This is a genomic window from Deinococcus sp. Arct2-2 (assembly GCF_004801315.1).
Classification (GTDB): domain Bacteria; phylum Deinococcota; class Deinococci; order Deinococcales; family Deinococcaceae; genus Deinococcus.
On the sequence record NZ_SSNW01000012.1, the window covers coordinates 57,672 to 105,062 of the forward strand.

A 47,391-nucleotide genomic window follows, 5' to 3' on the forward strand; every position below is an offset into this window, starting at 1 on the left:
TTGCCGTGGGGTTCGTGGGTTTACTGGGCCGCCCAGCAGTGGTCGGTGAGGCCGTGCAGATCACCGGCGACGAGTGGCTGACGTGGAACCAGATTTTTGAGCTGGTGGCCGGAGCGGCGGGCGCAGAGGCGAACATCGTCCATGTGCCGTCCGACATCATCGCCGCCTTCGCTCCCGACTGGGGCGCGGGCCTGCTGGGTGACAAGGCCCACAGCGTCATCTTCGACAACAGCAAGATCAAGCGTCTGGTGCCAGAGTTCCGGGCCACCATTCCGTATGCACGCGGCGTGCAGGAAGTACTGGCTTGGTATGACGCCGATCCGGCGCGTCAGGTCGTCAACGCAGAGTTAGAGCGCGTGATGGACGATATTATCGGGCAGATTCAGGGCGTGGGGCCACGCAGATCAGGAGCTGTAGACATTTAGAGGGCGTGATTGTGCGGGTCGGAGGAGACTGACCCGCCGTGACCGCTCCCGAGCAAGTCGTAAAAACGACGATGGCGGGTGCGGAATGGCCGCACTTTCTATCGGCCTTACCGTCCGGGAGTGCTGCACCACAGGCTGATGCCGGTCAGTTGGTGGGTGGCTTCCGTATTGGCGCTCCTCAGAATCAGGTAATCGTCGTCGGTGGGCGGCGCGTTCAGTTGCAGGCTCATCTCGGTATATTGTGGGGTTTCCTCGTTCAACTCGATCACTCCCAGCGAGGTGCCCCAAGCGTTCGTCAGCTTCAGCGCCACTGCCTTAGCAGAAAGGGGCACGGCTGTGACCTGCCCTTTGAGGCCAGCTTGGAAGCCGCCCTCAGCGCTGCCTTTGATGGAAAGGGCGTAGCCGCCGCCCGCGCACAGGCCCATAAACACGGTGGGAACGCCCGACGTTCTCCTGATGGATTCGAACGCCACCCCTTGCGCCACCTTCAGGCGCGTGGCCCACACTTGGGCGGGCACCGGGTCGGCTGGAATCAGTACGGTAGACCGCAACACCGCGCTCAACACCTGAACAGCCGCCTCACTTTGATCCGGGGAGTGGGGCAGCATGACAGTCACCCGCGTCGGGGTGCCGCCACTCACGGTCTGCACGGTGGCGGTGCGGGTCAGCACTCCGCCCCCCGGCAGGCGGTAGCGGGCCACCTGTACCTCGGCTCGGGTGGGCGGCGCAGTCAGGACGGCCTCCTGCTGACCCAGCTTCAGTTTGGCCGGAAAGGCCGTCCGCAGCGCGTTGGCCGGAGCGTTGGGCAGCACGCTGATGATGATGGTGCTTCGGCCCTCCAAACCACGCAGGTTGAGGGCCACGCCGGGGGCATCCTCGCTGGGGCCTAACTCCGCCTGATAGCCCGGCGGCACGGTGAGACGGAAGCCCAACGTGGGGGCGTCGATGGTGGTTCCGGCAGCGTAGACCTGCGCCACCCGCAGCGGTTCGGCTTGCCCTGCGCCCAACGCGCCCCCCACCAAAGCCAGCGCCAACACCCACGCCCGTAGTTTCATGCCTGTAGCTTAGGCGACGGCTCTGACAAAAGTTGAACGGAGCCTCAGGACACGTCTGCGACTGGTCTCAGACCCATTGATCCGAAGCGCTCAGACCGCCCGGCCCAATCAGTGCGAAGAAGGGAACGCACCCCAGAGGTCGAATCACCAGACGAACCGTTTCTGCTCTCCTGACATTCCAGTGGTCTGAAAGAGAAATTCAGTCTGGTGGACGGTCACGACAACAAACGACTTTCTGAGCGGTCTTTGGGCATCAGCCGCGCCTGCTCAACACGCCTGCTCAGACAGTGTCTCCACGCCTAGACCTTGCTCACAACCTCATAACTTCGGCCCGCTTCCGCCGACGAACAGGGATACTGAATCCCAATGGACTTCATCACCGTCATCATTGTGCTGCTGTTGCTGATTCTTTGCCTGCCCGCCTTGATCATTCGGGGGGGGCTGCGGCGGCAATTGGCCGAGCTGGAGCGCAAAATTGCTGCTCAGGGCAATGAACTGAGCAGCTTGCGAGCAGAGGTGAACCGGTTGGGCCGCCCTTCAAATCAGGAATCTGCGGCGCTCTCGCCGCTTCCACCCTATATCCCCAGCAATTTTCCACTGGTGCTCCCTAGTGAACCTCGCTCCACCGCCCCAGCACAGGCAGGCTTGGGAGAAGCGCAAGAAGACCGGCCCACTGCCAACTCGTTTCCACCGGGAATGCCCACCCAAGAACCAGTCGTGGGCAACGCACCCCTCATGTACGGGCCACCGCCTGCACCCTTTCCCAGCGGTTCGGCTTCAGCCCAAGGCAGCGGGCCGGTTCCCCCTCCTGCGGCCGCGGGCTGGTCGCCCACACCACGTTTTCTCTTTGCCGTGATCGGGGCGCTGCTGACGTTGGGCGGACTGACGGCGGTGCTGGCGCAACTGGCGCGGATGGGCGTACTGACCCCCGAGTTGCAACTGGTGCTGGCCGCGCTGCTGGGCCTGACCTTGTACGCCGTTGCTCCACGCGCCACCGGCGCGGTCAGGGCCGCGTTGCGGGGACTGGGCTACGGTATTTTGGCGCTGTGCATGGGCGCGCTGCATCAGGTCGGCGTGCTGCCCGCAGGCGGGGTGTTGGGGTTGGTGTTGGTGCTGAGCCTGTTGGTGGGCCTGCACGCCCGTCGTCAGGGAGAGCTGCTGGGCATCGCGGTGGCCCTCACGGGCGCAACAGTCTCGACGTGGCTCTTGGCCGACGATTTGGCTGTTCCGCCCAGCTTTGCCGGCGCAGGTTCGGGCGTGTTGGGCTGGGCGCAGACGGCGCTCCTGTGCGTGGGGGCGGGCGCACTGGGCGCGGCGCTGAGTGTCCGGCATTGGGCGGCGCGGTGGCTCCTGCTGGTGATTCCTTTGGGCACCGTGGGCCTGCTGGTGGTGGCCCAAAGCCATACCCAAACAGGAGCGCCTGCGGGGTGGGCCGCTCTAGGCCTGCTGATGGCTGGAGGTGTCAGCACCCTCACGGGGCGGGCTACGGCGCTGCGAACGCCCGATAAGAGCCTGCCGGGACTGGCCTTGGCGGTGCTGCTCACCAGTCTGCTGACGGCCAGCCCCATCACGTCGCTGGCGCTCAGAGACTCCGTAGCGGCGTCTGTATCGTTGCTGGCCCTGCTGGGCGGCCTGATCGTCGTGGCTGCCCAACGCGTGCGGCGAGTGGGGTTCGCCGCGCCAGACGGACTGCGTGAAGCCGGAGTGGCGTCCGCGACGGCGGTGGCTGCGGCGTGGCTCGGGGCGGCGCTGGACATTGGGGACGGCGCTCAGCGGTTGCTGCCCTTGGCGCTGGCCTTGGCGCTGTATGGCCGCTGGTCTGGGTCGGCCCCTTGGCGGTGGGGCAGTGTGGCCGCCGCGTCGGGGCTGCTGGCCTCTCAACTGCCTCAAGTGGCCCCCGCCGACGCCTTCCTGACTGCCGCCGCCTTGGGCTCGGCGCTGGCTATTGGGGGCAGAAGTGGCAGCGTGGTGGCTGGCGTAGCCGCTGCCGTGTTGACCACTTGGGCCAGTCGTCAGTTGCCCAGTTGGTGGCCGGGGCCAGACATCTGGGCCGTGACGCTGCCGGTGCTGGCCGGCGTCCTGACCGGATTGGCGGCCACCTCCCGCCTGCCAGAGCGCCGGGCGTTGCCGCTCCTGATGGCCTCGTTGGTGGCGCTGCTCACTCTGCTGGCTGGCTCTCCGATCTTGGAATTGACGGAGATCGGGGCTACGTCGGCCCAAACCCGCAGCGGGTTGGCGGCGAGTCTGTTGGTCAGTGTGGTGCTGGCGCTCAGTTTGCGTCTTCCCGGCACTGCCCTGCTGTTGGCGCGGGCCGCCCTGCCGACGCAGCTCAGCAGCTTGGTTCTAAAACAGCTTGCCGAAGGCTTGGGCATCGGCCTAGCCGTGATCGCCCTCGTCCATCTCTTTCCGGGCAGCGCCCTGTTGGTCATCCTGTTGCTGGGCGCGGCACTGGGACTGCCGTGGGTCAAAACGGTTCTGCCTTGGCCCGTCTTGTCTTTGCCCCTGTTGGGCGTAGCGCTCGCCACAGCGCTGAACTTGCCCGACACGTCCTCCCCGCAGGCCGCGTCGTCTCTCGGCTCCGTGCTGCTGTCCTGCGCCGCCCTGTTTTTGCTCGGCTCGGTGCGCGGGCGAGGACTGCTGCCTTGGCCTCCAGCGGCGGCGGCTCTGGCGGCTCAACTCAGTCGCCGGGCCACCGCCGCCGGAGAAACGGGGGCCGCCCTCTGGGGCGGCGTCATCGCGGCCCTTGCCTCGGCGGTGGTCATCCGCTTGGCCCAGTGGCTGGGCAGCGCGGGCCTGCTGACTGGAGACGTGCTCCCCGTCACGTTGGTGCTGTTTGCGGGCGGCCTAGTCATGTTGGCTCAGGGCCGCGCCCGCCTGTCCTCACCCGTGTGGTGGACGGGTCTGGGCCTCTTCGCTTTGGCGGCGGGCAAACTGGTGCTGCTCGACCTCGACACGCTGGGCACCGGCGCACGCGGCGCAGCCCTGACGGTGGTGGGCCTGCTGCTGCTGGGCATCGCCCAACTCGCGCCGCAAGCCCGCCCTGACGGGCCGCTGGAACAAGCGGAGAGCAGACAGACCGATTCCCAATGACAAAAAACTGCTTGCCGCCCCTGCACCCTGTACCGAGTGAAAAGACCACAAGTACACCCAGCCATCACGGCGTTTCCAGCGTTGTCCAGTCTGTATTCCAGTGGCCGCAGGGCGTCCAGCGGGCGTCTCTGCTCAGCAAAAACCGACGGTAGAGCCGCTCTGGGGTCATGAATTCGGGCTTATCGAGGTCTGCCTGCCTAATTGGTAGGCGTTCTGACTCAGTGCAGAGGTCATGTTCTGATCGGCGTGGCTGTCGGCAATGGTTCAGCGGGTCAAGGCGTCCGGCGCTGGGTACTCCGGCGGACGATCAAACGTGGAGGCAACAGCAAGTGAGCGGGCTGCTCTCCTTGAAGCCGCCGCATCAGTTCATGGATACCTTCGGCAGCCATTTCTGCGGCTGGATGGTAGACGGTGGTGAGGCCCCCGGCGATATATTCCGCGCCCAGGATATCGTCGAAGCCGACCAACGAGACGTCTTCGGGCACCCTTAGACCTGCCCCGGACAGCGCCTGAAAGACCGCCGCTGCCGCCAGATCCGTTTCAGCAAAGACGGCGCTGACCCGGCCATCCCGCACCGCTTTCACCAGTTGGCGGCCATCGTGAATGGCCTGTTGCGCCGGCTGACCTGCGGCCTGCATCGCCTGCCGGTAGCCAAATTCTCGCCGCCGAAAATGCTCGACGCCGCTGCTCTCACCCCCGCCGTAAAACGCGACTTGGCGGTGTCCGAGGTCGAGCAAATGTTGCGTGGCGAGTGCGCTGCCCCCTTGGTGATCGACATCAACCGCGCTCATGTGGGGAGGCACCGTTTCCGTCCAGAGCGCCACCACGGGCAGCGGCGCGTCCTGCAGCGCCTCCAGCAGGCCGTGTCCCCGCAGCGGATCGCAACTGACCAGCAGCCCGTCCACCCGGCCATCCAAGTAGCTCAGAGGCGATTTGCCGCCGCCCGGATACACCACGAGGGCCGGCACGCCCAGTTCACGGGCGGCGTCGTTCAGGCCCGCCATAATCGCTCCGTCAAAGGTTCGGCGCACTGCGCTGCCAGCAGTCACACTGCCCAGCAAACTGTCCGGTTCCGACGATCCGACAGCCTCCAGTACCACCCCAAGTTGCCCGGTCTGACGGGTGCGGAGGTTCCGCGCAGCGACGTCTGGAACGTACCCCAGATCGAGCGCCACCTGCCGAACCCGCTCCGCCGTACCCGCATGCACCGAGTACTCCGCCCGCCCAGACAGCACTTTCGAGACCGTCGCAGAACTGACGCCCGCAGCATGCGCCACTTCCTTGATCTTCACCTTCATGCCGGTATCCTACGGCGAAACGTCGCTGTCGGCCCCGCGTGTTCTCCATCCGGTGCGGCTCACTTAGGATCAGATGAAGGGGTTCAGCCCCGCCCAGAGCAGAGTGCAGATCAGCCCAGAGGCGTCACGTCTCGTCTGACCTTCAGCTATGAAGTGCAGTTCTCCTCTCGCTGGAATGAGAGCAGGCAATGGGCGACGAACGAGAAAAAGACGCCCCTGTGCCCTCTTCCATTTTGGGCCGCAATCTGTATACTTGTCATTACGAAATCGATTTCGCAACCTGTTGAAGCTGTTCAACAGACTCGTGCTGCACGGACACTCCGGTGTTCTGGCCAGCCTCCCCTGCTGCCTTCCGGCAAGTAGGCTCTTCAGGAGAACCATGAAACGACTGGGTACGCTCATGACCGCTCTGCTCGGCTTTTCCCTGCTCACCGCCCCTGCCTTTGCCCAGAAACCTGTGGTGGTGGGCGTCAGTTGGTCTAACTTTCAAGAAGAACGCTGGAAGACCGATGAGGCGGCCATCAAAACGCAACTCGCCAAGTTGGGCGCGACGTACATCAGCGCCGATGCCCAGAGTTCCAACGAGAAGCAACTCTCGGACATCGAAAGCTTGGTGACGCGCGGCGCGACCGTGTTGATCGTGCTGGCCCAAGACAGTTCTGCCGTGCTGCCCGCCATCTCCAAGGCCAAAGCAGAAGGCATCCCCGTCATCTCCTATGACCGCCTGATCGAAGATCCTTGGGCTTTTTACATCTCGTTCGACAACAAGGAAGTCGGGCGCTTGCAGGCCCGCATGATCTTGAATGCCAAGCCGCGCGGCAACTACGTATTCGTGAAGGGCAGCCCCACCGACCCCAACGCCGCGCTGCTGTACGCCGGACAACTGGAAGTGCTGGCAACCGCCATCAAATCGGGGGCCATCAAGAACGTGGGCAACCAGTTTACCGAGGGCTGGCAACCCGAAATCGCCCAGCGCAACATGGAGCAGTTCTTGACCGCCAACCAGAACAAGATCGACGCGGTGGTGGCCTCGAACGACGGCACGGCAGGCGGCGCAGTGGCGGCGCTGGCGGGCGTCGGCATGGCCGGTAAGGTGCCCGTTTCGGGTCAGGATGCCGACAAGGCGGCCCTTAACCGGATCGCCAAGGGCCTGCAAACGGGGACGGTCTGGAAAGATTCGCGCACGCTGGGCACGGAAGCGGCCAAGATCGCCGTGCAACTCGCCAAAGGCACCAAAGTGGCCGCCGTACCGGGCAGCTCAGTGTTCAGCGGCGGGCCCCGCAAGGTCAAGGTCAGCAGCCTGCTGCTTAAACCTGTGGTGATTACCAAGGCCAACCTCGGCACCTTGATCACAGCCAAATGGGCCACCAAAGCCGAAATCTGTGCGGGCGTGTCCGGTGCGCTGGCCCCGGCCGCCTGCAAATAACATCTGTACCTGAGATCCGTAACGAAGGTCTCTGGAGAACGCTCCGGGGAATGGGAGATGTCCTGTTCCCCGGTTGTCTTGACCCGGACTTGATCTACTCAGCACTGGAGAGCGCATGCAACGAGTCGGCACCACCGCTGTTTCGCGGGTTCCCGTGATGACCCGATTGGGACTCGACAGCCGCCTGATCTTCATGGTCTTGGCTATCGCGGCCATTTGGATCGTCTTTCACCTCCTCACCAACGGCATCTTCCTGACGTCACGCAATCTCTGGAACCTTTCGGTTCAAACCGCTTCGGTCGGCGTGATGGTCAGCGGCATGGTGCTGATTATCGTGATGCGCAACATCGACCTCTCCATCGGCTCCATTCTGGGGTTTACCGGCATGGCGATGGCGGTCATCAACTCCCGCATTTTTCCAGACGATACGTGGTGGGGCGCGGCCTTGACCTTGCTGTTGGGATTGGCCTTAGGCGCGTTGGTGGGCGTCATTCAGGGGACTTGGATCGCCCGGCTCGGCGTTCCCTCCTTTATCGTGACGCTCGGCGGCCTGCTGATCTTCCGGGGCGGAGCTTGGCTGCTCACCAGCGGCCAAACCGTCGCGCCCTTGAGTGACAGCTTTCAGATTCTCGGCGGCGGCCTGAACGGGTCGATTGGCGGCCCGTGGAGCTGGACCGTCGGCTTGGTCTTGATGGCCGTCATTCTCGTCTCAGACCTCCGCACCTTTCAGCAGCGGGCCAAACGGGGCCTGCCCAACCGCTCCGTGTTGGTGCAGGCCGGATTCACGGGCGCGATGCTGCTGCTGGTGCTGGGGTTCGTGCTGGTCATGAACGGGTACGCCGATCCCCGCAGCGGCCTGCCACGCGGCATCCCCGTTCCGGTACTCGTGATGCTGGCAGTCACGGCCATCATGATGTGGGTGGTGCGGGCGACCCGCTTCGGGCGCTACGTCTTCGCTTACGGCGGCAATCCAGAGGCCGCGCGGTTGGCGGGCATCAACACCACTCGCCTCACCATCATGGTGTTCGGTCTGATGGGTTTGCTGGCCGCACTGGCCGGGGCCATCCAGACCGCGCGCCTGAATGCAGGCACCAACTCGACAGGCACTCTGGCCGAACTGAGCGTCATCGCGGCGGCCGTCATCGGCGGCGCGTCGCTGTCTGGCGGCAGTGGCAGCATTCCCGGCGCGTTCCTCGGAGCCGTCCTGATGGCCAGCCTGATCAACGGCATGTTGCTGCTGGATTTGCCCAGTGCGTGGCAAAACGTCGTTCAGGGCCTCGTGCTGATGTTGGCCGTCACGCTGGACGTGGTGGTTCAGAAGCGGAGGGTCAAATGACACTCACCAGACAGCAGGGCGCGGCTGGACACGGCAATCTTTCCACGCCGCTGATCGAAACCCGTGGCATTTTCAAGAGTTTCGGCGGCATCCACGCCCTCGAAGACGTCGCGGTTCAGCTGATGCCCGGAGAGGTGCTGGCCCTGCTGGGGCACAACGGCGCGGGCAAATCCACCCTGATCAAAATGCTTTCCGGCGCGTATACCCCCGACGCGGGCCAAGTGCTGATGAACGGGCAGGAGGTTCAGCTGAGCAGTCCACGCGCCGCCCAACTGCTGGGCATCGAAACTATCTATCAAAACCTCGCGCTGGCCGACAACCTCGACGTGGCCGCCAATATCTTTTTGGGCCGGGAACTGCTGCGCGGCGGGGTTCTAGACGAAGACACGATGGAACTGGAAGCCCGCAAGGTACTCGACCGGCTCAAAGTGAATCTGCCCGACCTCCGAAAACCGGTGTTCAACCTGTCGGGCGGTCAGCGGCAGTGCATCGCCATCAGCCGCGCCATCTATTTCAAAGCCCGCGTGCTGATCATGGATGAGCCGACGGCGGCGCTCGGCCCGCAGGAAACGGCTCAGGTCAACGAACTGATCCAGTCGCTGAAGCAAGAAGGCGTCGGCATTTTCCTGATCAGTCACGACATGCACGACGTGTTCGATCTGGCCGACCGCGTGACCGTCATGAAAAACGGCCGGGTGGTGGGCAGTTCCCCCACGTCGGACATCACCCAAGACGAAGTGCTGGAAATGATCATCGCGGGCAAGCTGCCGCGTGGTCAGGCGGCGTCCAGCTAAACACCCACTCCCGTCCTCTGTTCAGGAGAGTTCACCATGACCCAGTACATCCCTACCCCCGCAGACAAGTTCACCTTCGGCCTCTGGACAGTCGGTAACGTGGGCCGCGATCCCTTCGGTGAGGCGACCCGCACACCGCTGAGTGCGCCGTACATCACCAAAAAACTCGCCGCCCTCGGCGCTTACGGCATCAACCTGCACGACAACGACCTCGTGCCCATCGACGCCAGCGCACAGGAACGGGATCAGGTGGTGCGCGACTTTCAGACCGCCCTGTCGGATCACGGGCTGGTGGTTCCGATGGCCACCACCAACCTGTTTTCCGATCCGGTCTTCAAAGACGGCGCGTTTACCTCTGCCGACGCGCGGGTGCGGGCCTACGCGCTGCAAAAAACCATGCTCAGTATGGATCTGGGGCACGAATTGGGGGCCACCACCTACGTCTTTTGGGGCGGGCGAGAAGGCACCGAAGTCGATGCCAGCGGCAAATTGCTCGACAGTCTGGCCTGGTTCCGAGACAGTCTGAACTTTTTGGCCGAGTACAGCCAGTCGCAGGGCTACAGCTACCGCTTCGCGCTCGAACCCAAGCCGAACGAACCGCGCGGCGACATCTTCTTCCCCACCGCCGGGAGCATGCTCGGCTTCATTCCCACGCTGGATCAGCCGGAACTGTTCGGCGTCAATCCAGAATTTGCGCACGACACGATGGCGGGCCTGAACTTCGCGCACGCCGTGGCCCAAATCTTGGACGCGGGCAAGCTGTTTCACATCGACCTGAACGACCAGAAGATGGGCCGCTTCGATCAGGATTTGCGGTTCGGGGCCGAGAACATCAAGACCGCGTTTATGCTGGTCAAGCTGCTGGAGGACGCGCAGTACGCTGGCCCCAAGCAGTTCGACGCCCACGCGCTGCGCACCGAAGATGAAGAGGGCGTCTGGGCCTTTGCCCGCGGCTGCATGCGAACTTACCTGATCTTGAAGGAGAAAGCGCGGCAGTTTAACGAGGACGCCGAGATTCAGGCCGCCCTGAGCGCTTACCGGGTCAGTGACGCGGCACTCGAAGACTTGAGCCGGGGCTTCAGCGCCGGTAAAGCCGAGGCGCTCAAGGCCCAGACCTTTGACCGGGCCGCCCTGGGCGCACGCGGGCTGGGGTTAGAGCACATCGACCAGCTCACCATCGACCTGCTGCTGGGCGTGCGGTAAGCCGTGGCGGAGGTAACGCTTGGCCTCGACCTCGGCACCAGTGGTGTGAAAGTGGTGGCGCTCGGTGCAGACGGCGGCACGCTGGCACAGGCGCTCAGACCTTATCCGCTGCTGACGCCCCAGCCGGGGTGGACGGAACAGCGCCCAGAGGACTGGGTGGCCGCCACACTGGAGGCGCTACGAGAGGTGGCCGGGGTGCTGCTCGCGGCGGGCCACGTTCCGTTGTCACTGGGCCTGAGTGGGCAAATGCACGGCGCGGTCTTCTTGGATGGGCACGGCGGCCCCTTGCGGCCCGCACCGCTCTGGAATGACCAGCGCACGGCAGGGGCCGTGGCCGAGATCGAACGCGCGGTTCCCCGTACCGACCTGATTGCCCGCACGGGAAACCGCGCCGTGACCGGCTTTCAGCTCCCCAAGCTGGTGTGGCTGCGCCAAGCCGAGCCGGACGTGTTCGCCCAAACTCGGCAGGTGCTGCTGCCCAAAGATTACTTGGGCTTCGTGTTGACCGGGCAGATGTACACCGAACCGTCCGATGCCTCGGGAGTCGGCGCACTGAATCTCGGTTCTAACCGCTGGGACGAGGAAGTCTTAGGTGCGCTGAACCTGTCTTCCCGGCTGTTTCCAGAGGTGGTGCGCTCGTGGGACATCACGGGCCAACTCACCGCGTGGGCCGCGCAGCACACGGGCTTGCCGCAGGGGTTGCCTGTCGTGGCAGGTGGAGGCGACAACGCCGCCGCAGGCATCGCCCTCGGCCTCACGGCGGCCCGTCCCGAACTGGGCAGCGTCAGTCTGGGCACCAGCGGCGTGTTGTTTGCTCCGCTGCCCTCGCCCACCCCCGATCCGGAGGGCCGAGTTCACCTGTTTGCCCACGCAGACGGCGGCTACCTACTGCTGGGCGTGACGCTGGCCTGCGCGGGAGCGCTGCAATGGCTGCGGGACAAGCTCGCGCCGGACACCAGCTTCGAGACCCTGCTCGCGGAAGCCGCCGAGGTTCCCAGTGGCGCAGACGGAGTCACTTTTCTGCCCTATTTGGCCGGAGAACGCAGCCCGTGGATGAACCCGGAGTTGCGGGCGAGTTGGACGGGCATGACCCTCGCGCATGGCCGGGGCCACCTCACCCGCGCCCTGCTGGAAGGCACGGCCCTGGCCCTCTCGGATACGTTCGAGGTGATGAAACCGCTGGCAGGCGTGAAGTCGTTCCTCGCCACCGGTGGGGGTGCCCGCAGTGACCTGTGGCTGGGCCTCGTCGCCGGGGCACTGGCTTCAGACGTTCGGCGCTCCCTCCACCAACCGGGCGCGGCGGAGGGAGCGGCCATCTTGGCCATGCCAGCCGCAGGGATGTACACCACGCTTCAAGAAGCCATGGCAGCGTTGCAGTCTCAGAGCCGCAGTATTCAGGCGCTGGACACCACCCAAGCCAAGCAGCAACACCTTGAGGCGCTGAAGCAGCACCGATTGCCGCTGCTTGGGCGGGATTCCTGAAGGACGTCTAGAGCGCGAGTCTTGCGCTCCTCCAGAAGAGGAGCGCAGACGGTGCCCAGCTTGCAAACCTTACCTGCTGGGCTTCCGCTCCGGCAGGCGTCCGTTGCTGAGGGGGACACCCAGCAGCAGTATCTGTACCAACTTTCAGCGGCTTGCGGGCACCGGAGTCAGCGCCGCATCAGCGGTCGTCAGGGCAGCGTCTACGGTTGCGCGGATCAGTTGCGGGTCGGCCAGCGTATCTGAGGGCTGATGATAGTTGACGTCCAGACCCCGGTGAAAAAACAGGGTCGGAACGCCCGCCTGCGCAAAGGGCACTTGGTCGCTGCCCCCTTGATCGCGTGCCGAGCCGGAGAGCTGCGCAGTTTGGCGGGCCAGCTCGACCAGTCGGGCCTCGCCGCTCACGTTCAGCGGCGAGGCGTCTACACCGACCATATCGAAATTGAACATCGCCTTGAGGTTCTGAACAACGCCGGGGTTGTCCTGCACGAACTTCCGCGAGCCACGCAAGCCGTCCTCTTCGCCGTCGAAAAGCACAAAGTAGCTGCGGGCGGCCAGCGGTGTATTCACGGCCCGCCGCGCCAGATCGAGGACGGCCACCGTACCGGACAAATTGTCGTTGGCTCCGGGTGCCCGGAACACCGAATCCATGTGGCCCCCAAACAAAATATCGGGGCGGATCAGGCCTGATTTGAAGGCCACCACATTCACGCCCTGCACCTCACCGTCGCGCACGCGCACATTCAGGCTCACTTGCTGGCCTTCTTGCAGGGCCGCGCCCGCCACGCTGGTTACGGCCAGCGCGGGCAGAGGCACACGTTCTCCCAACCGGCCTTGAAGCTCTTTGGCTTCGGTATTGACCACGATGACTCCAGCGGCCCCTGCTGCCAGCGCATTCTTGACCTTGTCCAGAAAGGGAAGTTGGCCGCGCTGAACCACCGCCACGCCGCCCTGCACGTTGACCGCCCGGAAATTCTCGGCGGTGCCCACGCCCGGAATCCGCACGATTCGCCCCGTGACCGCTCCGCCCGTGCTGCCTTCCAGCGCCCGCCCCGTCAAGGTTCGGGTGCCGAGCCGCACGTCCGAGCCTAGGTCGTCAAAGCGCGGGTAGGTAAACACATCCCGGCGCGTGGTGTAGCCCATCGCCCGAAACTGCGCCTCAAAGTAGCTGCGGGCTTGTTCGTTCGCCGCGCTCCCGGTGACGCGGGGGCCAAAAGGCAACACGCTGCTCAGGTCGTCCTCTATGGTCGCTCCCGCACCAGCAGTCAGCATCAGCGCGCCACAGGAGGCCGCCAGTTTCCAAAGTTGCATGCCTTCAGCAAAGCATGTCACCCGGCCCAACACTCCGCCCCCTGTTACGGTTGACCTGTGGTCAGAGGGAAAATGGTGGCTTCGGCAAAGAGAACGGGCTGCGCGATCTGGACACGTCGCCGAGATGGTGATGCAGCACTCCAGATATCATACAGAATTAAAAAGAGTTTCGTACATCTTGGTCTTCCCCTCTATCCTCGTGGGAGAGGGGCGGTGCACCGCACAGGGGTGGCTGGTACAGCTCCGCAGGAGAGGGGGCGTGTGAGTGGCGTTCCTGCTCATGTTCGGGATTCAGTTTAGTTTCGTATCAGTAGGCCAAAAGAGCAGCACCATTGCCATTGATTTACGCATTATCGGAGTAAAGCCGAGCCCAAAGATTGAGGCGGCCATCACACAGATGCTGAATAACGCCGTGCAGCAATTGATGCTCAACATCCCTGCGGGTTATTACAAGACGCTCTAAGGTCTTTTGCAGGTAGACCCGGCGTACTGTCGTGCCGAGTCTTTTCTGTTGTTATAGAACCCGCATCCGGCTCGTTCAGGAACCCAAGATTTCCCTCAGTAGGTTTCCAGCCCCCAAGAAGTTGACGTTGACGTCGATTTTGAAATAAATCGGTTGCATAGAGTCCCGAACAAGATCCGGCGCATTAAAAACTGACTGGACTCAGGTACACCTGAGGAATCCGATGCGGTAGGAGTAGCGTCCTGATGGCAGGCTGGCCCCTCCAGAAGCAAACCGAGAAAGCCACGTTGACTTATCCCATGCTTCTGAATCTAAAACACCGTGTGGATGTCAGAGCGTATCTCCTGCTCCCTATCGGATTCTACCCGTCTGGAATCACGTGATTCCATTTGGAGGACGTCCCATGACCTTGATTACCACTGTTCACAGTTACGCGGGTGGCGTTGCCAAGAGCGCCACAGCGCGTGACCTGAGTACTGCCTTGGCACTGTTGGGCTGGGCTGGCCCCAATGTTTGGACGACTTCGAGTAGAGACTCGGCTCAGGTACAGGGTACAGGATGTGAAGCCGAGTGAGCCAGCCAGGGAGTAGCAAACTCGTCCGGCGTTTGGTAACCGAGCGAAGAATGTGGCCTCTGGGCGTTGTCAAACGCTCGCCAGCCTTCGATCAGGACACGGGCATGCTATGCGGAGTAAAAAACCTCTTAGCTCAAGCATTCTTCTCGCAAGCGGGCATGAAAGCTCTCAGCAAAACCGTTCTGCCAGGGTTTGCCCGGTTCTATGAACCGGGTGCTGATCTCCTGCATGGCCAGCCAAATGCCCAAATCACGGGCAATGAACTCCAAACCATTGTCACTGCGCAGAAAAGTTGGGGCACCCCGCTCTTTGATCACCTCGTCTAGGACGGCTATCCAGTGCCGAGTAAATTCATCCGTGAGGGTGAGGAGTTTCAGGGTGGTGCCTCCAAGTGTTTGGTCGAAGATGAAGTCGTACGTCCAGACGTGATTGGGGTATTGCGCGCTCATGGGGATGGTGTTGCTGGTGCGGATGTTCCGGCTGGGGTTCTTCTTGATCGTCAGCTGCTCCTCCTGCCAGATTCGTCTCACTTTCTTCCGGTTGACCTTGTTGCCTTCTTTGACGAGCAGCGCGTGGATGAACCGAGAACCGCGTCGCGGATGTTGCCCCGCCAGTTCGCGAATTCGGTTACGGAGTTTATCGTCCTGGCGCGGCTTTGCTTGATAGTGCCACGATGATTTGGGTAAACCCACTAAGAAGCAAGCCCGAACGGGCTTGACCCGCTGCGCCACCAGTTCGTGCACCAGAGGGCGCTTCTCAGTGGTTGTCAGCGCTTTTTTGCCAAGACCTCCTTGACCGCCTCGATCAGGGGGCGCTGCTGGCCCACGATCCGCAACAGACGTGCATGTTCTTTCTCCAAGTGTCGCAACCGCTTGGCGTCATCCGGTGTCGTGTCGCCGTACTTCTTTTTCCACGTGTAGTTACGACGCCGGACTGCATCCGAAGTCCCGGCACAACGCCTCTATGGGCTGTTCGCTTTTTTTGGCATCTTGCAGCAATGTGATGATTTGGTCTTCCGTGAACTGCCGATTTTTCATAACGTCTCCTCGTGCCGGGGTCACGCAGAGGGGGCATTCTAGGGTCGGGAAAACCACTTCGGCCATTCACCTGGCTGCTTTGCTGGCTTATGCGGGTCGGCGCACCCTGCTGATTGACGGCGATGACTGGGGGTACGCCACCACTTGGGCTGGGGGGGACACCATGCCGTTTACCGTCGATGGCGTGGGGGGCTGATGGGCTGAGCCCGTTTCCCTTTCCCCTTGGTGCTGGAGAGGTTACCAAACTCGTGTGGCGCTAGCAGAACCGCCTTCTCTTGTTCCGAAGTGGAGGTGCTCCTTGCCTTGCCTTGACTTGGCCCACGACACACCGAACCTCTGCCAGACCTCAATCAAATGCCAGCGGCCACAGGGGCGGAGTCTGAGCAACGAGACGACTTCTTAAATGCGCCTTTCGCGGAGGGCGCCGTGGCCAACCTCCATGCCACGTTGGTGGAACATGGCCAAGGCGTCCCGATCACTCAGGCGCTGGGACAGTCCCTCGCCAGACTCGATCAGGCTCATCGGGAAACGGTAACGGTGGGGTTGGGCGCCCTTCACGGATGGTCAGTCCGCCTCTCCCCGGCGCGGTAGTGAACCGCCGCTGTTTCAAACCCAGCGGCATCCGGGCCGGTCACGATCACGCCGTACATCAGGGCGTCCGCGCCCGCCACCCGCAGCGCTACCAAGTCGGCAGGCCGGATGTGCTTCTGGGTCGGCACAATCAGCAGCGCCCCGGTCCGGCGGCGCAGATCGGCGTACCTGAGCAGATCGGCCACCGTCAGCGGCCCGCCGTAGTCGCTGTGCGGAATGACCGACGCTTCCAGCAATGCGCCGGGCGGCAGCAGTCCAGCCCAACTCGGGGGCGAGCGGTCGTCCAAGGCCACCAACACTTCGGGGCCAGCCTCAAACGCCCGCGCGGGGAGGGCGTGCGCGTACCCGCTGATAAAGTCCAGCCCGCACTCGGCAGCGAGGTCAAGTGCGGCATCTACCGTGCCGGGCTGGTCTCCCAGCACCGCCCCCAGCGGAACGTCCGGGGCCAAGTCGCGCAGGCGGGCAATGAGGTCAGGTTGATCGGCCAAGGTCGGCGCTACCTGCTGACTGGCACGGTGCGTCAGACCAAAGTGCAGCTTGAGAGCGTGGGCCCCGCCCCGCAGGGCGGCCTGCGCGTAAGCCAAGTCATTGACCGGCAAGCTGGCGATCAGGGCCAGTTCCTGCCGCGCTTTGGCGGCCAAGATCACCGCGCTGAGACGCTGAGACGAAACCGAACGGGTGGGCATTTCATCCTCCTGGGAGAGCGCGGCATTGACAGCAGAGGGAACCGCCTCTAATAATGATAATACGCATAATCAAAACTCGCCTGGAGGTAGATATGAAGCGATTGGGTCTGATCCTCAGTGTGTCCGCTCTGCTCGCCACTTCGTTTGCGGGAGCGCAGAAAGTTAATCTGCGCTTTTCCACCTGGGCAGGCGGCGACGGCCTGACCCTGCTGCAGCAGTTGGCGCAGGAGTACGCCGCGCAGAATGCAGGCGTTCAGGTCAGCGTGGAAGTCACGCCCTTTGCCGATTACGCCCGCAAAGTCGCGGTGCAGATCGCGTCTGGTGACAGTCCGGATGTGGGCTGGCTGGCCGAACAGAGCGTACCGACCTTCCTGGCCAGCCGCTCCCTGCTCGACCTCAGCAGCCTCACGGCCAACCGCGCGTTTAACGTGCCCGACTTTCCGGTGAGTGCCCTGAGCCTCTGGAAGCAGGGGAAGGGCGTGTACGGCGTGCCGTTTTCCAACTCGCCGCAGGTGCTGTTTTACAATAAAGACCTGTTCAAGACCGCTGCGGTGGTCACTCCCCTTCAGCAGTACAGCAAAGGAACGTGGGATTACGCCGCCTTCCGCGCTGCGGCCAAAGCCATCACCGACAAGACCGACGCCTTTGGCGCGCGGATCATGCGCCTCGACGTCAAGGCCTGGAACAGCGGCACCCTCGGCGTGCTGTGGTCGCACGGCGGCAACGCTTTTGACAGCAGCCTCAAGTGTGCGCTGAACTCGCCCGGCAGCGTGCGGGCGTTTCAGCTGATGCACGACATGACCTTCAAAGACCAGTCGCTCCCCCGCCCCGGCGATCAGACGACCTTTCAGGGCGGGCGGCTCGGCATGTACATCGACAACGTCAGCTTCAGCGCCCAACTCAAGGATGCGCCCTTCAAATGGGGCATTGCGCCGCTCCCCAAAGGCCCGGCGGGCCGCGTCACGCAGCTGGGCCAGGCCGGATACGTGGTCTTTGCTCGCTCGGCCTATCCCAAGGAAGCGCAGGCGTTCTTGCAGTATCTGGCCTCGCCCACGGTCATGGCCCGCACGGCCAAATTCTTCCCACCGCCCCGCAAGAGTGTGCTGACCAGCCGGGCCTACCTCACCAGCAATCCTGCTATTCCCGCCGCCGACCTCAAAACCGCGCTCGTAAACCAGCTTCCCAGTGCCCGTGTCTTCCGCACCGGAGACAATTTTCTGCGGGCCAACGACGTGATCGCGGGCGGGATCGAGCGGCTCTATCAGCCGGGAGCCAATGTCAGCGCCGTGCTGAATGACCTGTGCAAGCAGGTGGACGGGCTGTGACGTCGGGTGCGCGCCCGTCCCGGCCTGTGCTGGGTCGGCGGGCGCTGAACCGGCGCGGGCGCGAGGGCTGGGCCGGGTGGCTGCTGGTCGCGCCCTACGTCCTGGGCATGCTGATCTTCGTGATCGGGCCATTGGTGGCGGTGTTGGGCGTGTCGCTGACGCAGTGGTCGCTGCTAGACGCGCCGCGCTGGGTGGGCCTCGGCAACTACGCCCGCCTGGCCGCCGACCCCGCTTTTGGACGCAGCGCCGCCGTGACTGGGGTCTTTACGCTGGGTATTTTGGCGATCAACATCAGCGTGGCCCTGGCCCTGGCCTCGCTACTGAACGTGCGGCTGCGCGGCATCGGCCTGTTCCGCACGCTGATTTTTTCTCCGGTGGTCATGCCAGTGGTGGCCTGGGCCCTGGTCTGGAAGTTCTTGCTGCAACCGGAAGGCCCGGTGAACAGCGGTCTGGCCGGCCTGGGCTTCGGCGGAGCCAATCTGCTGTTTGACCCGGCCACGGCGCTGTGGGCCGTCATCTTGATTGAGGTGCTGAAAGCCGTGGGCCTCAATACGGTCATCTTTCTGAGTGCCTTGCAGGGCGTGCCTCCCGAGCTGCACGAGGCAGCCCGGCTCGACGGCGCGTCCCCCTGGCAGGCGTTCTGGCGCATCACGCTGCCGCTGATTTCCCCTACTTTCTTTCTGGTGTTCATCGTCACGCTGATCGGGGCCCTCAAGCTCTTCACGCCCGTGTATGTGCTGACGGGTGGTGGCCCCGCCGACGCCACGACCACCCTGATCCTGTACATGTTCAAGCAGGGCTTCCAGTTTTTTGAATTCGGGTATGCCAGCGCCGTCGCCACGGTGCTGTTCGTGGCGGTGCTGGGGCTAACCTTGGCCCAGTGGGCCCTACGCCAGCGGCTGGTGTTCTATGAAGACTGAGGGAGTGGGGACGGGACGGTGGGCGGCCCCCGAAGCGGCCCCTGTACGTCGTCCGGTGCGCTGGAGTGGGCTGCTGTACCTCGTGCTGGCCTTGGTCTCGTTGCCCTTTCTTCTGCCGCTGCTGTGGCTGTTCGTCTCGGCCTTCAAGTCCACCTCGGCCATTTTTGGCAGCCCCTTTGACCTGAAGGTGTCGGCCCTGACCCTCACCAATTTCGCGCAGGTGTTCGCGGACTACCCCTTTGCCCGGCAGTACTTCAACAGCCTCTATATCGCCGCGCTGGTGGTGCCGCTCACAGCGGCGATGGCGGCCACTGCCGGATACGCCTTTGCTCGGCTGCGCTTTCCAGGACGCGACCTGATTTTTATCCTGAGCCTGCTGGCGATGATGGTGCCCAGCGAACTCACCGCCGTGCCGCAGTTCGTGTTGTTCAGTCGCCTGGGCCTCACCAACAGCCACCTGCCGGTCATCGTGCTGCAGATTTTCAGCGCCACCGGGGCCTTCGCGGTGTTTTTAATGCGTCAGCATTTTATTACCCTGCCGCGTGAACTCGAAGACGCGGGCCGGGTCGACGGCCTGGGCACCCTCGGCGTGTTCTGGTTTATCCTGCTGCCACTGTCGCGTCCGGCGCTGGCGACGGCCGCTATCTTTGCCGTGCTGAACTCCTGGAACGACTACTTCAATCCGCTGATCTACCTGAGCCGCGAAGGGTTGCTGACCCTGCCCCTCGCTCTTCAGCGCTTTACCGACCCCCTCGGCGGCGTGTACTGGAATCTCACTCTCGCGGCGGGCGTCCTGGTGGCGCTGCCGGTGCTGCTGGCCTTTATGCTGGCGCAGCGGCAGTTCATCGAGAGCCTGGCGGCCAGCGGTACCAAAGGCTGATATGCAAGAACACTCTTACGACATCCTGATCGTGGGCGGCGGCACAGGCGGGGTCGCTGCCGCGCTCGCCGCCCTGCGCCTGGGCCGCCGCGTCCTGCTGACCGAAGAAACCGATTGGATCGGGGGCCAACTGACCTCTCAGGCCGTGCCGCCCGATGAGGGCGTCTGGATCGAAGACGTGGGCTGCACCGCCAGCTACCGGGCCTTCCGCAACGGCGTACGGGCCTATTACCGCGAGCACTATCCTCTGCGCCCTGAATCGCGGGCCGAAGTGCACCTCAATCCGGGGGCGGGGACGGTCAGCCGTCTGTGCCATGAACCACGGGTAGCGCTGGCCGTACTGGAGGGCCTGCTGGCCCCCTACCGCGCCAACCGTCAGCTGGACATCTGGCTGGATACCCGTCCGGTGGCCGTACAAGTGGACGGCGACCGCATAACGGCGGTAACGGTGGAGCACGGCCCGTCTGGTGAGCAGCAGGTGGTGACCGCCCAGTACGTGCTGGACGCCACCGAGCTCGGTGAAGTGCTGGAGCTGGGCGGCGTGGAGAGCATCATCGGTGCAGAAGGGCAAGACCAGACCGGCGAGCCGCACGCCCTGTCCACGGCCGATCCCCTGAACCAACAGGCCATCAGTTGGTGCTTTGCCATGGATCATTTGGACGGCGAAGACCACACCATCGACCGACCTGCGGGCTACGACTTTTGGCGCAGCTATCAGGCCGACTTCTGGCCTGGCAAACAGCTCAGCTGGACGCTGTGTCATCCGATCACGCACCGGGCGGTCTTCCGCGACCTGTTCGGCAACCCCGACGAGACGCCGCATGGCGGCGACCTGTGGCACTTCCGGCGCATTCTGGCCCGCCGCCATTACCCGGAGGGGCGCTACCGCAGCGACGTGACGCTGGTGAACTGGCCGCAGATCGACTACTGGCTGGGGCCCGTCCTAGGGGTCGACGCCGCCGAGCGCGAGCGGCACTTGGCCGGAGCGCGGGACCTGAGCCTGAGCCTGCTGTACTGGATGCAAACTGAAGCGCCCCGGCACGACGGCCCTGGCCACGGCTATCCCGGTCTGCGGCTGCGCGGCGACGTGACCGGCACCCGGCATGGGCTGGCCAAAGCCATCTATGTGCGGGAATCCCGGCGCATTCAGGCGGAATTCACGGTGCTCGAACAGATGGTGGGCGTCGAGGCCCGGGGGCCGCTGCAGGGCGCACAGACCTTTGCGGACTCGGTGGGCATCGGCCAGTACCGCATTGACCTGCACCCGTCTACCCGGGGACGCAATTACGTCGACATCGCGTCTTGGCCGTTTCAGATCCCTTTGGGAGCGCTGATCCCGGTGCGCATGGAGAATCTGCTGCCTGCCGCTAAAAACCTGGGCGTCACCCACATCACCAATGGGTGCTACCGCCTGCATCCGGTGGAGTGGAACATAGGTGAGGTCGCGGGGGCGTTGGCCGCGCACGCCCTGAACACCGGCAGCACGCCCCGGCAGGTGCGCGGCACCCCGTCATTGCTGGCCGACTTTCAAGCGCTGCTGGCAGATACGTTGGGGGTCGAGCTGCAGTGGCCCGAAGCCCAGCGGCTCACGCCCTCACCGGGCTTTTAGGGCCATGGGGCGCACACAGGCCTCCCTGGGCTGCCCCATTCTCTAGAATGGCCCCCGTGACTCCGGCCCGCCGTAAACGTCCCACCCAGCGCGAGGTCGCCGAGCGAGCGGGGGTCTCTCAAGCGGCCGTGTCGCAGGTCCTCAATGGGGGCGGCGGGCAGGTACGGATTCCCGACTCCACCCGGCAGCGCGTCTTGCAGGTCATGGCCGACCTCGGCTACGTGCCCAACGTGGCTGCCCGCCGCCTGGCCGGGGGACACAACCGCATCCTGGGCGTCTTTACCTATGAACCGGTCTTTCCGTCCAGCACCCGCGATTTTTTCACGCCCTTTTTGCAGGGCATCGAGGAAACGGCGGCCGAGCAGGACTACGACCTGCTGCTGCACACCCGGCCCGCCGTGTCTGGCGGCGCCCGTCCCCTCTACCGGGAGGGCACCAGCCGCCTGCGCCTGGCCGACGGCACCGTGATGCTGGGCCAGTTGGACGACGCGCGCCGAGACGACCTGCGCCGGCTGCTGGGCGAGGGGCATCCGGTGGTCTTTATCGGCCGCCGGAATGTGCCGGGCGCGGAGCTGAGCTACGTGACTGCGGATTACGCCGCGGCCACGGGGCAGGGGTTGGCCCGCTTGGTCGCCCAAGGCCACCGCCGTACGCTGTATCTGGGCGCGCCGGTAGGACATGAGTCGGCCCTTGACCGTGAGCAGGGCTACCGGGAGGGGCTGCACCGGTCGGGGTCATTCGGAGAGGTGGCGCGGCCTACCGAGGTCACCGGCACCTTCGTGGCGCAGCAGTTGGCCGCAGGCGTCACCGGCCTGCTGATGGAGAACGAACGGCTGGCCAAAGCCTGGATCGACGCTGCGGCGGCGCAGGGCCACCACTGGCCAGTGCAGTACAGCTTCGCGGTGTTGGGCGATCCGATCTATTCGGGCGAGTTGCCCGCAGAGTGGGCCCACTTCCGGATTCCCCGGCTGGCCATGGGCCGTGCGTCGGTGGGCCTGCTCACTGGTGGATTGGGTGGGCAGCCCCCCACATCCGTCAGCTTGCCCTGCGAGTGGGTGGACGGGCGGAGCATAGGGGCGCCTGAGTGAGTTTGGACGATCGTCGGCTGTGCTGTGTGTGGTGGCGCTCTGGGAGTGACCAAGTTCGCTTGAGCACAATGACCACGACTGTGCTGCGCCTTTCGTGTGCTCTTGCAGGGCCCTCGTAGAAGATGAGAAAGGGCACGTGTGCACTCGTCCCGTCAGACGAGTGCCGTGTCATCTGGACTCCGCTCGCATTTCAAACCCCAACTCTGAGCCTTGAACCGAAATCCGTGTCAGGGGCTGTCTGGAAAGTCCGCAATCAGGGAGAACCTACGTTTGACTGGGCGAAAACAGGGCGTCTGCAAATCCTACAGCGAGTGAAAGCGAGGAAGATAAAAGCTTCGGTGGTCTGGGGCAGCAGGGGCGCTGGGCCGGGGCGGCGCTCGGGGGCTGTGGGACTGCGGCATCGGCGCCGCCGGCATCAAAGCCGTCCTGATGGATTCGCGCTTCCATAGCGATCCCCAGGCGGCCAGCGGACTGGCCATCTTGGTCACTGGCCTGACCCTGCTGCTGCTGGCAGTCCGTGCGCCGCCCCCCAAGTCATGTTGTTCTTAGCCCCCAGAATCTGTTGGCCTGTACCGGCCCCACCATTACAACGGGAGTCTTGACCTCCTGCGTCTGCCGCCGTCGCCCACCCGCCCAGCGGCAGCTCACTGAGCCGGGCGACGTTCACCGTGACCGCCTGCCCCGTGACCGTCGCCTGCCCCTGCACAATCAGGGCGCGGGCATCCCGGAGCAGGACCCGGTGCGCTTCCCACAGGTCGGGACTGATGATGGCCTGAATACGGGCTCTGGCGTCTTCGAGGACGTAGAACGCGAACCCCTTGGCCGTGGGGGGGCGCTGCTTGGCGACAATGAGGCCCGCCGTCCAGACCTGTTGCCCGTGTTTGAGCGATCCCAACGGCACACAGCCCATGTCCCGTAATCGGGTGCGGTGGGCGTCAAGGGGATGGCGGCCACTGGCCGAGAGTCCGGTGGTGTGCAGATCAAGGAACAGCCGTTCATCTTCCGTCATCCCGGACAACTCCAGCGATGGGATGCCGAGGCCCAGCAGGGCACGGGTTCCCGGTGGGCGGGCATGGCCCAGCGTGCCGAGGGCGTAGGCCACGTCACGCCGGGTCTGACCGAGGCCATCAAACGCGCCCGCTTGGATCAGCGTTTCCAGGGTGTCCCGCTTGAGTTGCACGCGGTCGTAGAAGTCTCCGGGGGTCTGAAACTTGCCCCCCGTCAGGCGTTCCTGCACGATCTGACGGGCGGTCTCCAGACTCAGGCCATCGACAGCGGTCAGGGAGATTCGGACAGTCCGCAGTGATTCGGCCCGGTACGACACGCCGGAGCGATTCAGGCACACCGGAGCCAAGTTGACTCCCCAGCGCCGTGCTTCGGTGCTGATGGTACTGGCGGGCCACATGCCCGGCGCTTCGGTGAGGACTCCGGCCAAGAACGCGGCGGGATGGTGCTGGCGAATCCAAGCTGAAGCATACGAATGCTGAGCAAAGGCATGAGCGTGACTCTCTGCAAATCCGTAGCCCCGAAACGCTGCACAGGTGTCGAACAGGGCTTCGGCTTCCCAAGGAAAGGCCCCCGTAGTGAGGGCGGCCCCGTCAAGAAAGGCGGTCTTGAGTTGGGCGAGCTCTGCTGCATCCTCGGTTTTGCTGAGTCGGCTCCTGAACCGGTCTGCATGCGGCCACGAGAATCCGGCGTACTGCACGGCAATCCTCAGAATCTGCTCCTGAAACAACAGCGTGCCGTGCGTGGGCGCAAGGATCGTTTTCAGCGGCTCGGGGAGATCTGGCACCGCTTCTTCCCCCCTTGCCCGCCGCACATAGGGATGCACGGTACCGGATTGAATCGGCCCCGGCCTGACCAAGGCAATCTGGTGGGCGAGTTGGGTCATGTTTTTTGGTTGCAATTTGGCCGTCATCTGCACCTGTGCCGGGCTTTCGATCTGAAACAGGGCCATCGTGTCGCCGGAAGCGATCCGCTTCCAGACCTGTGCGTCGTCGGGCAAGTCGCCGTAGTCGATCCAGTCCCCGGTGAGACGCAGCACTTCTTCTCTGGCCCGTTCCAGTGCGGCCAACATGCGTAATCCCAGCAAATCCAGCTTGATCAGCCCCAGCCTTTCGACGTCGTCCTTGTCGAAGGTCAGCATGCGGATGCCGCCGGAACTGCGGGTCAGTGGGCTGAAGTACGTCAGAGGCTGGCTGCTCAGCACCACCCCACCCGAATGCGGAGCCAAGTGACGGACAAAGCGGGGTTCAATGCGGTCAAGCAGCTTCAACAGCGCTTCTTTGACCGGGGCATCGCCCAAGACTTCCGTGAACACCACTTCCGCGTCTCTGGCCCGGTGGGGGCGGTGGTGGCGGAAATCGCGGCCCAGTGCGCGGCTGAGTCTGTCCCGCACCTCTGGCGGCAACCCCAAGGCGCGGCCCAAGTCCTGCACGGCAGAGGGCAAGCGGTAGGTGATCCGGTTGGCGACCATCGCTTCCCCTGCCCCACCATTGCCCCAGCGTTCTTCCACCCAACTCAAGACCTGATCCCGCCGACTGCTGGCGATGTCGATGTCCACATCCGGCATGGAGGCCCGCCCAGTGTGCAGAAAGCGCTCAAAGAGCAGGTTGTGCTTGATCGGATCAGACAGAGTAATGCCCAGCAGATAACACAGGACTGATCCCGCTGCTGAACCCCGCCCCGCGGCTAAAATCCCGTGACTGCGGCAATAATCGGTGACTTCCGCTGCCGTGAGGAAGAATCCAGCCATCTGTAAGGTAGCGACAGTGTGCAGTTCAGCGGTCAGGCGTTCTCGCGCCTGTGAACGTGTTTCTGCCGGGTAACGGGAGAGGGCCGCACACGCCCGGTCTTCCAAAGCAGCTTGTGGCGTTTGTCCGGGTGGAAGTCGTGGTTCAGGCGAAGCCAGACGTTCGGGGAACACGTCAAAGGTACAAGTATCGGCCAATTTGCCAGCGTTCAACAACGAATCTGGAAACGGCAACGCCGCTGCCCACCTCTCCGGTGTGCCCACATGCCGGGCATCGTTGCGCGGCCGCTCGGCGTGGGGCGTATCCACATCGATGCCCAGCCGCGCACAGGTCAGGGCGTCCAGCAAGGGATAATCGGCGGTCTCGGCCATGCAGACTTCTGGGGCCGCAACGGTGGGTAGATTCAAATCCCGCGCCAAGCCCCGCAAGTAGTCCAAACGCCGCCGTTCATTGGGGGCGTGCTGATGGCCGAGTTGCAGGTACAGGTCAAAGGGAAAACTGGCCCGCAGCAGGCGGAGAAACTCTGCCGCCCTGGCGATCTCCTTGCGTTCGCCCAGTACCGTCGGAAAACCAGTTCTGCCCCCGGTGAGGCAGGCCAAGTGATCTTGGCCCCGTTCAGCAGCCGCTTGGAGAACCCTGAAGGGCAACCCATCTGGTGTATGGAGCTTGATCTCCGTCACGAGTTCGCACAGCAGCGCGTATCCAGTCCGCGATTTGGCAAGCAGCACCAACGGGAAGACTTCATGGGGCTGGGCGGACCTCGGCACACCGGGGAACAACACGGGTAAGGTCACGCCAATGACGGCTTTGATCCCCTGTTCCTTGGCCGCCTCGCACAGCTCCACCGCCCCGGCGACGCTGCACCAATCGGCCAAGCCCACTGCCCCAAAGCCCCGTTCCGCTACGAGTTCGACCAACTTGGCCGGACCGACCGTGCTGCGGCCCTCAGAAAAGTAGCTCTGGCAGGCGAGCAGAGCGGGGAGCGTGTTGGGTGTCAGTCCTGAAGCCTCGCCAGCCACCAGCGCCCCCCCGGAATGTCTTCGTGGTGCAGTTCGGCCACAAGAGTGCCTGCCTGAACGAGGTAGCAGTCGCGGGGCCGCTCATCCAGCCACCAGCGCCCCCCGAACCGCCACTGATCGAGAAGAACGCTCACCGTGTGGGCATGCCCTTGCCAGTACAGCAAGTGTGGGCGGCCCCCTTCGCAGATGGTCACGGTGATCTCCTGCTGCACGGCTTTCACGGGGCCATGCCCTCAAAGAAGGCCAGAACCTGCTGAACGGCCGTGTCCCGGCGTTGACTGCGAGACGCCACCGGAGCCTGTTTCGGCGTCATCTTCGTTGCTCTGAGCGCTCCGGTCTGCCAATCCACCCAGTGGTATTGCGCATCGGTGGAATAGGCCCACGGATCAAGCCACTGGACGCGGACGAGGGCTTCTGGGAAGCGGTCAAGTACTGTCTTGGTCACTTCGAGTTCAGCGATGCCTGCCCAGAGGCCCACCATCCGGGCAGGCTGCTGAAGGCCCGACAATTGGATGGTGACGGCGTCCACACCCAGTGGTAACGCAGCCGTGTCTTGCAAGGTCAGCAGGGCCATTCTCAGAAGCCCGGCGTCATCCAGCGGCCATTTCAGCGGGCGCGTGGCACTGAGTCTCCCGCCTAGGGTGTCAGAGTGCAGGGTGAGATACGCTGCAGTGCGGCCCCGCAATTCTGGCAGGAGGGACGGCAGCAGGTCTTGTAGGGCGGCTTCGGCTTCTCCCAGCTCCAACAAGGGAGCGTCCACACCCAGATGCGCCTCGATGATCTGTCCCGGCACATACTTCGCCACTGCCCCGCTGCGTTCGCCTTTCAAGAAGCGGTTGACCTTCTTGCCGACATCCACGCCCAAAAACGCTTCCCGCTGCGCCGCGCTCCACTTCATTAAATCCGCTAAGCCCCGCAGACCAAGGAACTTGAGCTTCTGAGTGTGTGCGTCAGGCACGCCCAAGACATGCAAATGCTCGGTGGGCGTGAGGCTCAGGAAGAATTTTTCTTGCCCCCCTGTCACGTCCCGCACTTCTCCCGACTTGGCCCGCAGTGCGGCGAGGTGTGCGACTTCTGGACTGTCTGCCCACCCAACCGGGACATGCAAGGCGGCTGCGAGATCACGCGCCGCCTTCAGACTGACTTTCAGGAAGGCAATGCCAGCTTGCCGTCCCTCCACCCGGTCGCTGTAGCGGGCGTAGAGGGCTTCCAACAGTTCCGCCCAGGCCGCACTCGCCGCAGAGCCAGAGACGACTTCGGCATGAAGATCAGGACACCGACTCAACGCCGCCATCTCCCGCATGCCAGGCTGTACCCCCTGAAGCTGAGCCTCTGGACAGGCAAACAGCACTCTCCTGGTTTCGCCTAAGACCGCCACTGGACTCCTCGGATGGTGTCGGCTCAGCAGGGTCAGGGGCCACGGCGCAAGGAGGACACAAGCGACGTGGGCGGCCACGCTCAGTCCCTCGCCCAACTCACGCGGGGCACGCCCACGCCCACCCGGCCCACCATGCGGCCCTGCACCTGCACCTGATCGGTGGGAAAAGTCATGCGCGGCATCAACGGGTTTTCGCTCAGCAGCGTCACTTCGTTGCCGAACCAGTAGATGCGCTTGAGGGTGGCCGAATTCTCACCGGGCAACAGCACGACGGCGACCTCGCCGTCGTGCACCTGGGACGCGGGCCGGATCACCACATAGTCACCGTCCAAGACGCCAATGCCCGTCATGCTCTCGCCCTTGACATGCAGCAGGAAGTCGCCGGGCCTCAGGCCCAGCAGGGTTTCCAAGTTGGGCGTGAAGTCGTCGGGAGACTGCTCGGCGAGGATCGGTGCCCCCGCCGCGATCTGGCCGTAGATGGCCAGGCCTTCGCCGACCGCGAGGCGGGCCCGGTCAGTGGGAATCAGGGGGCCGTAACGCAGTTCGGCGGGTTCGAGGTAGCCGAGGCTGCGCAGAATGACCACTTGCTGGCTCACGGCCTGTTTGCTGTGTCCAATGGCCTCGGCCACGCTGCTGACAGTGGCGACAGGGCCCAGGCGCAAGACGCTGCTGAGGATGGCGGTGCGGGTTCGGGTCAGGTCAGGGGGCATCAGGTACCTCAGGGGCTTGCGTCGAGTCAAGCCGATAGACTCAGATTGCACTTTTCTCTTGACTCGTGTCAAGATAGTTAGGAGGTGAACAATGTCTGGAGAATCTGTTGCCAGCGAAATAACCGAGGAGCGCACCGTCCACTTCGCCCGCCGCATCGAGGTGCGGTTGGCTTTCCCCACACGGGTGAGGTACGAGCAAGGCAAAGCCGTCAAAGAACCCGGCCCAGATCCAGAGCGGGTCATTGCCCTGATTCAGGACCCGGTGACCGCCAGCCTGCGAGTCCAGTACGGCGACGACACAGCGGTAGAGTTGATGGAAGGCAAAGCGGCGGATGTGCGCCTGACGGGCGTGTTTCCCGAAAAGACCGACGCCGTCAAGCAAGCGGTGTATGCCGCGCTGGATCTGGCCTTTGAAGGCTTAGGCGAGATCGGAGACGGCGGCTAAGCCACCACCGCCACCCCCTCGCGGACTGTTCTGGGCACATCTCCTGCTGAGGTCTGTGCCATGATCGCCGCACATGACACGGTTCTCTCTGGTTGGTTTGGCTTTGTTGCTGACGGTGACCTTGGCAGACGGTGCAGTTGCCTCCAGGGTGAGCGTGAGCGGCTATTAGCGCAGCAATGGCACCTCCGTGCAGTCCCACACCCGGTCTTCGCCCACAGGGGGGAGTGGAAGGCCTTCCAGCGCCAGCTCAGTGCCGACCCGCCCAGTTTTGGCGTCCATCATGTCGAGCACGGCGGCGGTCACCGTCAGCAACGTCAATCTTCGGCAAAGCAGCTCGGCGGCGACCCGCATCATCACCATTCCCAGGGGCGCTGTCCTGAGCGTCCAATTCTGTTCGGCAGGGCGGTGCAAAGTGGACTACGGGCGGTTTTACGGCTCCGTGGCCCAAAGTGATGTGCAGCGGGTCACGGGCGGCTTGCCTGCCCAGAGCGCCGCGGCCACGACCCAGGAGTCTCCCAACTGCGCGGCTCCCCTACGGATCGGTCAACCCGGCTACCGCAGCGCTTTGGACGGTGACGGCCGGGCCTGCGAGTAAGTCCAATTATCTTTGGCGATCTGTCTTCCACAGCAGCTCAACGTGTGTTTATAGCGTGGTGTTTAGGTGTTCACTCGCCAAGAAGACCCGGAGGTTGAACCGGTAAACCTTCGGGGCTTTAATTTGGCCTACCCTCGAGCTTCGCCGAGTTTCGTCCTTGCCGCTGGGCCCGCCGCCTGTCACACTTTCAGCACGCCGAGGCAGGAGCCGAGTGCCCTGTGAGCCGAGGTGGTACCCTGCCCCCCAAGATTGGGGGGTTTTGATTGGCGAACCCCGTCCGAACGGGGCTGTGGGCGACCTGCCCGCACCTGCGCCCGTGCCTCCCCCCGGCGTGTCAGGCTGGAGGCATGCGCCCCTTGATTGTCGTGATGACCCTCGGCCTCGGCACGCTCACCACCGTAGACGCGGCCACCGCAGTGACGACGAGCAACGCCAACTTGCGCCGCATTCCTCAAGCCACGGCCGCCATCGTGACGGTCATCCCGCGCAACACCGCCTTGACCCTCGCCTGCAACGGCGACTGGTGCCGCACCACCTACAAGGGGCAGGGCGGGGACGTGTCTCGCGCGCTGACCAAGACCGTAACGCAGAGTGCGCCGCTGGCGACGCCCCACACACGGGCCACGCCTGCGGCTCCGGGCAACGCGTTCTATCCCAACTGCACCGCGGTGCGGGCAGCAGGGGCCGGCCCCATCCGGCGCGGCCAACCGGGCTATTCCTCGCGCTTGGACCGCGACGGCGACGGCCTCGGCTGCGAGTGAGGGGGGCATGGTGCTGAGTTCCGGGTGCAGCCTGGACTCACGCTAGAGAGCACCTTTCCCCAACAGTTGCTCGCCCTTCGGCGTGACTTCATAGGCGTCGCTGAGGCCCGATTTGTCCCGTGCGCCGCGCGGCTTGAGGTAGCCCTCCCCTACCAGTTTGCGCATCATCAGCTCTTCAAACCGGCTCCTGGGCCGGTAATAGGGAGCCAAGGCCGCGAAAATCTCTGGCTGGCCGATGACGACGGGCGGCTCCCGGTCGGTCTGACCGCCCACCATGGCCCGCAAGATCACGGGCAGCAGTTCGCTGAGACGGTCTGTCTCCGCTGACGGTGTGGGAGGCGCAGAGCTGGGCCGGGCCGTCACCACACGGGGGGAGTCGGAGTCTGAATCGGCGGCGTCACGGCGCAGCGGCTGGAGATGAGCCGGCAGGCGCTGCTTGTGCATGCGGAAGGAACCCATGCTTCAGCGTACTGGCTGCACGCTGAGGTGGGATGACGGCCCCCTGCCGGAATATTTAAGCGTTGAGGGGTTCCGCTCCCGGTTGCCCCCGGAAGGCCCATGCTGCTCCAGGTCAACGGGACGGACTGGACAGAGCTCATCCGGAGGAGGTCACCTTCGCAGAAGGCGAACACTGTCAATGGCCCTGCAAGGGTCGTTTGCAGGCCACCGCCCAAGTCGCCTGCGTTAGAGAAGGTCGCCTTCCAGGGCTTCTCCTGGCGAGGGCCGCAACTTCCGGCATCGGTTATCAGAACGAGATGAGCCAGACGATGCATCGCGAACGTGTTCCCTTTCGCACGCCTGAACCGCCCCCTCTGGTCTGGGCTATGCCTGGCGCGAACGTTCGCTCAGCGTAAAGGTGGAGCCGAGCAGGGCAAAGCTGGCCACAGCCAAGAGTGCCCGCGTACCCAGAGGCGTGGGCCAACCGACGCAGTCGCCCAGCGAGGCAAGCACCGCTCAAGATGACGCCAAGACACGCAGGCGAAGACAAAGCGGGTGGCGGCAGGTGAGGCTTTCCCCTGGTGCTCCTGCGTCCAGAGATCCCGCAGGATCTGCACCACATCGGCGGGCAAAAGCAGCTTGTGGTGACTGGCCTCGGTTTTGGGGGAACCGATCACGTAATTGCCCGTCTCGTCCATCACCAGGTTGTGCCGGATCGTGAGCTCTGCCCCAGCCAAGTGAACGTCTCCCCATTGCAGCGCCAGCAGTTCCCCCAGGCGCATGCCTGTCGAAATGGCCAAGTTGAACAAGGGGGAGAGCCGGTGTCCCTTCACGGCCTCCAGGAAGGCCCGGGTTTGTTCGGGTGTCCAGCAGCCCATCTCGCGGCGCACCCCCTTGGGTTTGCGCACTTCCTGAGCTGGATTTTTAGGAAGCAGATCCCAGCGCATGGCTTGGCGCAGGGCCATGCGCAAGACCCCGAGGCTGCGTCCAGCCGTATCGCTGCCCCGCTCGGTGTGCAGCTAGGTGATGAACTCCTCGATGGCGAGCACCCGCAGTTCCGTGAGGGGTTGAACGCCGAGCACTTCTTGCACCGGCTGCAGGGCGATGACGTACTTGCGGGAGGTGCCGGGGCGCAGCTCGGATTTCTTGAAGGCCAGCCAGCGAACGAGAAAGGCGTGCAGCGAGTCTGGCTGGGCTGGTTCAGGCAGCGTTTTCACCGGGGCATGGCGGGGCCTGCGCACCGATCCTTTGGGTAGGGTGCGGATCAGGGCCGCGAGGGCTTGCTCCGCTTCAGCCCGAGTCGGTCGGCTGACCGATTTGCGGCGTTGGCGGCCTGTTTCGGGGTCTTGGCCAGACCGCGCCAACTCACGGTGCGGCCCTTGAGGATGACGGGATGGACAGTGCCTTCGTTGGCTCGGCGGCGAATGGTCATGCGCCATCAGTTACCACATTCAGGAGCGGGGCAGGTTGCGGGCCTGCGCGACCCGGTCAGCCAGGGAAATGGTCTCGGCGGCCAGCCGTTCGGGCGACAAGACCTGTCCGAAGCGGGCCTGCATGTCGCGGCGGAGGACAGGAGACAGCAACGCCCCCGCCTCGTAATGGCGGTAGGTCACGCTCAACAGCCTCCGGGCTTGCTCCAACCGCCCCCCGTCGGGCACCCGGTGGCGCTTGACGTGCGCGTTGTGGGCGGGATCGCTGGGCAGCAGGTTCCACAATTCGTTGATGGGCTGGGCCGAGACCGGAATGAGGTGGTCGAGCGCAAAGTGGTCGGGGTGAAGCAGCTGTGCTGTCCAGGGACACTGAAACGCCCGGCCCCCCAGCATCAGCAGTTTGACCTGATGGCGTTCCCAGGTCAGCGGCACCCGGCCTGCCGGGGACGCGGTCAGCAACGTAAACAGGTCGCCGCGAGTGACCGGCGTGTCTTGGGGCAGGCGATCGGCGAACAGGCACCACTCGTGCAGGCACAGGGCTTCGACCCACAGGGAACTTTCCTGCAAGGCCTGCCACAGATTGGCGGGAACAGTAAACGCGGTGTCCGTGGGGAGGATGCCGGGGAGGGGAACGCCATGTTGTTGACCCGCTGGCCCTGGAACAGAAAACAGAGCGTGCGGCCCCCTTCCTCCGGCATAGCGCACCGGTTGCTTGACCGCCTGAGCGATCACTTTCAACACCTGTTCCGTTTGCCGCTCCACCTCTGGGGGCAGACGCCTTCTCCCCACCCGGTAATCGGCCAGCAGGAGGGCTCCAGCGGCAGGATCGTCGTCCGTGCCGGGCAATCCTTCCCAAGCGGCCCGCAACGCTGAGAGGGCAGGCCGGAAACTCAGGTCCTGGGTGAGGCCACTAACCCGCAGGCTGCGCGCCCCCTGCAGAATCTGCATCTTCCCCACAAACGGCCAATAGTAGACCAGCCAGCGCTCGGCCACGTGGCGCAGCGGCACCACGACGTCTCCTGCGGGCAGCAGCGGATAATCCAGCACGAGGTCGTTCAGGGCCCGGATGAGGGCAAACTTGTAGGTGTTGGTTTTGGCCTCGCGGCGCAGCAGGTCGGCGAGCATGTCCCGGGCAGTCATGGGGAGAAGGAGCTTGATGCCTACTCGCAGGCGCGCCCGTCGCCGTCGCCGTCCAGCCCAGATCGGTACCCCGGTTGGCCGCGCAGGAGCGGCGTGACGCCCGCGGCCCTGGCAGCGGCGCAGTTGGGGTAGAAGACGCCCGGTGCGAGAGCAGGGCTGGCTGGGGCAGGAGAAACGGGTCGGGGGGAGGCAGGCACCGCAGAAGGCCCCGCGGGAGGCCGCCTGCTGGAGCCTTTCTCAGTGCTGATCGCAAAGGCACCTCCCGGCTGAACCGTCACGGTCACCGTGCCGCTCTGATCGGTGCGGTAGGTGGTGGCCCGCACCGATCTGTACAGGCTCAACGCCGTTTCTGTCGGATGTCCGTAGGTGTTCGGCCCCACGCCGATGACCACGTTTTTCGGGCGCACCGCCGCCAGCCACGCCGCGTTGTCCCCATTGGCCGCGCCGTGGTGGATGCTCTTGTACACGTCGATGGGGCCAAAGAAAGAGGCCGGATACGTCTTGAGCCAGCCGGCCGTTTCTGCTGTTTCACTGTCGCCCGTCATGAGGGCTTTGAAAGTGCCGTACTGCACCAGCAGGCCGGCGCTGTTGAGGTTCTGCTCTGTTTTCGGCATCCCGGCTGGGGGCGGCAGCACCGTGATTTTGACGCTGCCGAGGTTGATGACCCGTGGACTGGCCAGCAGCCCGGTGGTGCCCGCCGCCTGGACGCTGCCCACCAATTTGGCCCAAGTCTGGGTGGTGGCCGGGATGCCGTTGTTGAGGAACAGCTTGGGCTTGAAGAGCTGCACTGCCGGGATCAGCCCGGTGATGTGATCGGCATCGGCGTGGCTGGCGGCCACCAGATCCAGGCTCTTCACCCGGTACTGGGTCAGCAACTCGCGCATGCGGGGTTCACTGCGGCCTCCATCGTAGAGCACACTTTTGCCTTCAGGCGAGGTGATCAGCACGGCGTCGCCCTGACCCACGTCCAGGAAGCGGATGGTCAAGACCCCGGGGACTGCCGCTTGTGCTCCAGCCAAGCCCACACAGAGCAAGGCGCTGAAGAGCCACTTCATAGCTTCACGTCGCCTTTGACGGGCTGATTCAGGGCGTTCAGGTCATGCTGGGCTTGCTGCTGACGCTGGGCTGTGGCTGCGTCGTCCCCTTCAATGTGCAGAGTTCCGCCCTCAACGGTCAATTGCAGCACGTCCCCTTGCTTGACCCCCTTGGGCAACGAGGCGCGCCCCAGATCCACGGTGGTGCCGTCCGGGAGTTCCACGCGGGCGACACTGCCTTCCAGGGCATCAACAGTCACCACATCCGTGAGAGGGGAATCGTGGTCAGGCATGGTTCACCCTAGCGCGGCCCTGGAAGGTCGTGACCACACCGGCCCAGGAGAGGGCTTTGACGAACCCCTCCCGTGGTAAGGCCCGCACCACGTCGCTGTACCCGGCTCCGGTGCCCTCCGCGTTGGTGCCTTGACGGCTGTGCACGTCCAGAATGTTCCAGGTGTTCGGGGCGGAGCACACCTAAGCCAGCAGGAAGCTCTTGGCTGCCCATGCCCCAGCGAATGATCCCAATGCGGCGGGCCAGTGGATTCGGCGCTTGGTGCGCCGCCAGCAACCGGTACGGGCCTTTGAGTCCTGCGGCTTCACTTGGGTTGACGTCGATGACGTGGCCGAAGCCACGGTGCGGGCGGCGGAAAAAGACGGCAATGAGGGCGAACAGACAGTTGATTGGCCGGTGGGAGACGTGATGGTGCTGGGACGGGGGGCCTGGCGCGTTCAGGGGGCCGAATGGAAACGGGTGAATCCATGAGCCCCCCCTGAAGGTGGCCTTGACCAGACTCGGAAGACTATCTCATACTGAACAGACACGCAGACCACAGTTCACACGCCCTGGAGGCCCCCATGAACCGCCTGACCACGTTGCTCAGTCTCAGTGCCCTCCTGACCTTCAGCACGGCCCTGGCCGATCACCAGCTGCACAACCTCAAGAACTTCCGGAGCGTGTGCGTCAACACCTTTGTCGAGATCAAGGACACCGAAGACGAAGACGCGGCAGAACTGATCTACAACGCCATCGCGGATCAGCTCGAAGAAGCGGGCATTGTGGTCGCCGACTCGCCCTGCCAGGCCAACGGCACCACCGCCAAGCGGCAGGTCAACTTGCTCTACAGCTTTACCAGCACCTCCAGTGGCGGCGCGTACTTCGGCACCCTCGAAGGCTGGCTGCAACAAGACGGTCCGTACACCAGTCCCGTGATCTGGAACGACTTCATCTACGGATCCACCGGCAAGACCGAGTCGCTGGACGCGCTCGCCGAAGACCTGGCAGCTGAACTCACCGACAGCTTTCTTGACAGCTGGGACGAGAACCACTGAGACCCGGACTCACCCGCCGCCCAGCAGATGCAGGCGGGGGCGCTGACCGTCCCCGAACCCCCTCAGGCCTCTGCTGGCCCGTCCGGAAGTACGAGACGTCCGCCCGGCCCGGTACTCTCCTCAAAGCCGCAGCGCCGCCCGCAGGTCGGTGTCCCTGGTGTCCAGACAAAACCGCACGGGAAACACTTAGGTCTCCTGAAACTACGCCGCGATCACCTGCCATACCGTCGCGACTGAATTCCATGGTTAAGTCGTGCTGGCCGACAGGCCAGGTGACTTCCGCAGCTCTCGCCCTCAGGAGGGGAGCTGATGTTCCCACTGGGTGAGGAACGGCAGATCACCGGGGTGTCAATGGGCTTTGGAACGGTCTGCTACCCGCGGAATGCCCAGCTGATGGAGGATCTCCAAGGCCAGTTCAAACCGGCAGGTCTTGAGGGGGTCGACCACCTGACTGATCTGAAGATGCCCCACCGCACTCAACAGTCCGACCGCATCTGCACGAGAGAGCCCGGCTTCGGCTTGGAGAAACGCACTCATGTGTTTGGTGGCCAGGACAGCGGCCTCGTCGAGGGTCAGCGCGCTGGCGATGGTGTACAGGTGCGTGGCCGTTTGAAGCATCGGCAAGGGCCAGCGACACTGGGGGATCACCCGCACGCGCACCGTGACCCGCCCAGCAACCTCCAACCCACAGACACTCACCTCACCGTCCCCCATCGCCGCGTGGAGGTCCCCCATCGCCAGGAGGGCACCTTCGACTTCGACGGGCAGGAGCAGCGTCGTTCCGGCCTGAATCAAGCGGGTGTCCATGTTGCCCCCGTGGCGGCCGGGCGTGCCATTGGACACCGCCTCTCCGGCGGGCGCCGTGCCGATCACCCCGATCATGGGCTGAACAGGAACCTGGACGCTGCCCATCGTCACCTGTCCACCCTGTACGGGATAGACCCGCACCGTGTTCTCCTGCAGGGTGTCACCCTCGACCCCCAAGCCGGGCCCCGTGACCATGACGGCCTGAGCCCCGATCTCGATGCGGAGGATGTCCACTGCCAGCGCGTCCCCGGGCTGGGCACCAGTGACAAAGACGGGACCGGTGGCCGGGTTGACGCGGGTCCAGTCCAAGGCCACGAAATCCGCTTCAGCACTCTGAATCTGGTCTTCAAAACAGTCCCGGGTCGGAAAGGTCAGCAGGCTGCCGTCTGGCACGGAAACCACCGGGGCGTGGGAACGGCTCATGGCGTAGATCAGGGGTTCAGCGGGCACGACAATAGGGGTCATTTGGGCTCCAAACCGGTCTCCCGGCCATCAAGGAAGAGAAGGGTCAGCAGGAAATGCGGCACCATAACGGTCAACCCAGCGGACGGAGGCTGACCCTTGGCCGTGGCGCTCCTGGGACAGTCCATGACCAGCGCGGCCAAGCGTCGGCACCCCCATCATGAGCTCCGGGCCCGGGCGCTGCCGTCCGGCAGCGGTACCAAACCCACCATGTCCCCAGCATTCGCCTGCCCCTCTCCACTGAGGGAGACGGTGTGCCCGCGTGAGCCCAGGCTGGAGCCGGCGGAGAAGTGCCTCCATCCCCACAGAGAACATTCCCACTTATCACCAGCACCCCTCCCCCTCAGTTCGCGGCTTGGAACACATTGATATTCAGTCCTCGAGGCCACCATCAACAGTGACGCAGAGCCTGTCGGAAAGGTTCAGTCCAGATGTTGCCACATCACCAGTGTAGATCGGCCGGCGGAGGTGAGTGCGTAGGCCACCACAGCACGTTCCGTCCCACTTTCGCGTTCAATCAGCCGGAGCGTTTCAAGGTCTTTGAGCAGCACTACGCTCAGGCGCCGCCCCTGCAAGGTGTAATACGGACCGCGGTCACCTCGGCGATGCAGCAGAAGCGGAGCGCCTTCCTGAAGGGCACTCAGCACGCGGATGTGCGGCGCAGTCAGCTCCAGAGGCATGGCCCAAGCGTACCGCATCAATCCACTGCGGCGCGAGCCTGTCGGTGGTGCGGCATGCTCTGGGTGACCCGCCGTAGACCAATTCAGATCCTCTGCTGAACTGGGCTTGAGTTGTCCCTGCTGGGTGCCACTGGCGGCTTATACCTGGGTTGCTCTGCCTCGTTCAACTCCCGCTACACATAACGTTATGTGTGACTCCGCTAAGCTAAGGGCACATGACCACCTACACCTTTTTCAATCACGCGGGCGGAGTGGGCAAGACCTCCGCCACACGTGACTTCGGCTACGAGCTGGCCTCCCGGGGGCACCGGGTGCTGCTGGTCGACTTTGATCCTCAGGGCAACCTGACCTCTTTTCTGGGGGCCGACAAATGGGGGCTCAAGCAGGAGGCCACCCTCTTGGCCGCCCTGCTGGAAGACGATCCCAACGCGGTTCAGTCCCGGCTGCCGTCCACGGTGGAGGTACATGGACTCTCGCTCTATCCCGCCACCATTGACCTGGCCATCGCCGAGGCCCAGCTGCTGGTCAAGATCGGCCGGGAACGCCGACTCAGCAATATCCTCGCGCACCTGCCTCAGGCTTACGACTATGTGCTGATCGACTCACCGCCCAGCCTCGGAACCCTGACCGTGAACGCCCTGGTGGCCGCCGACGCGGTGATCACGCCCGTCGCCACCCGCTTCAAGGCCATTGACGGCCTGCCGGGACTCACCCGGATGGTTCAGGAGTTGCAGTGGGTCAAGCCGAGCCTGGGCTTTGCCGCCTTCCTGCCCACCATGTACGACCAGCGCAACCGGCATGATTCTGACGTCCTGGCAATGATCCGGGAGCAGCTCGCCCCGCTCGCGCCCGTCCTGCCCCCGGTACGCTACCGCGCCGCCGACCACAACGACGCCAGCATGAGCGGCCAGCCGGTCCAGGTCTACAAGCCAGGCAGTGAAGCGGCGCGGGACATGGCGATGGTGGTGACCGCCTTTCTGGCCCTGGAAGGGCAGCCCGCATGAGCACCAAGAAGGAGCGGCCCCGCCTTCAGATGGGGCCCTTGACCGGATCCACGGGCCCCGGAACCCTGATGGCCGGGTTCACCAGTCCGCCCGTGCCCGAAGCGCAGACGGACCTGCCCCTCAGTGCCATCCGGCCGCGTCCCCAGCAACCCCGGCGCTCCTTTGCCGCTGATCCGCTGGCCCGGCTGACGGACAGCATCCGGAGCCACGGCATCCTGCAGCCGCTCTCGGTCCACCAGACGGAGAGCGGGTACGACCTGATTTCCGGAGAACGGCGCCTGCGGGCGGCCCGGGCAGCGGGCCTGACCAGCGTGCCGGTCAAGGTATTCTCAGGGCTGACGGACCGTCAGGTGCAGCAGCTGTCGGCGGTGGAGAACCTGCAGCGAGAGGACCTGAATCCGGTGGACGAGGCGGACGCCGTTCTGGACATTCTGGCGGCGGAGCTGGACATCCCGAAAGGGGAGCTCACGCCCCGGCTGGAGCGCTGGAAGTCGATGCGCATGCGGGATCCGGCGCTGGGCCGGGCCACTGAAGACGAACGCCAGGCCATCGTTCGTCTAGAGGCGCTCTTCCGGGGGTTGTCCCGGGGCGAGTGGACTTCGTTCGTCGCCAACCGCCTGCCGGTGCTGCGCTTGCCCGAGGCCCTGCTGGAAGCCGTGCGGGAGGGGCGTCTGGAGTACACCAAGGCCATCGCACTCAAACGGGCACCTGAGGGTCTCCGGGAGGCTTTGCTGGCGGAGGCTGGCGACCTCTCCGTGCAGCAGCTTCGCCAACGGATTCAGGACGCCAGCCGCACCGTCAGCGCACACGACGAGTTGGACACCGCTCTTGAGACCTTTCAGCGCCTGATTTCAAAAGAGCGTCTTGCCACGCTGTCCCCCCAGACGCACGCGAAACTACTTGGTCTGATCAAGCAGGCCGTCACGGTCGTGGGAGAGTCGTCCCGCTCCTCCTCTCCAGGGCGGGCGCAGTGACCCTCACAGGTCACCGCAAAGTTCCTCTCCAGTCGCCTGGCCGTTCCCGCGTAGTTTCTGCTGCGCTGCCGGACAATGGGCCGGTGAATCGGTCGGCCGCAGAGACGTTGTGTCCCGGCGGACGAGAGTTGAGCGTCGCCGGAACAGCAGAGGCCTGGGCACCAAAAAACCAGGAGGGGCCTCACTTCCCAGGCTCTTTCCTGCCACACTCTGGACATGTGGGTACCCTGCTGCTCCGCGCCGCCTCAAGGCTGGCCCAGTCCAGGTGCGGCCAGCACCGAGATCCAGTCGGGAAACGGAGCTGACCTGACCTCTGCTCCCCTGTCCTTGATTCTCTTGCTCCGGGCGTTCCCCCAGTGAATCCCGATCTGCACTTGTTGCCCATCGGCACCCAGGTGGTGACCCGCACCGCTGTGCACACGCCCAGTGGCGAGGTCACCCGGCCCGCCGGCAGTGTGGGCGTGGTGCGGCAAGTGCCGGCCGACCTGCAGCATGCCTACCGCGTCCAGTTTCCCGGTGGCCGCGAGCAGACCTTCCTGCGCCGGGATCTGGAAGTTCGCAAGCAGCACCACACGCCCGATCTGCCTGAAGCGCCGGACTGGACGCCATGGGTGCAGTACCGCTGCGTGGTCGGTTCCCGTGCCTTTGGGCTGGACACTGAAGACAGCGATACCGATCGGCGGGGCTTTTATCTCGCGCCCGCCGACCGGCACTGGAGCCTCTGGGGCGTGCCGGAGCAGCTGGAGAACGACGCGACCCAGGAAACCTACTGGGAACTCCAGAAGTTCCTCTCGCTGGCGCTCAAAGCCAATCCCAACGTGCTCGAATGTCTCTACACGCCCCTGATCGAGACGGCCTCCCCAATCGCCCAGGAACTGCTCTCGATGCGCGGCGCCTTTCTCTCCACGCTGGTGTACCAGACCTACAACGGCTACGTCCTGTCGCAGTTCAAAAAGCTCGACGCCGACCTGCGCAACCACGGGAAGATCCGTTGGAAACATGCCATGCACCTGATCCGCCTGCTGCTCTCGGGCATCGCCGTGCTGGAGCGCGGGGAGGTGAGTGTGCATGTCGGGGAGCACCGGGAGAGGCTGCTGACCGTCAAACGCGGGGAGCTGCCGTGGGCCGAGGTCAATGCTTGGCGTCTGGACTTGCACGCCCGTTTTGATACGGCACTCACGCGCACGACGCTGCCCGAGCGTCCAGACTATGCTCAGGTCAATGCCTTTTTGGTGCGGGCCAGACGCAGCATGTTGGACGTGAAGGGATGACCTGGCCGCGGCAGCTCTCAGAGGCCGTGGAGGCGCATTCCTATCCGCTGCTGTTCGCCACCATCAGCGGGGCGCACCTCTACGGCTTTCCCAGGCCCGACAGCGATTGGGATCTGCGCGGCGTCCATGTGCTGCCGGCCCGGGAGGTGTTGGGGCTGCAGGCCACCCAGGACACCATCAGCTTCGAGCGCCTGGAGGACGGTCTGGAACTCGACCTGGTCACGCACGACGCCGCCAAATTCTTTGCATTGATGCTGCGGCGCAACGGGTACGTGCTGGAGCAGCTCCATTCGCCGCTGGTGGTGCACACCACGCTTGAGCACATGGAATTGCGTGAGTTGGCCCGGGGCTGCGTGACGCGGTATCACGCGCACCACTACCTGGGGTTCAGTGCCAACCAGTGGCGACTGTTCTCCAAAGAGAGTCCCCAGCGGATCAAGCCGCTGCTGTACACCTTCCGCACGCTGCTGACCGGACTTCACCTGATGCGAACCGGAGAAATCGAGGCCAACCTGCGGGTGCTCAATCAAGAGGCGCGGTTGCCTTACTTGGACGACCTGATCGGGCGCAAGACCACGGAGGCGGAGCAGACCACCCTGACCGGAGAAGTCACGTTCTATGAGGCCGAATACCAGCGGCTGACCGAAGCGCTCGTTCAGGCCCGCGGTAAGAGTGGGTTGCGGGAGGAAGTGGCCGCAGACACCCGACAGGCCCTGAGCGACCTGTTGGTTCGGGTGAGGCTGAAGGAACGAGGGGCGCAGTAGACGGCTGGACTTAAACCAGTGACCCGCAGACCAAGCCGACCAGAGGCAACGTGCCGCCTCAAGACAGAGGCGGGGTTGCGCAGCTATCGGTAGCGACGTTTCCTGTACCAAGAGTTTCCACAAGATTGGGCAAGACGTCTGGGCGGGCGAAAGAGCAGGGTCGGCGTATGAAAACTGCGGTCAGTACGTCAACAATGGGTGATCCTGAAAAACGCGCTGTCAGCGCGTTTGAACGCTACTCGTCCGTTCTCACCACGCTCCTGATGCGCTGCATTCCCCTTCAGGTTTCCGCTGCACTCTCCTTTCCCCTAACTGCGACCCGTGTCCTGCACGGTCAATATGAAATGTGTTGTGCTGACCGTGCTTTCTTCCATTTCAATCCTGAAATGAACGTTCTACACGACGCATTTTCTTGATTGGAAACTCTTGCTGTACGGAAAAAGAAACGCGTGGCAAGAAGCCGTGCAGCGGGCTGCCTAAGACCCAGGCTGCCTGCTGTTCCGAAGCCCGTTCGTCTGGTGCCCGGTCATGATTTGCCGCCACCGCCCGCACGACACTCTTGGGGGATTGGTTTTTGATTGGGACGACATACTTGGGGGATTTTTGAGTCTACTTTATAGCTTTCGAGCGTCCCCAAGCAAGAATTTTACATTTTCCCCCACATTGATTCTGCGGCGGATCCCCGTACGACACTCTTGGGGGAAAGGTGCCTGAAAAGCACGACATACTTGGGGGAAAGGTGCACATTCAACGACATACTTGGGGGCTTCGGTCCAGGTCAGGCACGACATACTTGGGGGAAAGGTGCCTGAAAAGCACGACATACTTGGGGGATTTGACTGGGGTCAGACGACATACTTGGGGGGAAACGAAGCAAAAGTGCGACACACTTGGGGGGAAAGAAGGTGAAAAGTGCGACATACTTGGGGAGAAACAAGGCGAAAACACCGTCTGACACACCCAGTGCCTCTCCCACTTGATGTTGAAATCATCATTCTTTACTGCTGTACTTCAATCTAGAAGAACATCAACATTCAAGGCGTGGCCCTGCACGCGGTAGACTGGCGACACCGGAGACCATGTGACGCGTGAACGCAAGAGCAAAGTTCAGCGAGGACAGACCATGCAGCGCTTCACGGAGGCCAACGTGGCGCGGCTGGGCCTTATCTCCATTCAGGAACGCATTCCGGCGGATTTCACCCGCTGGGCCTTCGAATTCGAGGTGGACGGCCGGATGGGTCATCTCTCCTGCTTCAGTCCTGCCGAGTGCGGGGGCGTCCCGCATGGTCTGGACGGCGACATCGCCAACGCCCTGATCGACCTGTTCATGGAGCAGGGTGCGCCGGAAAGCGGAACGGTCACCACCACCGCCAGCCAGTTGCTGCAGCGGGCCGGGCTGCACAACAACGGTCACTATCACCGGGTGCTGACTGAGTCCCTGCGGCGGCTCAAGCAGGCCACCTATACCCTCAGTCACGCGTGGCGCGACCATGAACAGCAGCGCTGGACCAGCGGCACCTTCAGCTACGTGCTGGCCTATGAGGTGACCTCCGGCGAGCGCGACACGGTCACCGAGGGCGCGGTGCTGGCCATCACTCTGGCGCGTCAGATCGGCCAGTCGATCCGGGCCAAATACGTCAAACCCCTCGACTACGCTTTTCTGACGTCGCTGGAACGGCCCCTGACCCGGGCGCTGTACCGGTTGTTGGACGCCAAGCGGCATGATCCGCATGACCTGACCCGGGTGGTGGCGTCGTATCAGGTCAACCTGCTGGACTGGGCGGCCGAGTGCAAAATTGTCGATCTGCGCACGGACAAGATCCGCCGCACCCTAGAAGGCGCCCACGAGGAGCTGCGGGAGCGCGGCTACCTGCAGGAGGTGGTCTATGAAGGCCGGGGCCGCAAGCAGACGCTGACCTACCGCTTCGGCGTGCAGCCGGTGGGGGAGAGCGACTCCGCCCTGATCCTGGCCCTGGTGGCCCTGCGGGTGGCGCGGCCGGTGGCCCGCAAGCTGGTCGAGACGCTGGGAGAAGCGCGGGTGCAGGCCCGGCTGAATAAGTTCCGGGCCCTGCTGGCGTCCGGATATCAGGCCCGTAATCCGTCGGCCCTCCTGGTGGACGTCATCAAGGATGAGGAGGGCAAGTACGCCGATCCACTGGGGTTTGCCTCCCCAGAGCAGGGGAAAGCGGCACAAGAGGCGCAGGTGGAGCGCCGGCAGCGGGCGGTGGTGGATCTCGAGCACGAGGAGCGCGGGCGCGAAGCGGCGTTTCAGGCGTTGAGTCTCGACGCGCAGGCAGATCAGACCTTGCGGACGCTGCAACTGGTGCTCAAAACCCGGTTGGATACCGCTCAGTACGCCCGGCTGCGTTCCGCCCTGGCCGCGGGACGGGCCGATGCCGGACAGGTCGCCAAGGCGGTGACCAAGGCTGCCTTTGAAGGCACGGTGGACAAGGTTCTCGAAGACTTGGCCGTCCTGACCGGGTAGAGAAGCGCGGAGAGGCCCCGTGAGTCTGGGGGCGGTTCTGCTGCGGTCTTCTGAGCGCTGGAGTGGATGCGCCTTCCGGCAAGCGCGCAGCGCCCTGCTGGAGACGGCGGAAGGCTGCGGGAAGTCTGCCCCATGACTGGAGCCTCCTCGGCCCGCTCCGCCTGCCCAGTGCCAGACCGACATGTTCAGGCTCATGGAGACGGTCATGGCGGCGTTGGTTGTCTGGCTCTTCTGGCCAGGGCCACAGTCAAAGAGTTGCGCCTCACGCCAAGAGCGCGGCGGACACCTCAGGGGCGGCGTCAGACGGCACGCCCCAGCTGAGCGGGGCGGCCATCACCCGTCTGCTTCCACAGGTCACCGAAACTCTGCTAAAATTACGTTCCAATCATAACCTTGGCCCCCACATCCCCTTCTCAACAGATTCCCCGGAGACACCATGAGCAAAGACAACCCCAAAGAAATGACCGTGCCCGCTGACGCCGCCGGGCGCCAAAAAGCCATCGAGAATGCCATGAGCCAGATCGAGAAGCAGTTCGGCAAGGGCACCATCATGAGGCTCGGCGCCGACAGCCGGCTGGACATCCAGGCCATCAGTACCGGCAGCCTGAGCCTGGACGTCGCTTTGGGGATTGGCGGCATCCCCAAGGGCCGCGTCACGGAGATCTACGGCCCCGAGTCCGGCGGCAAGACCACGCTGGCGCTGAGCATCGTCGCCCAGAGCCAGAAAGCAGGCGGCACCTGCGCCTTTATCGACGCCGAGCACGCCCTGGATCCGGTGTACGCCCGCGCGCTGGGCGTGGATACGGACGCCCTGCTGGTGTCTCAGCCCGACAACGGCGAACAGGCCCTCGAAATCATGGAACTGCTGATTCGCAGCGGCGCGATTGACGTCGTGGTCGTGGACTCTGTGGCCGCCTTGACGCCGCGGGCCGAAATCGAGGGCGACATGGGCGACAGCCTGCCCGGCTTGCAGGCCCGCCTGATGTCTCAGGCCCTGCGCAAGCTCACCGCCATTCTCAGCCGCACCAACACCGCCGCCATCTTTATCAACCAGGTGCGCGAGAAGATCGGCGTGATGTACGGCAACCCCGAAACCACCACCGGCGGCAAGGCCCTGAAGTTCTACGCCAGCGTCCGCCTGGACGTGCGCAAGGTCGGCGGCAAGTCCAACATGGTCGATAACGTCGCCGTGTCGCACACCGTCAAGGTCAAGACCGTCAAGAACAAGGTCGCGCCGCCGTTCAAGGAAGTCGAACTCACCATCAAGTACGGCCACGGCTTTGACGCGATGGACGACCTGGTGACGCTGGCGACCAGCTACGAGGTCATCAAGAAAGCCGGCAGCTTCTACTCTTACGGGGAGGAGCGCATTGGACAGGGCAAGGAAAAAGCGGTCGCGTTTCTAGAAGGGCGGACGGACCTGCTCGAAGAAATCCGCGAGCGGGTGCTCGCCAAGATGCGCGGCGAAGGAACCCCGCCAGCCCCCGCAGCGGGCGGCGGCAGCGAAGCACTCTCCGCAGACTGAACCTCCGCCTCACCAGAACAGATCAATCGTTCGCACTCCGGAGACCTGGCCCCAGCCCAGGGGCACCACGACGTCTCCCGCGCGAGGTCGTTCAGGGCCCGGATGAGGGCGAACTTGTCGGTGTTGGCCTCGAGGCGCAGCAGGGCGGCGAGCGTGTCCCGGGCAGTCATGGGGCGAGGGAGCCTCACGCGGTCATGGACGGGTGCCGCCTCGCAACCAAGCGCTCACCCGTGGTGTACAGGCTCAGCGCCCCCAGCACTTCTGGGCGGGCCTTGGTCAGCAGCCATGGGTGAACATCGGGCGCTTGGGGGCCAGTCATTATCCGGTGGAGCAATGCCAAGGGGACGTTTGGGTTTGCCACCACGCTCTGGGCCAACCATGGGGCTTCAGCGAGTTGCTCCAGTGCCTCTGGAGGAGTGGCCGGATTGCGGGCGACGGCCTGACGCACCCGGTACTCGGGATCGCTGGCCAACTCGAGTAGCAGTTCGGGACTCAACCGCCCTTGCTGGGCCACGGCGACCCGAACGCTATCCTCGGGATCTCGGGCGAGCGGTGTCAACAAGGGCAAGGTGAGATTTCCGGCCACCGTCTCCCGTGCCCCAGCGTTGCCGCTCCGCGCAATGGCCGCCAGGTGATTCAGCAGCTCGGGCAGAAGGTGCGGATTTTGAGCCAGCACGTACAACCGGTCGTCCCACAGGCTGTCGATGGCCTGCCTCTGCTCTTCTTCCGTCAAGCCTGCCGCTGTTTTCCAGTCTCTGGGATCGGCGGCCTGCACTTCGTCTTGGGGATCGGTGGCGAGCGTCATCAAGAGGGCGTCTGAGGCCTCGAGGTGTCCGGCGACGTGGGCGCGGATGACTGGATCAGGATCGGCGCCTGTCCCCACCTGACCCTTGCTCTGCTACACGGTATGGGTCACTTCGTGGGCCAAGAGCTCCAAGCCGCTCTGGGTATTGGGATTGAAGCGGCCACTTTGGAAGTAAATGTCCGTACCTGTGGTGAAGGCTAAGGCGTTGACCCTCTTGCTCAGCTTGTCCGCTTCAGCGTCATCGTGAATCCGCACCCCACTCAGGTCATGATTCAGGCCCTGTTCCAAGTGGCGCTGAATTGCGGCGGGCAAGGGATTGCCTGCCCCACGCCGTGCCTGAATCCGCTGGATCACCGGCTGCAGGGCTTCTTCATCCAATTCTGCTTTCTTCCGTTGCAACGTGTGACGTTGTCCTGCGGCCTGTGCTTGGGCCTCCTGATCCAGCTGCCGTTGCCGGGCTTGATCTATGGCTCGTTGCAGCGGCAAGCGCTCCCGCTGGGGAACCAGGTTCAAGACCACCCATGACACGGAGGCGCTGTTGGGATGCCGTTGCAGGGTGGCCAAGTGGTCGCCGTACTGGGATAGCGGGCGTCTGGGGCCTGGCGGTCTTGCCGAAAGCCCTGCACCAGCGTGTGGGCGACTTGCCGCTGCAGGGCGATGAATCCATCATGCTCCCGGCTGCTCAGGCGCTGCCCATCGATCTGCTCGGCCTGATGACGCATCACCGTCACCCAGTCACCGGGCGTCACGGGTTGAGCGGACAGTGGCGCAGCTTCGCGCACCGGCACGGCCTGTGGGCGTGCCGCCATCTGCTGCTGAACCGAGCGCTGTTCGTTCACCGCCCTTCTTCCGCGCGGTGCAGACGGGCCGCCTGAAAGACGGGCCGCACCGCTTGGCGTTGGGCCTTCACGGGCAGCAGGGTGAACGGGCTCATGTCATACGGACTCCGATTAATTCAAGCACAAAGGCCACCAGTGGAAGAGGGTGTGCTG

Annotated in this window: 48 protein-coding genes and 1 pseudogene (1 of these 49 cut by a window edge); 27 read left to right on the plus strand and 22 right to left on the minus strand. The window is 64.1% G+C overall.

Features of this window, described 5'->3' with window-relative positions; translation table 11 throughout:
• Positions 1 to 425 carry the end of an SDR family oxidoreductase gene (locus tag E7T06_RS07805; RefSeq protein ID WP_136365265.1) on the plus strand. It extends 586 nt beyond the left edge of the window, so only the last 425 of its 1,011 coding nucleotides appear in the window; its start codon lies off the left edge, out of view; the stop codon is at positions 423 to 425.
• Between the two features lie 107 nt (positions 426 to 532).
• On the opposite strand, the gene E7T06_RS07810 is transcribed toward E7T06_RS07805, so the two are convergent.
• On the minus strand, positions 533 to 1,480 hold the full coding sequence (locus E7T06_RS07810) for a hypothetical protein (RefSeq protein ID WP_136365266.1): 948 nt from the start codon (positions 1,478 to 1,480) through the stop codon (positions 533 to 535).
• A gap of 366 nt (positions 1,481 to 1,846) precedes the next feature.
• Between E7T06_RS07810 and E7T06_RS07815 the strand changes: the two genes are divergently transcribed.
• On the plus strand, positions 1,847 to 4,570 hold the full coding sequence (locus E7T06_RS07815; RefSeq protein ID WP_136365267.1) for a hypothetical protein: 2,724 nt from the start codon (positions 1,847 to 1,849) through the stop codon (positions 4,568 to 4,570).
• A 272-nt stretch (positions 4,571 to 4,842) separates the two neighbouring features.
• Here the strand turns inward: E7T06_RS07815 and E7T06_RS07820 are convergent, their stop codons facing one another.
• Positions 4,843 to 5,868 carry a LacI family DNA-binding transcriptional regulator gene (locus E7T06_RS07820; protein WP_136365268.1) on the minus strand — a complete coding sequence of 342 codons (1,026 nt, stop codon included), beginning with the start codon at positions 5,866 to 5,868 and terminating at the stop codon, positions 4,843 to 4,845.
• 379 nt (positions 5,869 to 6,247) lie between these two features.
• On the opposite strand from E7T06_RS07820, the gene xylF reads away from it, so the two are divergent.
• The 5 genes from xylF to xylB all read left to right on the plus strand — a co-directional run bounded on the left by xylF (position 6,248) and on the right by xylB (position 12,109).
• Positions 6,248 to 7,294, plus strand: a complete 1,047-nt coding sequence (gene xylF, locus E7T06_RS07825) for a D-xylose ABC transporter substrate-binding protein (protein ID WP_136365269.1) — start codon at positions 6,248 to 6,250, stop codon at positions 7,292 to 7,294.
• Positions 7,295 to 7,409: 115 nt separating this feature from the next.
• The gene (locus tag E7T06_RS07830; protein ID WP_136365270.1) at positions 7,410 to 8,630 is read left to right on the plus strand and encodes a sugar ABC transporter permease; all 1,221 of its coding nucleotides are present in this window, start codon (positions 7,410 to 7,412) and stop codon (positions 8,628 to 8,630) included.
• Positions 8,627 to 9,424: an ATP-binding cassette domain-containing protein gene (locus E7T06_RS07835; protein WP_136365271.1), complete on the plus strand. Its 798-nt coding sequence runs from the start codon at positions 8,627 to 8,629 to the stop codon at positions 9,422 to 9,424. Before E7T06_RS07830 ends, E7T06_RS07835 begins: the two co-directional genes overlap by 4 nt.
• Positions 9,425 to 9,460: 36 nt before the next feature.
• On the plus strand, positions 9,461 to 10,627 hold the full coding sequence (gene xylA / locus E7T06_RS07840; protein ID WP_136365272.1) for a xylose isomerase: 1,167 nt from the start codon (positions 9,461 to 9,463) through the stop codon (positions 10,625 to 10,627).
• 3 nt (positions 10,628 to 10,630) lie between these two features.
• Positions 10,631 to 12,109: a xylulokinase gene (xylB, locus tag E7T06_RS07845; RefSeq protein WP_136365273.1), complete on the plus strand. Its 1,479-nt coding sequence runs from the start codon at positions 10,631 to 10,633 to the stop codon at positions 12,107 to 12,109.
• Between the two features lie 144 nt (positions 12,110 to 12,253).
• Here the strand turns inward: xylB and E7T06_RS07850 are convergent, their stop codons facing one another.
• Complete coding sequence (locus E7T06_RS07850) at positions 12,254 to 13,417, minus strand: M28 family peptidase (RefSeq protein WP_136365274.1); 1,164 nt, start codon at positions 13,415 to 13,417, stop codon at positions 12,254 to 12,256.
• A gap of 265 nt (positions 13,418 to 13,682) precedes the next feature.
• Here E7T06_RS07850 and E7T06_RS07855 point away from each other — a divergent pair, with 265 nt between their 5' ends.
• Both E7T06_RS07855 and E7T06_RS21190 read left to right on the plus strand, forming a co-directional pair.
• On the plus strand, positions 13,683 to 13,880 hold the full coding sequence (locus E7T06_RS07855) for a hypothetical protein (RefSeq protein ID WP_136365275.1): 198 nt from the start codon (positions 13,683 to 13,685) through the stop codon (positions 13,878 to 13,880).
• A gap of 403 nt (positions 13,881 to 14,283) precedes the next feature.
• Positions 14,284 to 14,454 carry a hypothetical protein gene (locus E7T06_RS21190; RefSeq protein ID WP_168733428.1) on the plus strand — a complete coding sequence of 57 codons (171 nt, stop codon included), beginning with the start codon at positions 14,284 to 14,286 and terminating at the stop codon, positions 14,452 to 14,454.
• Here E7T06_RS21190 and E7T06_RS07865 read toward each other — a convergent pair.
• Positions 14,421 to 15,197: pseudogene (locus E7T06_RS07865) on the minus strand (IS3 family transposase). The gene E7T06_RS21190 and the pseudogene E7T06_RS07865 sit on opposite strands and share 34 nt — an antisense overlap.
• Before the next feature lie 259 nt (positions 15,198 to 15,456).
• Between E7T06_RS07865 and E7T06_RS07870 the strand changes: the two are divergent.
• Positions 15,457 to 15,687: a ParA family protein gene (locus E7T06_RS07870; RefSeq protein ID WP_136365277.1), complete on the plus strand. Its 231-nt coding sequence runs from the start codon at positions 15,457 to 15,459 to the stop codon at positions 15,685 to 15,687.
• 358 nt (positions 15,688 to 16,045) lie between these two features.
• On the opposite strand, the gene E7T06_RS07875 is transcribed toward E7T06_RS07870, so the two are convergent.
• Positions 16,046 to 16,768: a hypothetical protein gene (locus E7T06_RS07875; protein ID WP_136365278.1), complete on the minus strand. Its 723-nt coding sequence runs from the start codon at positions 16,766 to 16,768 to the stop codon at positions 16,046 to 16,048.
• A gap of 92 nt (positions 16,769 to 16,860) precedes the next feature.
• Between E7T06_RS07875 and E7T06_RS07880 the strand changes: the two genes are divergently transcribed.
• Genes E7T06_RS07880 through E7T06_RS07900 form a run of 5 tightly spaced genes read left to right on the plus strand, consistent with a single transcriptional unit; the run spans position 16,861 to position 22,590 of the window.
• A complete protein-coding gene (locus E7T06_RS07880) occupies positions 16,861 to 18,093 on the plus strand; it encodes a sugar ABC transporter substrate-binding protein (RefSeq protein WP_136365279.1) in 1,233 nt (410 codons plus the stop codon).
• Positions 18,090 to 19,013 (plus strand): sugar ABC transporter permease, encoded by a 924-nt coding sequence (locus tag E7T06_RS07885; protein ID WP_240740907.1) that lies wholly within the window; start codon positions 18,090 to 18,092, stop codon positions 19,011 to 19,013. The genes E7T06_RS07880 and E7T06_RS07885 overlap by 4 nt, the downstream gene beginning before the upstream one ends.
• Positions 19,003 to 19,893 carry a carbohydrate ABC transporter permease gene (locus E7T06_RS07890; protein WP_136365280.1) on the plus strand — a complete coding sequence of 297 codons (891 nt, stop codon included), beginning with the start codon at positions 19,003 to 19,005 and terminating at the stop codon, positions 19,891 to 19,893. Before E7T06_RS07885 ends, E7T06_RS07890 begins: the two co-directional genes overlap by 11 nt.
• Before the next feature lies 1 nt (position 19,894).
• Positions 19,895 to 21,502 (plus strand): FAD-dependent oxidoreductase, encoded by a 1,608-nt coding sequence (locus E7T06_RS07895; protein WP_136365281.1) that lies wholly within the window; start codon positions 19,895 to 19,897, stop codon positions 21,500 to 21,502.
• A gap of 56 nt (positions 21,503 to 21,558) precedes the next feature.
• On the plus strand, positions 21,559 to 22,590 hold the full coding sequence (locus E7T06_RS07900; RefSeq protein WP_168733430.1) for a LacI family DNA-binding transcriptional regulator: 1,032 nt from the start codon (positions 21,559 to 21,561) through the stop codon (positions 22,588 to 22,590).
• Between the two features lie 484 nt (positions 22,591 to 23,074).
• On the opposite strand, the gene E7T06_RS07905 is transcribed toward E7T06_RS07900, so the two are convergent.
• From E7T06_RS07905 to E7T06_RS07920, 4 genes are read right to left on the minus strand one after another with little or no spacing between them, the layout of a single operon-like run.
• Positions 23,075 to 26,362: a DNA polymerase III subunit alpha gene (locus E7T06_RS07905; protein WP_136365283.1), complete on the minus strand. Its 3,288-nt coding sequence runs from the start codon at positions 26,360 to 26,362 to the stop codon at positions 23,075 to 23,077.
• Positions 26,338 to 26,556, minus strand: coding sequence for a hypothetical protein (locus E7T06_RS07910; RefSeq protein WP_240740908.1), 219 nt, complete (start codon positions 26,554 to 26,556; stop codon positions 26,338 to 26,340). The genes E7T06_RS07905 and E7T06_RS07910 overlap by 25 nt, the downstream gene beginning before the upstream one ends.
• Positions 26,557 to 26,579: 23 nt before the next feature.
• On the minus strand, positions 26,580 to 27,818 hold the full coding sequence (locus E7T06_RS07915; RefSeq protein ID WP_276605562.1) for a Y-family DNA polymerase: 1,239 nt from the start codon (positions 27,816 to 27,818) through the stop codon (positions 26,580 to 26,582).
• 2 nt (positions 27,819 to 27,820) lie between these two features.
• Positions 27,821 to 28,450, minus strand: a complete 630-nt coding sequence (locus E7T06_RS07920; protein ID WP_136365285.1) for a LexA family transcriptional regulator — start codon at positions 28,448 to 28,450, stop codon at positions 27,821 to 27,823.
• Positions 28,451 to 28,541: 91 nt separating this feature from the next.
• On the opposite strand from E7T06_RS07920, the gene E7T06_RS07925 reads away from it, so the two are divergent.
• The gene (locus E7T06_RS07925; RefSeq protein WP_136365286.1) at positions 28,542 to 28,895 is read left to right on the plus strand and encodes a hypothetical protein; all 354 of its coding nucleotides are present in this window, start codon (positions 28,542 to 28,544) and stop codon (positions 28,893 to 28,895) included.
• Positions 28,896 to 29,060: 165 nt separating this feature from the next.
• Here E7T06_RS07925 and E7T06_RS22065 read toward each other — a convergent pair whose 3' ends face one another.
• Positions 29,061 to 29,186, minus strand: a complete 126-nt coding sequence (locus tag E7T06_RS22065) for a hypothetical protein (RefSeq protein ID WP_276605563.1) — start codon at positions 29,184 to 29,186, stop codon at positions 29,061 to 29,063.
• Between E7T06_RS22065 and E7T06_RS21470 the strand changes: the two genes are divergently transcribed.
• Together E7T06_RS21470 and E7T06_RS07935 are read left to right on the plus strand one after the other, a co-directional pair.
• Complete coding sequence (locus E7T06_RS21470) at positions 29,176 to 29,490, plus strand: excalibur calcium-binding domain-containing protein (protein ID WP_205750854.1); 315 nt, start codon at positions 29,176 to 29,178, stop codon at positions 29,488 to 29,490. The genes E7T06_RS22065 and E7T06_RS21470 overlap by 11 nt on opposite strands.
• Positions 29,491 to 29,837: 347 nt before the next feature.
• Positions 29,838 to 30,251, plus strand: a complete 414-nt coding sequence (locus E7T06_RS07935) for an excalibur calcium-binding domain-containing protein (protein ID WP_136365287.1) — start codon at positions 29,838 to 29,840, stop codon at positions 30,249 to 30,251.
• 42 nt (positions 30,252 to 30,293) lie between these two features.
• Here the strand turns inward: E7T06_RS07935 and E7T06_RS07940 are convergent, their stop codons facing one another.
• The 7 genes from E7T06_RS07940 to E7T06_RS21195 form a co-directional block, all read right to left on the minus strand.
• Entirely contained in the window at positions 30,294 to 30,710 is a 417-nt protein-coding gene (locus tag E7T06_RS07940) for a hypothetical protein (protein WP_136365288.1), read from the minus strand.
• Between the two features lie 386 nt (positions 30,711 to 31,096).
• On the minus strand, positions 31,097 to 31,654 hold the full coding sequence (locus tag E7T06_RS07945) for a site-specific integrase (RefSeq protein ID WP_136365289.1): 558 nt from the start codon (positions 31,652 to 31,654) through the stop codon (positions 31,097 to 31,099).
• Positions 31,655 to 31,708: 54 nt separating this feature from the next.
• On the minus strand, positions 31,709 to 32,128 hold the full coding sequence (locus E7T06_RS07950) for a hypothetical protein (RefSeq protein WP_136365290.1): 420 nt from the start codon (positions 32,126 to 32,128) through the stop codon (positions 31,709 to 31,711).
• 12 nt (positions 32,129 to 32,140) lie between these two features.
• Positions 32,141 to 33,259 carry a hypothetical protein gene (locus E7T06_RS07955; RefSeq protein ID WP_136365291.1) on the minus strand — a complete coding sequence of 373 codons (1,119 nt, stop codon included), beginning with the start codon at positions 33,257 to 33,259 and terminating at the stop codon, positions 32,141 to 32,143.
• 20 nt (positions 33,260 to 33,279) lie between these two features.
• Positions 33,280 to 34,245, minus strand: coding sequence for an excalibur calcium-binding domain-containing protein (locus E7T06_RS07960; RefSeq protein ID WP_240740910.1), 966 nt, complete (start codon positions 34,243 to 34,245; stop codon positions 33,280 to 33,282).
• Positions 34,246 to 34,310: 65 nt separating this feature from the next.
• Complete coding sequence (locus E7T06_RS07965; protein ID WP_136365293.1) at positions 34,311 to 34,586, minus strand: DUF3006 domain-containing protein; 276 nt, start codon at positions 34,584 to 34,586, stop codon at positions 34,311 to 34,313.
• Positions 34,579 to 34,731 (minus strand): hypothetical protein, encoded by a 153-nt coding sequence (locus E7T06_RS21195; protein WP_168733431.1) that lies wholly within the window; start codon positions 34,729 to 34,731, stop codon positions 34,579 to 34,581. Before E7T06_RS21195 ends, E7T06_RS07965 begins: the two co-directional genes overlap by 8 nt.
• A gap of 55 nt (positions 34,732 to 34,786) precedes the next feature.
• On the opposite strand from E7T06_RS21195, the gene E7T06_RS07970 reads away from it, so the two are divergent.
• Both E7T06_RS07970 and E7T06_RS07975 read left to right on the plus strand, forming a co-directional pair.
• The gene (locus E7T06_RS07970) at positions 34,787 to 35,056 is read left to right on the plus strand and encodes a hypothetical protein (protein ID WP_136365294.1); all 270 of its coding nucleotides are present in this window, start codon (positions 34,787 to 34,789) and stop codon (positions 35,054 to 35,056) included.
• 92 nt (positions 35,057 to 35,148) lie between these two features.
• Entirely contained in the window at positions 35,149 to 35,622 is a 474-nt protein-coding gene (locus E7T06_RS07975) for a hypothetical protein (protein ID WP_136365295.1), read from the plus strand.
• Between the two features lie 348 nt (positions 35,623 to 35,970).
• Here E7T06_RS07975 and E7T06_RS07980 read toward each other — a convergent pair whose 3' ends face one another.
• Together E7T06_RS07980 and E7T06_RS07985 are read right to left on the minus strand one after the other, a co-directional pair.
• Positions 35,971 to 36,894 carry an acetamidase/formamidase family protein gene (locus E7T06_RS07980; RefSeq protein ID WP_136365296.1) on the minus strand — a complete coding sequence of 308 codons (924 nt, stop codon included), beginning with the start codon at positions 36,892 to 36,894 and terminating at the stop codon, positions 35,971 to 35,973.
• Between the two features lie 419 nt (positions 36,895 to 37,313).
• Positions 37,314 to 37,571 (minus strand): hypothetical protein, encoded by a 258-nt coding sequence (locus tag E7T06_RS07985; RefSeq protein WP_136365297.1) that lies wholly within the window; start codon positions 37,569 to 37,571, stop codon positions 37,314 to 37,316.
• Between the two features lie 215 nt (positions 37,572 to 37,786).
• Here E7T06_RS07985 and E7T06_RS07990 point away from each other — a divergent pair, with 215 nt between their 5' ends.
• From E7T06_RS07990 to recA, 7 genes are all read left to right on the plus strand, one after another.
• Positions 37,787 to 38,575 (plus strand): ParA family protein, encoded by a 789-nt coding sequence (locus E7T06_RS07990; RefSeq protein WP_136365298.1) that lies wholly within the window; start codon positions 37,787 to 37,789, stop codon positions 38,573 to 38,575.
• Entirely contained in the window at positions 38,572 to 39,549 is a 978-nt protein-coding gene (locus tag E7T06_RS07995; protein ID WP_136365299.1) for a ParB/RepB/Spo0J family partition protein, read from the plus strand. The genes E7T06_RS07990 and E7T06_RS07995 overlap by 4 nt, the downstream gene beginning before the upstream one ends.
• Before the next feature lie 356 nt (positions 39,550 to 39,905).
• The gene (locus tag E7T06_RS08000; RefSeq protein WP_136365300.1) at positions 39,906 to 40,820 is read left to right on the plus strand and encodes a nucleotidyltransferase domain-containing protein; all 915 of its coding nucleotides are present in this window, start codon (positions 39,906 to 39,908) and stop codon (positions 40,818 to 40,820) included.
• Positions 40,817 to 41,584 carry a nucleotidyltransferase domain-containing protein gene (locus E7T06_RS08005; RefSeq protein ID WP_136365301.1) on the plus strand — a complete coding sequence of 256 codons (768 nt, stop codon included), beginning with the start codon at positions 40,817 to 40,819 and terminating at the stop codon, positions 41,582 to 41,584. Before E7T06_RS08000 ends, E7T06_RS08005 begins: the two co-directional genes overlap by 4 nt.
• A gap of 167 nt (positions 41,585 to 41,751) precedes the next feature.
• Positions 41,752 to 42,000 (plus strand): hypothetical protein, encoded by a 249-nt coding sequence (locus E7T06_RS08010; protein WP_136365302.1) that lies wholly within the window; start codon positions 41,752 to 41,754, stop codon positions 41,998 to 42,000.
• Positions 42,001 to 42,665: 665 nt separating this feature from the next.
• The gene (locus E7T06_RS08015; protein WP_240740911.1) at positions 42,666 to 44,069 is read left to right on the plus strand and encodes a replication initiator protein A; all 1,404 of its coding nucleotides are present in this window, start codon (positions 42,666 to 42,668) and stop codon (positions 44,067 to 44,069) included.
• 436 nt (positions 44,070 to 44,505) lie between these two features.
• Positions 44,506 to 45,594, plus strand: a complete 1,089-nt coding sequence (recA, locus tag E7T06_RS08020) for a recombinase RecA (RefSeq protein ID WP_136365303.1) — start codon at positions 44,506 to 44,508, stop codon at positions 45,592 to 45,594.
• Between the two features lie 184 nt (positions 45,595 to 45,778).
• Here recA and E7T06_RS08025 read toward each other — a convergent pair whose 3' ends face one another.
• From E7T06_RS08025 to E7T06_RS21700, 3 genes are read right to left on the minus strand one after another with little or no spacing between them, the layout of a single operon-like run.
• Entirely contained in the window at positions 45,779 to 46,477 is a 699-nt protein-coding gene (locus E7T06_RS08025) for a hypothetical protein (RefSeq protein WP_136365304.1), read from the minus strand.
• Positions 46,478 to 46,492: 15 nt separating this feature from the next.
• Positions 46,493 to 46,912, minus strand: a complete 420-nt coding sequence (locus E7T06_RS21695) for a DUF4157 domain-containing protein (RefSeq protein WP_240740912.1) — start codon at positions 46,910 to 46,912, stop codon at positions 46,493 to 46,495.
• Complete coding sequence (locus E7T06_RS21700; protein ID WP_240740913.1) at positions 46,909 to 47,238, minus strand: hypothetical protein; 330 nt, start codon at positions 47,236 to 47,238, stop codon at positions 46,909 to 46,911. Before E7T06_RS21700 ends, E7T06_RS21695 begins: the two co-directional genes overlap by 4 nt.
• Positions 47,239 to 47,391 lie beyond the last annotated feature (153 nt).

Coding starts and splice junctions, on each gene's coding strand:
- E7T06_RS07810 (WP_136365266.1), bottom strand. CDS start 1,480: ATGAAACTACGGGCGTGGGTGTTGGCGCTGGCTTTGGTGGGGGGCGCG.
- E7T06_RS07815 (WP_136365267.1), top strand. CDS start 1,847: ATGGACTTCATCACCGTCATCATTGTGCTGCTGTTGCTGATTCTTTGC.
- E7T06_RS07820 (WP_136365268.1), bottom strand. CDS start 5,868: ATGAAGGTGAAGATCAAGGAAGTGGCGCATGCTGCGGGCGTCAGTTCT.
- xylF (WP_136365269.1), top strand. CDS start 6,248: ATGAAACGACTGGGTACGCTCATGACCGCTCTGCTCGGCTTTTCCCTG.
- E7T06_RS07830 (WP_136365270.1), top strand. CDS start 7,410: ATGCAACGAGTCGGCACCACCGCTGTTTCGCGGGTTCCCGTGATGACC.
- E7T06_RS07835 (WP_136365271.1), top strand. CDS start 8,627: ATGACACTCACCAGACAGCAGGGCGCGGCTGGACACGGCAATCTTTCC.
- xylA (WP_136365272.1), top strand. CDS start 9,461: ATGACCCAGTACATCCCTACCCCCGCAGACAAGTTCACCTTCGGCCTC.
- E7T06_RS07850 (WP_136365274.1), bottom strand. CDS start 13,417: ATGCAACTTTGGAAACTGGCGGCCTCCTGTGGCGCGCTGATGCTGACT.
- E7T06_RS21190 (WP_168733428.1), top strand. CDS start 14,284: ATGACCTTGATTACCACTGTTCACAGTTACGCGGGTGGCGTTGCCAAG.
- E7T06_RS07870 (WP_136365277.1), top strand. CDS start 15,457: ATGATTTGGTCTTCCGTGAACTGCCGATTTTTCATAACGTCTCCTCGT.
- E7T06_RS07875 (WP_136365278.1), bottom strand. CDS start 16,768: ATGCCCACCCGTTCGGTTTCGTCTCAGCGTCTCAGCGCGGTGATCTTG.
- E7T06_RS07880 (WP_136365279.1), top strand. CDS start 16,861: ATGAAGCGATTGGGTCTGATCCTCAGTGTGTCCGCTCTGCTCGCCACT.
- E7T06_RS07890 (WP_136365280.1), top strand. CDS start 19,003: ATGAAGACTGAGGGAGTGGGGACGGGACGGTGGGCGGCCCCCGAAGCG.
- E7T06_RS07895 (WP_136365281.1), top strand. CDS start 19,895: ATGCAAGAACACTCTTACGACATCCTGATCGTGGGCGGCGGCACAGGC.
- E7T06_RS07920 (WP_136365285.1), bottom strand. CDS start 28,450: ATGCCCCCTGACCTGACCCGAACCCGCACCGCCATCCTCAGCAGCGTC.
- E7T06_RS07925 (WP_136365286.1), top strand. CDS start 28,542: ATGTCTGGAGAATCTGTTGCCAGCGAAATAACCGAGGAGCGCACCGTC.
- E7T06_RS21470 (WP_205750854.1), top strand. CDS start 29,176: ATGTCGAGCACGGCGGCGGTCACCGTCAGCAACGTCAATCTTCGGCAA.
- E7T06_RS07935 (WP_136365287.1), top strand. CDS start 29,838: ATGCGCCCCTTGATTGTCGTGATGACCCTCGGCCTCGGCACGCTCACC.
- E7T06_RS07940 (WP_136365288.1), bottom strand. CDS start 30,710: ATGGGTTCCTTCCGCATGCACAAGCAGCGCCTGCCGGCTCATCTCCAG.
- E7T06_RS07945 (WP_136365289.1), bottom strand. CDS start 31,654: ATGGCCCTGCGCCAAGCCATGCGCTGGGATCTGCTTCCTAAAAATCCA.
- E7T06_RS07950 (WP_136365290.1), bottom strand. CDS start 32,128: ATGGCGCATGACCATTCGCCGCCGAGCCAACGAAGGCACTGTCCATCC.
- E7T06_RS07955 (WP_136365291.1), bottom strand. CDS start 33,259: ATGACTGCCCGGGACATGCTCGCCGACCTGCTGCGCCGCGAGGCCAAA.
- E7T06_RS07965 (WP_136365293.1), bottom strand. CDS start 34,586: ATGCCTGACCACGATTCCCCTCTCACGGATGTGGTGACTGTTGATGCC.
- E7T06_RS07975 (WP_136365295.1), top strand. CDS start 35,149: ATGAACCGCCTGACCACGTTGCTCAGTCTCAGTGCCCTCCTGACCTTC.
- E7T06_RS07980 (WP_136365296.1), bottom strand. CDS start 36,894: ATGACCCCTATTGTCGTGCCCGCTGAACCCCTGATCTACGCCATGAGC.
- E7T06_RS07985 (WP_136365297.1), bottom strand. CDS start 37,571: ATGCCTCTGGAGCTGACTGCGCCGCACATCCGCGTGCTGAGTGCCCTT.
- E7T06_RS07990 (WP_136365298.1), top strand. CDS start 37,787: ATGACCACCTACACCTTTTTCAATCACGCGGGCGGAGTGGGCAAGACC.
- E7T06_RS07995 (WP_136365299.1), top strand. CDS start 38,572: ATGAGCACCAAGAAGGAGCGGCCCCGCCTTCAGATGGGGCCCTTGACC.
- E7T06_RS08005 (WP_136365301.1), top strand. CDS start 40,817: ATGACCTGGCCGCGGCAGCTCTCAGAGGCCGTGGAGGCGCATTCCTAT.
- E7T06_RS08010 (WP_136365302.1), top strand. CDS start 41,752: ATGAAAACTGCGGTCAGTACGTCAACAATGGGTGATCCTGAAAAACGC.
- recA (WP_136365303.1), top strand. CDS start 44,506: ATGAGCAAAGACAACCCCAAAGAAATGACCGTGCCCGCTGACGCCGCC.